We start from the raw sequence: 57,173 nt of genomic DNA, 5'->3' as shown, positions 1-57,173 counted from the left end.
TTCAGAGCATTATGTTTGCTATTGAAAGACTGGGGTTTAAAGCAGTTTTGAGTAATAATCCTGAGGAAATAAAAGCGGCAGATAAAGTGATTTTTCCTGGTGTTGGCGAAGCAAGTTCGGCGATGACAAAACTTCGCGAAAGCGGACTGGACAGTTTGATTCCGCAATTGAAACAACCTGTTTTAGGAATTTGTCTTGGAATGCAATTAATGTGTAATAAAACAGAAGAAGGAAATACAGAAGGTTTAGGAATTTTTGATGTCGATGTTTTGAAATTTTCAAACAACGTAAAAGTGCCGCAAATGGGATGGAATCAGATTTATGATTTAAAAACCGATTTGTTTAAAGGTATTTCTGAAAATGAATTCATGTATTTGGTTCATAGTTTTTATGCGCCAAATTGCGAATATGCAATTGCTAAAACCAATTATGATGTTGAATATGCATCGGCTTTACAGAAAGATAATTTTTATGGAACGCAGTTTCACCCAGAAAAAAGTGGTGATGTTGGAGAGAAAATACTTGGAAACTTCTTGAATTTAAATTCCAATTAAAATATCAAAAATCAATCAAAATATCAATTTTTGAACGTTAGAAAAGGACTTTATGACTTTCGACTTTCAAACTTTAAGACTAAAAAAAATGAGAATAATACCAGCCATAGATATCATTGAAGGAAAATGCGTTCGTTTGTCCAAAGGTGATTATGATACTAAGATAATTTACAATGAAAATCCGCTAGAAGTGGCGAAATCATTTGAAACCCATGGAATAGAATATCTGCATTTAGTAGATCTTGACGGTGCAAAATCAAGTAAAATTGTCAATTATAAGATACTAGAACAAATTGCAACGCAAACAAGCTTAAAAATTGATTTCGGTGGCGGATTAAAATCAGATGATGATTTGAGAATTGCTTTTGAAAGTGGTGCAAACCAAATAACTGGTGGAAGTATAGCCGTGAAAAACAGAGCAATATTTGAAAAATGGATTTCAGAATACGGAACGGAGAAAATCATTCTAGGCGCAGACGCAAAAGATGAAAAGATTGCAGTTTCAGGTTGGTTAGAAGAATCAAATGAAGATTTGGTTCCATTCATTCAAGACTACCAATCAAAAGGAATTCAGTTTGTTATTTGTACGGATATTGCAAAAGATGGAATGCTTCAAGGTCCAAGTTTTGATTTGTATAGCAAAATTTTATCAGAAGCTACAGGCATAAAACTAATCGCTTCTGGCGGAATTTCAACTTTTGACGAATTACCAAAATTAGCTGAATTAGGTTGTGAAGGTACTATCATCGGAAAAGCAATTTATGAAGGAAGAATTAGTTTGAAACAACTGGAGAATTTTATAATTAGATAATTAGAAAATTAGTCAATTAGATAATTATTTAGCGACTGCATAAAATTATCTAATTATCTAATTCTCAAATTGACACATTAAAAAAAATGTTAGCAAAAAGAATTATACCTTGCTTAGATATAAAAAACGGAAGAACCGTAAAAGGCGTCAATTTTGTTGATTTGCGCGACGCCGGTGATCCTGTAGAATTGGCTGAAATTTATTCGGCTGAAGGCGCAGACGAATTGGTTTTTCTAGATATTTCAGCAACAGAAGAAAGACGCAAAACACTTGTAAATATGGTACGAAGTGTAGCGGAAAAAATCAATATTCCGTTTACGGTTGGCGGCGGAATTTCATCTGTAGAAGATGTTGATATTCTGCTGAATAACGGAGCAGATAAAGTTTCGATCAATTCATCGGCAGTAAAAAATCCGCAATTGATTAATGATTTGGCACAGAAATTTGGAAGTCAGTGCGTTGTTGTTGCAATCGATGCCAAACAAATTGACGGACAATGGATTGTACATTTAGTGGGCGGAAAAGTACCAACTGAACTAAATTTATTCGATTGGGCTGTTGAAGTCGCAGAGCGAGGTGCAGGAGAAATTTTATTCACTTCAATGGATAATGACGGGACTAAAAACGGTTTTGCAAATGAGGCTTTGGCTAAACTTTCAGAATTAATAAATATTCCAATTATTGCTTCAGGAGGTGCAGGAAACATTCAACATTTTGTGGATTCTTTTAAAGAAGGAAAAGCAGATGCAGCTTTGGCAGCAAGCGTTTTTCACTTTAAAGAAATAGAAATCAAAGCGTTGAAACAAGAACTAAGAAATAACAATATAGAAGTTCGAATTTAGTTTTAACTTTAAGACTTTCGACTTTACAACTTTAGACTAATATGGAAATAGATATCAAAAGCGCACACGGATTAATTCCAGCTATAATTCAGGATTCAGAGACAAAAAATGTTTTGATGCTGGGTTATATGAACGAAGAATCGCTTCAAAAAACAATAGAAACTCAAAAAGTGACTTTCTTCAGCCGTTCCAAACAAAGACTTTGGACAAAAGGCGAGGAGAGTGGTAACTTTTTAGAATTGGTAAGTATTAAAAATGATTGTGATGGCGATACGCTTTTGATTCAGGCAAAACCTGTCGGACCAACGTGCCACACTGGAGCAGATACTTGCTGGCAAGAACCAAATTCGGCTAATTATGGTTTTATTTCTCAATTAGAAAATACTATCAAAACCAGAAGAGAAAACGCTGATTCTGAGAAAAGTTACGTCGCTTCATTATTCGAAAAAGGAATCAATAAAATTGCTCAAAAAGTGGGCGAAGAAGCCGTAGAAGTTGTTATTGAAGCAAAAGATGACAATGATGATTTATTTCTTAGCGAAAGCGCTGATTTATTGTTTCATTATTTAATTCTGCTTCAAGCAAAAGGGTATCAATTAAATGATGTTGTGGATGTTTTAAAGAAACGCCAGAAATAGAATTTAGTTTCAAGTTTCAGGTTTCAAGTTTTGTTCAGCAACTTGAAACTTGAAACAAACTAAACCTACTCGAAAAACTCAAAAACCGCAAATTCCTTCGGTTGATGAAATCCAAACTTTAAACTTTTATAAGGTTGTAATGCAAGATATTCGGTTGTGTTACCGTAATCAATTCTAAAAGTGTTTCCTTTCCATTTTGTGCCAATTCTTGGCTGCTGAAAACCACCGTTTTCAATTTTTTCTAGACTTGAAAAAGGGATTTTAACTTCTACAATATAACCTCCAGAGTTTATTTTACTTACTGTTTCTATTCCTTTTATATCAAAATCCATTGCTGTTCTCCATCCACCACATTCTGGTGAAATACATTTTAGAAGTAAATCATAATTGGTCGAAAAAGCATTTACTCCAATTTCAATGTAATTCTGGCCGTCGCCATCAGGGTCTAAAAATATTTCTACTAAATCATCGGTATAAAAAATCTGAGAATCTTTTGGTTGAGATTTTCCGATAATGTTTGAATCTGTGCACTTATAAGCAATATATAGGTTTTCTTCATTCCACGAAAGTGAAACAAAAGTATCCTGCGTAGCTTTTTGTCCAGAATTATGAATTACAAAAGGGCCTAAAAATGGTGTTTCCCAATCTGATAAGTTTCCGTCAACAGTAATTTGTTTTTTGGCTTTGTAAACAGGAATGTTTTGCGAATTTAAACCTGTCGAAAATAACACCACTAAAAAAGAAACAACCACATTATATCTCATATTTGGAAATCTGATAATTTAAAAACACTAAAATAAAGAAGAATTATGAATATGATTGTATTTTTTTGTGCTCCGAATTATAAAAATGTAAAAATCTTGATCTGAATGTTTACATTTGTTAAAGATTAAGCGGGTTTAATTACCTTATTTATTACAAATTTATAAATAATGAAAAAATACTTCGGTGGCGCATTTATCGCCTTTTTAGTTGGTTTTACTGCAAATGCACAAGGACTTTTAAATAAGTCTGAAACTGTTTTTACTCATCAAGATACTTTGCGTGGCAGTATTACAAAAGAAAGAGCTTGGTGGGATTTGAAATATTATCATTTGGATATTAAAGTAAATCCTTCAGAAAAATTTATTTCAGGTTCAAATACAGTTCGTTATACTGTTTTGACAGAGAATAATAGAATGCAGATAGATTTGCAACAACCAATGAATATTACTAAAGTTACCCAAAATGGTAAAGAGCTTAAATTTGAACGAGACGGAAACGCTTTTTTCATTACTTTAAATGAAAAACAAAAAGTAGGCAATACTAAAGAAATAGTAATTTCATATGAAGGAAAACCAAAAGAAGCTGTTAGGGCTCCATGGGACGGTGGTTTTTCTTGGAAAAAAGATAAAAACGGAAAAGACTTTATTGCTACTTCCTGTCAGGGTCTAGGTGCGAGCGTTTGGTGGCCTTGTAAAGATCATATGTATGATGAAGTGGAGAATATGTTAATCAGCGTGAATGTTCCAGGAGATTTAACGGAAGTTTCTAACGGAAGATTAAAAAGTGTTAAGAAAGAAAAAGACGGAACAAAAACTTTCAATTGGTACGTTTCTAACCCGATTAATAATTATGGTGTAAATGTCAATATTGGAGATTATGTAAATTTTTCTGAAGTTTTTAAAGGCGAAAAAGGCGATTTAGACTGTAATTATTATGTTTTGAGAGATAATTTGGCTTTAGCGAAAGAACATTTTAAAGATGCTCCCAAAATGCTTAAAGCTTTTGAAAATTGGTTTGGGCCATATCCTTTTTATGAGGATAGTTATAAATTAGTAGAAGTTCCTTATTTAGGAATGGAACACCAAAGTTCTGTAACTTACGGAAATGAATATAAAAAAGGATATTTAGGAAGAGATTTGAGTGGAACTGGCTGGGGATTAAAGTTTGACTTCATCATTATTCATGAATCAGGACATGAATGGTTTGCAAATAATATTACCTACAAAGACATTGCAGATATGTGGATTCATGAAAGTTTTACCAATTATTCAGAAAGTCTTTTCTTGGAATATTATTATGGTAAAGAAGCTGGCGCTGAATATGTTATTGGTTGCAGAAAAGGTATTGAAAATGATAAACCAATTATTGGTCATTATGATGTGAATAATGAAGGTTCAGGCGATATGTATCCAAAAGGGGCTAATATGTTGCATACGATTCGTCAGATTGTAAACGACGACGCAAAATGGAAATCGATTTTAAGAGGTTTAAATAAAACTTTTTATCATCAAACGGTAACTTCTAAACAAATTGAAGATTATATCAATGATCAATCTGGAATTAACTTTAATAGAGTTTACGCTCAATATTTGACAACTACTAAAATTCCGGTTTTTGAATATATGTTTAAAAACGGAACTTTAGGCTATCATTGGACAAATTGCGTTTCGAAATTTGATATGCCGGTTAAAGTAAAAATAAACGGTGTTGAAACAATGCTGAAACCAACAACTGATTGGCAATCTGTTAAAACTGAAAATGAAGATAGAAAATTAGAAGTAGATAAAAACTTTTATGTAACTACTTCTAATATTATAGAGTAAGTTTTAAATTCAATTTAAACAATGACGTACAAAGTGTTTTTGATTCTAACAAGTGTAGTGCTGCTTTCTTGTCTTTCTAAAGAAAAAAAAGAAAATACTGTTTTGGCAGATGTAAAAGATACTGTTGTAGTACGTCAGGATTTTAAAAAGTATTTTGACTCTTGCAATGTAACGGGTTCAATTGTTATTTATGACAATACAAAACATAAATGGATTTTGTCTGATACATCAGATGTTAATGTGCAGACATTGCCCGCTTCAACGTTTAAAATAGCTAATCTTCTTATTGCACTTGAAACAAAAACAATAAAAAGTGAGAACGACGTCGTAGAATGGATTGGTAAAACAGACACGATAAAGTATGGTTATAGACCTGAAATTTATCATGATATGACTGTAAAAGAAGCTTTTGAAGTTTCTGCTGGATGGGTTTTTATCGAATTGGCAAAGAAAATAGGCAAGAAGAATTACGAAAAGTATTTACAATTATGTGATTATGGAAATGTAAATCTCTCCCAAAAAGACAGCGATTTCTGGAATTTTGGCGAATTTGGAATTTCTCCTATTAATCAAGTTGAGTTTCTAAAAAAGCTATATGATGAGAAATTACCATTTTCAAAAAGAAATATGCAGATAGTCAAAAAAGTAATGCTAAGCGAAGAAAACGAAAACTATGAAATTCATTCAAAAACAGGATGGACTAGAGAAAATGGTTTGAATATTGGCTGGTGGGTTGGCTACATTACAAAAGAAAATAATACTTATTTTTTTGCCACAAGACTTTTACAGAATAGAAATAAAAACAAAGCTAATTTTGGAAGTTGCCGAAAAGACATTACTAAAGCAGTATTTAAGGAATTGCAGATTTCTAATTTTTAAACTTTGTATAATTTATAAAATAGTAAACCCGACAGGTTTTTAAAACCTGTCGGGTTTGTTTTTGCGTATAGTTTTGTCATTTCGACGAAGGAGAAATCACACTAGTAATTCCGTAAAGAAAAGTTTGTCGAGTTTCGAGTGCGATTTCTTATTCCTCGAAATGACAAAAATGGCGTTAAGAACTTGCCTGTTAACGCCATTTTTATTGGAATTTGAAAACTTTGGAATTTAAATCAACGATTATTCAACTTCGCCTTTTCCTTAATTATATCAGCAATTTTTCGATTTTCAATTTTACTTTCCAACCATGAAATGATATCTAGATATAAGAAAGCTCTTTTTTCGTAAGTATTCTTTTCAAGTTCTATAAAACGAGTACGCATTTTTTTGAACTCATTTTTAATATCTGCCGGATAAAAATTATTAAGGTTTCTCAAGAATTTGATGATTTCCTTCTGAACCTCATGCAAGTCATTCATTTTCAATAAAAACTTATACGTGCTTTTTAAGTGGTTTTCCAAATAATAATCTTTTCCAAGCTCATAATGTGCGATAAGAGACAATAATCTGGCAAAACACATTAAATCTTCACGCATCGTTAAGTTCTTATTGTTAATGATTTTATCTAAGTAATTGATGCATTCGTTATACTTTTCATTTCCAAAATAAATGGAAGCAATTTTATAGAAAAACAACATTTCGTGATGCTCATCCAAATGTTCGCTGTGAACTTTAAGTTTGGCCAGAATCTCGGGAATCAAATATTCGCTTTCAGCAAATGTTCCTTCCAAGATATGTAGATTTAATTTATTGTTGTAAACATATAAAAATGAAAGTGATGCAATGTTATCATTTACAGGGAATTTTGGATCTGCGATGGTTTCTTCTAAAAGATTCAGGTACTTCTTGAAATTTGATTTATACTTTAACATATAAAGGGATTCTAAAAAGTAATGATTTCCTTTTAAGAAAAATACCGGATTCAAATAAATCATGTTCGGATTGTCATAAAATAAGGTTACCCATTTGTAAGCAAATTTATAACTGGCTAAAAAGTCTTGTACAAGAAAACTTCTCCAAAGACTGGCGTTGTAAAACCAATATTTTTCTCTAAAACCAAATTTACTTTCATCTAGTTTCGCAATGTGTCTGTTGAAATAATCATCAATATATTTATACTCTTCATCACTTTTTACGTAACCTGTTTTTAGCATTATTCCGTATAACTGAAGAGATAAATTCGATAACTTGCTAGAAATTGTATTTCTATAGTTCAATTCCTTGGCCTGAACAACCAGCTCATCAGCACGACCTTGAATACTTCGAGTAATATATTGTGATTCGATTAATTTTTCGAATTCGACAATCTCATACGCCATATATTTTTCATCATTTTCAAGCGCCTGTTGTTTGGTCTTGTCTAAAATCTTTAAACTTTGTTTGTATAGTCCTTTATTATAAAGAATAACAGCAAAATCCATCTGTTCACGCAATTGATAGCGAATATTCTGGCTGGGAATATTTAACCTAATGCTGACTAATATTTGCTTGTATAAGTATGATTTTAAGTTAGATAACTGTGCTTTTTGTATAACGCCATTCTTAAGAATGAGCTTTTCGTCGTATACTTCAGATTTATCTAAAATATTAAATAACTCGATAAATTTTGTATTTGAACTTGTCTCTAATCGGCTTGCAAAAATTTTAAACTGTCTTTTTTCTGATTTCGAAAGTGATTTGATTAGAACAAATAAGAAATCTTTTTGATGGTTAGCCATTGTAAAAAATAATAGTGTAACTTATTGATAATAAAATAGTTAATAGGGTATAAATCGTTTTATGAACAGTATAATTTCATTAAAATGAATTTCGTACTGTGATAGTACAATATATATTTGTTATCAAGATGTGAAATTACATTAAATAAATGAATATGAATAGAGAGAAAGTTCAAATTTTTGACACCACTTTGCGAGATGGTGAACAAGTTCCAGGATGTAAGTTAGATACTAAGCAAAAGTTAGTTATCGCAGAACGACTAGACAAAATGGGAGTTGACATTATCGAAGCAGGCTTCCCAGTGTCAAGTCCAGGCGATTTTTTATCGGTCTCTGAGATTTGTAAAATTGTAGAAAATGCAACCGTCTGCGGACTTACAAGAGCCGTAAAAAACGACATTGATGTTGCTGCAGCTGCTTTAAAGCACGCTAAGAAACCTAGAATCCATACTGGAATCGGAACCTCAGAATCTCATATACTCCACAAATTACAAACTACGCCTGAAGATATTATTGCTAGAGCAAAATATGCTGTATCTCACGCTAAATCTTATGTAGAAGATGTAGAATTCTACGCAGAAGATGCTGGTAGAACAGACAATGCATTCTTAGCAAAAGTTTGTGAAGAGGTTATTAAATCTGGTGCAACTGTATTGAATATTCCTGATACTACTGGATACTGTCTTCCAGAAGAGTACGGAGCAAAAATTAAATACTTAAAAGAAAACGTAAAAGGAATCGAAAATGTAATCCTTTCATGTCACTGTCATAATGATTTAGGAATGGCAACTGCAAACTCTATCGCAGGAGCTATAAATGGAGCAAGACAAATCGAATGTACTATTAATGGTATTGGAGAAAGAGCTGGAAATACTGCGCTTGAAGAAGTAGTAATGATTTTCAAACAACACCCTTATTTAAATTTAGACACAAACATCAATACAAGAGAATTGAACGAAATGAGTCGTTTGGTTTCTGAAAGTATGGGAATGATTGTTCAGCCAAATAAAGCGATTGTAGGAGCAAATGCTTTTGCACACAGTTCTGGAATTCACCAAGACGGTGTGATCAAAAACAGAGCAACTTATGAGATCATGGATCCGCTTGAAGTTGGTGTAAACGAATCTTCAATCATTCTGACAGCAAGAAGCGGAAGAGCAGCTTTGGCTTACCGTGCTAAAAAAGTAGGTTACGAATTAACAAAAACACAATTAGATATCGTTTACATCGAATTCTTAAAGTTTGCTGACATTAAAAAAGAAGTTGTAGATGCAGATATCCACCAAATTATTGAAGCTTCTAAAATAGAAGGTGAATTAATTAGAAGTTAATATTTCAAAAATAAACTAGGAACAATAAGGATTTAAAGACATAAAATAGCGAGGGATTATGAATTTAAAAATTGCAGTTTTACCAGGAGATGGAATTGGGCCTGAAGTAATTTTACAAGCTAAGAAAGCTTTGTACGCCATTGGCGAAGTGTATAATCATGAATTTGTTTTTGAAGAAGCGCTGATGGGAGCGGTTGCTATCGATAAAACAGGAAATCCTTTACCAGAGCAGACTCTGAATCTGTGTTTAAATACAGACGCAGTATTGCTTGGTGCAATTGGAGATCCTAAATACGATAATAACCCAAACGCAAAGGTTCGTCCAGAACAAGGATTATTAAAACTGCGAAAAGAATTAGGATTATTTGCTAATATACGTCCTATAAAACCTTATAAAGCCTTAATAGAATCTTCTCCTTTAAAAAGAGAAATCATTGAAGGAGCTGATTTTACCATTTTTAGAGAATTAACTGGTGGAGCTTATTTTGGAACTAAAACACTTAATGAAGAAGGAACACATGCTTCAGATTTATGTGAATATTCAGAAGAAGAAATCACTAGAATTGCGCATTTAGCTTTTAAATCGGCACAAAAACGTCGCAAAAAGTTAACGATGGTAGACAAAGCAAATGTTTTAGAAACTTCAAGATTATGGAGAAAAGTAGTTCAGAAAGTGAGCGAAGATTATCCAGATGTTAAACTTGATTTCTTATTTGTGGATAATGCTGCAATGCAGTTGATTTTAAATCCGAAACAATTTGATGTGATTTTAACTGAGAATTTGTTTGGAGATATTTTATCAGACGAAGCAAGTGTAATTACAGGTTCTATTGGTTTGTTGCCGTCGGTTTCTTTAGGTGAAAAAAATGCTTTGTTTGAACCAATTCACGGATCATATCCGCAAGCAAAAGGGAAAAACATTGCTAATCCGATTGCCTCTATTTTAGCAGCAGCGCTTTTGTTAGAGCATTTTGGATTAACTAAAGAAGCGCATGTAATCTACAAAGCGATAGAGAAAGCAATTGAATACAAAGTGGTTACAGTTGATTTGAAGCCAGATTCAAAATTCGGAACAAACGAAGTAGGAGAGTTCGTTTCTAATTTTATTTTTAGCAAAGACGATTTGCTGTATTTTAATAATGACAACGTAAGTATTGGACAATCGACAATTGTTTAATATTTTTTGTTAAAACGTGAATTAAATAACAAGAAGTATCGGAAATGTTGAGATTTTATTTTTTTAGTTGCTAAAGTTTCTATACTTTTGTAACACTAAAAAAATAAGAGATGCAAACCTCAATTATTATTACTTCTGTCGTTGTTGTCAATGTGATTCACACATCTGCATCGGGAATGTTATAAATATAATTGAAAAACTATATTACAAACCTTCCAAATACTTGGAAGGTTTTTTTTTGAATAAAAAATTAAAATAAATAAAAGCAATAATGGAATTAAATAAGTACAGCAAGACCATCACTCAAGATCAAACACAGCCTGCGGCGCAAGCAATGTTGTACGGAATTGGTTTAACTGAAGAAGATTTAAAGAAAGCACAAGTTGGTATTGTGAGCATGGGTTACGATGGTAACACTTGTAACATGCACCTGAATGATTTAGCACAAGATGTTAAGAAAGGTGTCTGGGATGCAGATCTTGTCGGACTTATTTTTAATACCATTGGCGTCAGTGACGGTATTTCTAACGGAACTGAAGGTATGCGTTATTCATTAGTTTCTCGTGATGTAATCGCAGATTCTATTGAAACAGTAGCGGGAGCACAATGGTACGATAGTATTATTGCAATTCCTGGTTGTGATAAAAATATGCCTGGAGCATTAATCGCAATGGGAAGATTAAACCGTCCGTCTATGATGGTTTACGGAGGTTCTATTCACTCAGGAAAATGGAAAGGAGAATCTTTAAACATCGTTTCTGCTTTTGAAGCTTTAGGAAAAAAAGTAAAAGGAGAAATTACTCCAGAAGATTTTAAAGGTGTAATTCAAAATGCTTGTCCAGGAGCTGGTGCTTGTGGCGGAATGTATACTGCAAATACAATGTCTTCTGCAATTGAGGCATTAGGAATGAGTATGCCATATAGTTCTTCTAATCCTGCTTTAAGTCAGGAGAAAAGAGACGAATGTCTTGCAGCTGGAAAAGCAATTAAAATTTTATTAGAAAAAGATATTAAGCCAAGAGATATTATGACTCGTAAAGCTTTCGAAAATGCTATTACAATCGTAGCAGTTTTAGGAGGTTCTACAAATGCTGTTATGCACTTAATTGCAATGGCACATTCTGTTGGTATTACAATTACTTTGGATGATTTTCAAGCTATTAATGACAGAACTCCTGTTCTTGCTGACATGAAACCAAGTGGAAAATATATGATGGAAGATATTCATGAAGTTGGAGGAATTCCAGGTGTAATGAAATATCTATTAAAAGTTGGATTGATCCATGGAGATTGTTTGACTGTAACAGGAAAAACAGTGGCTGAGAATTTAGCTTCAACTCCAGATTTACAAGACGGACAAGAGGTAATTCATGAAATTCAAAAAGCATTAAAACCAACAGGAAACATTCAGGTTTTATACGGAAATCTTGCTTCTGAAGGTGCTGTTGCAAAAATCAGTGGTAAAGAAGGAGAATATTTCGAAGGACCAGCTGTTGTGTTTGAAGGTGAGTTTGAAGTAATTCCAGGTCTTCAAGCCGGAAAAATTAAACCAGGTAATGTAGTCGTCATTAGAGGTTGTGGGCCAAAAGGTGGTCCGGGAATGCCTGAAATGCTAAAACCTACATCTGCCATTATCGGTGCTGGATTAGGAAGCAGCTGTGCACTAATTACAGACGGTAGATTCTCGGGCGGTTCGCACGGTTTCGTGGTAGGTCACGTTACACCAGAAGCATATGACGGTGGTGGTATTGCATTAGTAAAAGATGGAGATTTAATCGCTATCGATGCTGTGAAAAATACAATCGACCTGAAGATATCTGACGAAGAATTTGCAGCTAGAAAAGCGGCTTGGGTTCAGCCGAAATTAAAAGTTGACAGAGGAGTTTTATTGAAATACGCTAGATCGGTGTCAAGCGCTTCTACAGGTTGCGTTACCGACAATTAATTAAAAACAATTACAAAAATCAATATCAATGACAATAACAATTTCAAAAATCAATATCAATTGCAATAAAAAATAGAAATACAAAAAGATCAATTTAAAATTTATAATTGAAATTGATTTTAAAATATTGCCATTGAATTTTGATATTGATTTTTGACATTGTCATTGATATTGAAAAAACAATATACTATGAGAATATCAGGGGCAGAAGCCGTTATAAGATGTTTGTTAGAAGAAGGAGTAGATTTGGTTTATGGTTATCCAGGTGGAGCAATCATGCCGGTTTACGATGAATTATATAAATTTCAAGATCAGTTACACCACGTTTTAGTTCGTCACGAACAAGGTGCAACGCATGCAGCTCAAGGTTATGCAAGAGCTACAGGAAAAGTAGGAGTGGCGATTGCTACTTCTGGACCAGGGGCAACTAATTTAGTTACCGGAATCGCTGATGCTCAGATTGATTCAACTCCAATGGTTTGTATTACAGGACAAGTTGGAAGACATTTATTAGGTTCTGATGCATTTCAGGAAACTGATATAATCGGAATTTCAACTCCAGTTACAAAATGGAATTTTCAGGTAACTGAAGCTTCTCAAATTCCTGGGATTATTGCAAAAGCATTTTACATTGCTCGTTCTGGACGTCCAGGGCCTGTATTAATTGATATTACTAAAAATGCTCAGTTTGATGAGTTTGATTTTAGTTATGAAAAATGCACGGGAATTAGAAGTTATATTCCAGTTCCAAAATTGAACTTAGACAAGGTTGCTGAAGCTGCTGCTTTAATCAATTCTGCAAAAAAACCTTTAATCGTTTTTGGACAAGGAATTATTTTAGGTCAAGCAGAAGCTGAATTTAAAGCAGTAATTGAAAAATCTGGAATTCCATCTGCATGGACTATTTTAGGACTTTCTGCTTTACCAACAGATCACCCATTAAATGTTGGAATGTTAGGAATGCATGGAAATTATGCTCCTAATTTATTGACTAACGAATGTGATGTTTTAATTGCTTTCGGAATGCGTTTTGACGACCGTGTTACAGGAAACTTAAACACGTATGCAAAACAAGCGAAAGTAATTCACTTCGAAATTGATCCTGCAGAAATTGATAAAAATGTTAAGACAGAAGTAGCTGTATTAGGTGATGTTAAAGAATCTTTAGTGGCTTTACTACCTTTATTAGATGCAAAATCTCACGATTTATGGCATAATGAATTTAAAGCTTTAAAAGAAGTAGAATTCAATACAGTAATTAAAGAAGAATTAAATCCGACAAATGGTAAAGGAATTTCAATGGGAGAAGCTGTTGAAATGATTAATAAACATTCAAAAGGTGATGCAATTATTGTAACAGATGTTGGTCAGCACCAAATGTTTGCTTGCCGTTATGCAAAATTCAACTCAACAAAAAGTAATATTACTTCTGGAGGTTTAGGAACAATGGGATTTGCACTTCCAGCAGCAATTGGAGCAAAAATGGGTAAACCAGAACGCGAAGTTGTAGCCATTATTGGTGATGGTGGATTCCAAATGACAATTCAGGAATTGGGAACCATTTTCCAAACTCAAGTTCCTGTTAAGATTGTTATTTTAAATAATGAATTTTTAGGAATGGTACGTCAATGGCAGGAATTGTTCTTTGACAACCGATATGCATCAACAAAAATGATTAATCCAAATTTTGTTGCAATTGCAGAAGGATACCATATAAAATCTAAAAAAGTAACACAACGTGATGATTTAGATGCGGCAGTAGCAGAAATGCTGGCTTCAAAAGAATCTTACTTCTTGGAAGTCATGGTGGAAAAAGAGAATAATGTATTCCCAATGATTCCAACCGGAGCTTGTGTTTCAGAAATTAGATTAAGCTAAGAAAAAAGTTTCAAGTTTCAGGTTTCATGTTCCAAGTTAAGCAACTTGAAACTTTAAACCTGAAACAAATAAAACTAAAAGAAAAATGGAAGATAAAACATTTACCATATCGGTATACTCAGAAAATAATGTTGGATTGTTGAATAGAATATCTGGAATATTCTTAAAGCGTCACATTAATATATTAAGTCTAAATGTTTCTGAATCAGAAATAGAGAATGTTTCAAGATTTATCATTGTAGTAAATACTACAGAGAAATGGGTTCAGAATATCGTTGGGCAAATTGAGAAACAAATTGAAGTTATAAAAGCATTTTATCATACAGATGAAGAAACTATTTTCTTAGAAAATGCATTGTTTAAAATTGCTTCAAGTTTGTTATTCGATGAAAAACAAATTCAGAATATTATCAAAGAAAGCCAGTCTACAATTGTAACGGTTTCTCGTGATTTCTTTGTGATTTCAAAATCAGGTAGACGTTCTGAAATTGAAGAATTATACGAAAAATTCAAACCTTACGGAATTATGCAGTTTGTACGTTCTGGAAGAATTTCGGTTTCAAAACAAAAAATGGAAATTTCAGCTTTGTTAGAAACCTTTAAATAATACAATCTTAGTTATATATATCAATTATTAAATTTCATTTCATTAAATATTAAAACAAAAATGGCAAATTATTTCAATACATTACCACTTAGATTACAATTAGAACAATTAGGAGTTTGCGAATTTATGGAGCAATCAGAATTTGCAGACGGAATTGCAGCATTAGCTGGAAAAAAAGTTGTAATTGTTGGTTGTGGAGCACAAGGTTTGAATCAAGGTTTAAACATGAGAGATTCTGGATTAGATATTTCTTATGCATTACGTGCAGATGCAATTGCTGAAAAGAGAGCTTCTTTCAAAAATGCTTCTGAAAATGGTTTCAAAGTAGGAACTTACGAAGAATTGATTCCAACTGCAGACTTAGTTTGTAACCTTACACCAGACAAACAGCATACAGCTGTGGTAACTGCTATTATGCCATTAATGAAAAAAGATTCTACTTTGGCTTATTCTCACGGATTCAACATTGTAGAAGAAGGAATGCAGATTCGTAAAGACATCACTGTTATTATGTGTGCTCCAAAATGTCCAGGTTCTGAGGTTCGTGAAGAGTACAAAAGAGGATTTGGAGTTCCAACTCTTATTGCTGTTCACCCAGAAAACGATCCAAACGGTTTAGGTTTAGATCAGGCAAAAGCTTACGCTGTAGCAACTGGTGGACACAGAGCAGGAGTTTTAAGATCATCTTTCGTAGCTGAAGTAAAATCAGATTTAATGGGTGAGCAAACTATTCTTTGTGGTTTATTGCAAACGGGATCTATTTTATGTTTCGATAAAATGGTTGAAAAAGGAATCGATGCTGCTTATGCTTCAAAATTAATCCAATTTGGATGGGAAACTATAACTGAGGCTTTGAAACACGGAGGTATCACAAATATGATGGATCGTTTGAACAATCCTTCAAAAATTGAGGCTTACGAATTAGCTGAAGAATTAAAAGATATCATGCGTCCATTATTCCAAAAACACCAAGACGATATCATTTCTGGAGAATTCTCTAGCACAATGATGGCTGACTGGGCGAACGATGATGTTAACTTATTGAAATGGAGAGCTGCAACAGGAGAAACTAACTTCGAAAAAACAGCTCCACAAGAAGCTCCAATCTCAGAACAAGAATATTTTGATAACGGAGTATTAATGATCGCAATGGTAAAAGCTGGTGTTGAATTAGCTTTCGAAACAATGACAGAGGCTGGAATTATCGAAGAATCAGCATACTACGAGTCATTACACGAATTGCCATTGATTGCTAACACAATTGCAAGAAAGAAATTATTCGAAATGAACCGTGTAATTTCTGATACTGCTGAGTACGGATGTTACTTATTTGATCATGCATGTAAGCCATTATTGACTGAATTCATGAAAAAAGTAGAAACTAACATTATCGGAAAACCATTCTCAACTTCAAACGGAGTAGATAATGCAGTACTTATTGCTGTAAACAGAGAAATTCGTCAGCATCCTATCGAAGAAGTAGGAGCTTGGTTGAGAGAGTCTATGACAGCAATGAAGAAAATTGGATAATTAAAAAATTGGGAATTCCCGCAGAATTCGATTTTGCGGGATTTGCACTGTATCAATGATTTGTAATATTTTGAATTAGTAAGCACTTATTAACATTAAATAGATATAGATGCATATTGCATTCACTTAACTTCTGTGAGAGTAAGTTAAGTGAAGCTAATCCCTCATAATGGGGTATATTTAATAAAATATACTTGTTGAAATTTCTATTCTAATTAATAATGATGCTGCTATTTTCAAAATAGAGAAAAACATTGATAATACAGTTTACAACATTAATTGTTATTGAAATTTGTTAAACTAAAAAAGGCATAGTATCTATTTATTATGCCTTTTTTTCCTTTTTAATTTGTTTTAGAAAATAAAGTTTTAAAACAAATGCAAATAATTATCATATTTTATTAAATAAATGTTTTTTTTTGATAAAATTTATGAATTAAATTATTTTAAGAATACGTTCAGATTTAATACATTTATAAAAAAATTCAACAAACGATGAGCTATTACAAAATTGAAAATTTAGAACAATATTTCAAGCATTACAATAAGTCAATAAGAGAGCCAAGAAAATTTTGGGGAAAAATAGCTGAGGAAAATTTCACATGGTACCAACAATGGGAAAAAGTAGTTGATTTTAATATGGCTGAAGCCGAAGTAAAATGGTTTACAGAAGCTAAAGTTAACATTACCAAAAATTGTATCGATAGACATTTAAGCAAAAGAGGAGATAAAACGGCAATTATATTTGAACCAAACGATCCTTCTGAAGAAGCTTTACATATAACGTATAACGAATTATACGAAAGAGTATCAAAAATGGCAAATGTTCTTCGCGACCAAGGTGTTCGCAAAGGAGATAGAGTTTGTATTTATTTACCAATGATTCCTGAATTGGCAGTCGCTGTTTTGGCTTGTGCTAGAATTGGAGCTATACATTCAGTTGTTTTTGCCGGATTTTCTGCTTCTGCAGTCTCTGCGAGAATTAATGATTGTGAATGTAAAATGGTAATCACTTCTGACGGAGGTTACAGAGGAAATAAAACAATTGATTTAAAAGGAATTGTAGATGAAGCTCTTGAAACTTGTCCTTCTGTTACAAAAGTTTTAGTTGCTAAGAGAACTAAGACAGAGGTAAAAATGAAAGAAGGTCGCGACATTTGGTTACAGCCACTTTTGGATGCAGCTTTAGATAATAGTGTTGCTGAAATTATGGATTCAGAAGATCCATTGTTTATCTTATATACTTCAGGATCAACAGGGAAGCCGAAAGGGATGGTCCATACCACTGCTGGTTACATGGTTTATACAGCGTATACTTTTAAAAATGTTTTCAGTCACGAAGAAAATGATATTTTCTGGTGTACAGCTGATATTGGTTGGATTACTGGACATTCATATATTTTATACGGACCATTATTAAATGGTGGAACGACTGTAATTTTTGAGGGAGTTCCTTCGTATCCAGATTTTAGCCGTTTCTGGGAAATTATCGAAAAACATAAAATTACGCAATTCTATACTGCACCGACAGCAATTCGTTCTTTAGCAAAAGAGAGTTTAGATTATATTCAGAAATATCCTTTGAAATCTCTTAAAGTTATTGGATCTGTTGGAGAACCAATCAACGAAGAGGCTTGGCACTGGTTCAATGACCACGTTGGAGATAAGAGATGCCCGGTTGTAGATACTTGGTGGCAAACGGAAACTGGTGGAATCATGATTTCGCCAATTGCATTTGTAACACCGACGAAACCAACTTACGCAACTTTACCTTTACCAGGAATTCAGCCTGTTTTGATGGATGAAAAGCGTAACGAAATTGAAGGAAATCAAGTAGTTGGAAGTTTGTGTGTTAAATTTCCGTGGCCTGGAATTGCCAGAACTATTTGGGGTGATCACAATCGTTATAAAGAAACTTATTTCTCTGCTTTTCCTGGAAAATATTTCACAGGTGATGGAGCACTAAGAGATGAAGTGGGTTATTACAGAATTACTGGTAGAGTAGATGACGTAGTAATTGTTTCTGGTCATAATTTAGGAACAGCTCCAATTGAGGATGCAATCAACGAGCATCCGGCAGTTGCAGAATCTGCGATTGTTGGTTTCCCTCACGATATCAAAGGAAATGCATTATACGGTTATGTTATTCTAAAGGAAACTGGAGAGGTTAGAAATAAAGAAAATTTATCTAAAGAGATCAATCAATATATTGCAGATCACATTGGACCAATCGCTAAATTAGATAAAATACAATTCGTTTCTGGTTTGCCAAAAACACGTTCAGGAAAAATTATGCGTAGAATTTTACGTAAAATTGCAGAAGGAGATTTCTCTAACTTTGGAGATACTTCAACTTTATTAAATCCAGAAGTAGTAGAACAAATTACGAAAGAAAGAATTTCTTAAGTGAAATGTAATTATAAAAAAAATGCCTCTTAGTTTTAAGAGGCATTTTTTTTGTTTCAAGTTTCAAGTTTCAAGTTTCAAGTTGAAGTAGATTGAGTTTATTTTTTAACCGCAAAGCGCGCAAGGTTATTTGACATACTAAATCTTCTAAAAACGCAAAAGTTCGCAAAGCTTTGTAAAAAAAAACTTTGCGAACCATGCATAAATCTTTGCGAGCTTTGCGGTTAAGTCAAACAACTTGAAACTTTAAACCTGAAACAAAAAAAAACTCTATTTAATTCCTAATCTAGATTTTAGTTTTAAGAACAAAAGTCCGATTCTATAAGCATCTTCAGAAGAAGAATTTCTGTCGCTTTTTGGGATTTTGTAGATTTCGCATAAATCGTCTAGAGAAAACTGTTTGTCATTTATATCGGTAAGTTTTCTGTACATCATGTCTACATCCAGAGCTTCATTTTTTAATCGACCACAATCTAGTCGTTCCAATGCAGCATTTAACATTTCTACATCAAAATTGATATGATGTCCAACCAAAATGGAGTTTCCAATAAAATTTACTAAAGCCTCTAGTGCATCAGGCTCAGGCATTTTCATCATTTTACTTTCAATGATAAACTCATTCGAAAGTCCGTTATCCTGTAAGTACTTGTATTGTAGTAAAACAGTTTCGAAATTTTCTTTAATAACGATACTGTCATCAATTATCGAAAAAGCTCCAAGAGACAAAATAACATCTTTATCGGGATTAAGTCCAGAAGTTTCTGTTGATAATACAACAAATTTATTGGGCTTAGTCTCGAATTTAGTTAAATAATCTTTCCAGAATTCCGGATAGTCTTTATTAATGTTTTTTAACCAGTCTAGCATACTTTATGAGAATTGTGTCAATTGAAATTTACTCTTAATTAGTTCCTCAAGGTCTTTCATTGGGGCTAAAGCATTTTTTAATTTCTCTTTGTCAGTTTTTGACATTTCTCTTAAATTAATATATTGGCCAGAGTCGTCATTTTTTAATCCTTCAACAGTTCTGAATTTTGAAAGCGTTAAGAAAGCTTCTGCACAGCTTAAATAAATTTCAGCATTTTTAGAATCTGTTATTGCTAACTGCTTAAATCTGAGATAGGTATTTTGAATTCCTTTTATATTGGCATTTAATATCAGTAAACGAGCTCCATCAATTAATGGCATTAAGGCACGAGTTTTAATATCGAATTTATCTTTATGTGGTCCTTCTTCTTCAACAATAAATTTTTTGAAAAAGCTTAAAGGAGAATTTCTTTTTAAAGCATCATTTCCTAAAAAGTCAAAAAACAAAGTGTTATTTACGGCATTTTTGAAAATTACATTCTCAATAGCTTCTTCAATTTTGCCTTCACCAAAAACAATTTCATAATCAAAGAAAATACTACTTAGATCATTGCTATTCTCACCAGGAGTATTCATCCAGCTATTATATTGTTTTGTCCAGTCACTCAATGATTTACACCAAAGCATATTGCTTCCCATATGACCGTTTGGACAATATTCGTAACCTACTTTTTCTAAAATAGATGTCGTACGTTTGGCTAATCTTAAGAAATAATCTTTTACTTCACGGTATTTTTCAGGAGTAACATCTTCAAAAATTAAAATACTGTCTTGATCTGTTAGCAAAAGTTGTTCTTTACGACCTTGACTACCAATACTTAACCAAGCAAATCGTGCAGGAGGGGAGCCCAAATCTAAAATAGATAACTCAACCGCTCGTTTGATTATTGCTAAATTAATTTCACTTGCAATATTACTAACATGTGAGATTGGTATATTTTTTTGAATAGAATTTTGAATCAAATCTGACAGACGATCGCGAATCTGTTTTAAATCTTTTGGCAACTGCGAACGTTTAATCTCTTTAATTAATACACCAGGGTTACTTGCTTGAGCTACAATAAGATCGTGTTCGGAAATGATTCCTTTAACTACAGATTTGCTGGTGCCATCTTTGGTAACACATAAATGCGTTACGTTGTGTTTTAACATCAATAACTGAGCCTCAGCCAAAGAAACATTTTCTATAACTGTCACAACCGGCGAAGACATAATTTTATCAATAGTTTCGGTAATAGGATAGCGGCCTGTTGCAATTTTCGATGATAAATCAGCATTGGTTACTATACCAATTGGTTGATTTTTTTCGCAAATCACTATGTTGTCAACCATAGCATCGGTCATTAAAATCGCAACTTCTTTAATAATAGAGCTTGCTTCGGTTGTCAATGGCGAATTGTTATAGTTAAGTGATTGAATGTATTGCATTTCTGTTTGCTGATCTAAGAAATCAGTATCAGAAAGTAATTTACCATTTCCATTCATACTGTCTTTTGTATGGCGGGAATTTACAGCGAAACTTTCCAAAAGGAAGTTTAAAACATCCGAATTGTTAGCTACAAAAGGTCTAAATACAGCAATTGGAATAGCATAAATGATGCTTTCTTCGCGTGCTTTGGCTGTCATCATGTAATTGTTTTTAGCAAAAAACGGACGTAAACCAAAAATATCTCCTTCATGACATTTGTTTAAAATCGTTTCTTCAGCATCTGCAATTGTTGTCAGATTGATTACACCAGAAGCTACGACATAGAAACTATCGTGTAGAGGATCGTTATTTTGAAATAATACTGCATGTTTTTCTAAATTGATGACACGAATATTCGTAGCAATATCCGATAATTCTTGAAATGTCAAGTTATCGAATGGTTTGTATTCTTTTAAAAAATCTGCAATATGTTCAGCAACTGTATTCATATGTTTGATAATTTATTTTTAAAGTATCGAATGTAAAAATACTAAAATAAAGTCTTACAATGAAAGTATCTTTAGTAGAATCTAATTATTTTAAATAAATGTTAAAAGATACTGACAATAAGGCTTAAAAAAGTATTTGTATTCCGAAAAAATGAATATTTCTGTTTTCAAAAAAAAATTTTTTTTATTTATGACAAATAAAGTTTCTAAAATCAAGCACGCTAATTTTTCAATATTTAGAAATTTTTCAAACTCAAAACCATACAGCACATTTATACCGATTTGAATTTTGAGAAAAACTGAATTTTAATGGTACATATTAAGCGCGCTAAATTTTTAATATTTTGAAAATTTTAAAATATAAAATCATATAACGCAATTATAGTGATTGGAATTTTAAAGGATTTCGGTTTTTAAAGAATAATTAGTTCAGCTGAATTTTCAATATTTGAAAATTTTTCAAAATAAAAATCATATAGGGTATTTATACGAAGTAGGAATTTGTGTTTTGAAGATTGAAAAAATTATTTTAGAAGTAGATGCACCAGTAAAAAGTCTGATTTATATAAAAATTATTATTCTAGACAAGATTCTTTAAAAAGTAGGCATATAAGGTTTTTGAATTATTCTATTTTACATAATATAAATTATAGTTCATTTGTGGTATAACTAATTAACAATACCACATGGCCTTAAAACGATCCTCTTTAGAGAATTATACGCTATTACTTGTAGAATTAAACAAGATGCGTCACACAAACTTTAATGCAAAAACATTTTTAAAGAAAATGCGTCCATTTTGCAAAACATCACATTTAAAGTATCAAACATTATTTCTAAGAATCCGTGGTTCAAATATAGGAATTACAATTAAAGTTTGTACGGATTGCTTTATAATAACTCAATCTTTCTGCGTTCACGAATTCATATTTTATTGCAATTCAATGAAAACGCTTCTTTCAAAAATTCTTAAACATAATCTTTTAGTACCTTAATATATGTCAACAATTTTACTTTTAATTCAAAAACGAGATAATTTAATCTTGGAATTGGCAGGTTTAAACCACGATTTAAACGAATATTCAAAGCATCCAGTTGAAACTGTTGATTTGATACAACTTAAGTATCAGCATTCTTTTATTCTTAAAGAAATTCAGCAAATCGCACAGAAAATAAATTCTTCTTTTAATTCTGAAATTTCAAATTATAAAAGCAAGTTTATTGAAACCGAAAAGAAAATAACCGAAGCCATAGCAAAAAAAGAGTTTACGGTTAACGATTTACCAAAATCACATTATTCTTTGTTCACTACTCCCCTTTCGTAATTTTTAAAATTGTTGCCGTAGGGTATAACGGCAACTAACTCACTCAAACCTACTAAAAAACTATGATTTCATATAAAGAAAGGCATCAAGCCCAGACTAAATTTAAAAACAACAATTTAAAAACTACGCTTATAAATATAGACTACTTAATTATTAATCTCGAAGGTCAGCCCTTTGGAGAATTTCCCGAACATTCAAAATTTCGTTTAAAACCTTATGAGTACGGAACTAAGATTTTTGAACTGAGGGCTGACTTATACTACGAAGATTTAAAAATTGGTATTTATACCGCAAAACCTCGTTCTGTTATTATGAGCGAACAATTTGCACAACTACAATTCGAAAATAATCTATTTTACACATTGTCTAACGATGCCTTAAGAGGTATCATAAACGCATTTTGCGATGAAACGAACTACATTTTTAAGTCTATTAATAGACTGGATATTTGCCTTGACAAGTCTGATATCAACAATTCTTACCGTAATTTATATAGTAATGTTGTTGCAGGTAACTACCTTATTTCGGGGCGTCCTAAAAATTTACAAAGCTATTTTGAAACGTACAAAGGAAAATCAATACTTAACGGCTTCCAAATTGGCAAAAGAACTTCCGACAAAATAATAAGATGCTATAACAAAACGCTGTCATTGCAATTAACTGAGAAACCATATATAAATGAGTACTACAATAACAATGGTTTAAAAAATGAAAATGTTTGGCGTTTTGAATATCAGTTAAATTCTGCGTTTTTTAGGGGATTAAATGAACATTCTAAGGCTGATATAAATGTCAGTCAGACAATGACTTGGGGTATTTTTGATAAAGCAAATCTTTATGAGTTATTAAAGATTGCAAACAAAGGTTTTTTTGAACTTCGTGAGAATACTGGCAAAAGTCAGGTTAACAAAGAAAAGCTTATAACTCTGTTTGATTTTGATTTTTTGCAATCTCAGGTTACCAAATTCAATCCTATAATCAAACGTTTAAAAAAGGTTGTTCTTTCGTCAACAACAATTAAAAAGCGACTTGCGAAATCTCTATTTAGAGAGTATTACGCAAACAATCAGGATATATCTTATATCGTTGCTTTAAATCTTTTACTTGAAGATTTAGATATGACTACTGAAAAACCGCTTTTAATGTGGTTCAAAAACAAATTACATTTCTATCTGCACGAATTTAGAACAAAGGAAAAATTAGTAAATGAATTTGACTTTGAATTATTTCACGAACACCAACTTTTATTTTTATAAGCCATGAAAACAAGAAATTTAAGCCAAAAAGTTAATAAGGTTCAACTTCAATTTATATTGGAAGTTAGCTACAAGACAGCTCGAAAAGAATATCAAATAATTTTAGATAGTCTTGCTTTAAATAGAAAATATTTAACGATTAAAGACTTGATCGATTACGGAATATTAACTTAAGAATGCGCTATAATAATTCTCTCAACATCTGTAATAAATAAAGAAGTTTTATGAATTTCCGATTTGATGTGTGCATCGTATTTTGTTAAAGAATAATTGTTTACTAGATTTTGTTTTAATTGGAAAATCTCATACTCAATTCCCTCTATTTCATTCTTTTCAGCAATTTTAAGTTCTGCTACTTTAATACGAAGTTCGGCTAAATCTAATTTAAGTTGTTTTATGTTTAGCATTTTGCATGTTTTAATAAGAATAAGTAGGTAAAAATAGTAAAAAATCGGTAATTATAGGTAAAAAACGGTAACGTGTTTTAATAGTTGCAATAACCTTTGTGAAAGAAATTAAACAAATAAAATTTATAACAAATGAAAATTGCAACTATTACAGGCGTTACAAAATCGCCAGAATTACAAGTAACAAAATCAATCGGTGCTTTGATTATTTCAAGTGATTTAGCTTTATCTGCTTTGACAAATGAAAAAATCAGTGTTTACATTGAACGTGGTAACGGTTCGAATGTCATTTTAGCAAACAAAGTATTGCTTAAAGATTTCATTTTAGCAAGTACTTACGGAACTGAAAACACTCAATCTGATGCTGATAATGCGTTAATCGCTTTATGTGAATTGGCAGACGAAGGTTCGATTTATCTTGCTGATAAAGAAAGTATTAAAATTACTTTAGAAGATTTGATTGCTGATAAACATTACGATTTACACGGAATTGAAGAGCCACAACAAACAAACAATTTGTTTTTCTTCGAACAAAAATCTGTAGCATCTGAGGAGTTTAACAAAAAAGTTGACGTTCAGGGATTTGATTTGGCTGTTATGACCGTTGACGATTCAATTAGTGATTTGTCTTACCAATATGCAAATGGTCAAGTGGTAAAATACCTTCCTTTTGAATTGCAAACTTTAAGCCGTGATATTGACCCAATTCAGGCAATCCTTTCCGATGGAAAAGTGGTTCAAGGTTTAACTGATAGATTGACATTGCCTTTAGTGGCTGTTGTTGGTTTAGAGATCAATAAATCACAAGGCTCAATTATTAATTTCGTCGTAAGATGTTTAAAAACGGTGTAAACTATGGGATTCTTTAAAAAAATCGGAACTGCCATTAAGAAAAATGTTTCTTTCAAAAATCTTATCAAAGTCGCTACTCCTATTATGGGTGCTATTCCTTTCGTAGGTGGTACAGTTCAAAACATTTCGCAAAATCTGCAAGATGCTCATGAAGCAAAAAAAGCCAATAATGCTGCGCAAGCTGAATATAACAATCAGTTGGCTTTAGCTACAGCAAGTCAAGCGACTGGTGCTATAGCAAATGCAGGTGCTAATATTTTCGCAAAGTCTGTTGCTACTGGCATAAATGATGGTTTAAGTGCTGGATTTGTAGAGGGAAGCGGTCAAGTTGGTGCAACTGTCGTAACATCAACTATAAAAGTTTGGTTTCAAAGAAATTGGAAAATTGTTATTGGTGCAGTCGCTGGTCTTATAGCATTGATTTGGTTTATAAGACGTGATCGCAATAACACAGGCAAAAGAGTTGCAAAAAGACGATAAGCCTAGGAATTACTATCGAATCTATCTTATAGTATTTCTGATAGATTCGGCAGTAATAATTTTAAAAAAATTGGCTGAATTCATACTATTAATCAAACACATTATAAAGTAATGGCACAAAGTAAAAAAAGTTATGGTTCAAATAATCAGAATTATAACAACAATAATAATAATCAAAAAGTAAAGCATTCAGGTGCAAAAAACACTACTTACACCCCTCTTTCGGGTCCTAATAAAGGTGTAGAACAACATCTGACAACTGGTTGGAGATTGAGCAAAGGAGAATTAATTGCAATAAAATGTGTAACAACTTCTAAATCAAATCTGTCAGACAAAGGTTGGTTTGGTTCTGTTGCTTGTACTTTCACAAACACTAAAACTGGTGTTCAGTCATTTCATTGGGGTACAATGCAAAAAAATGGCGGTAAAGTAGTAATTGACGGGATGGCATTCGTAATCAATCCACGTGCAAAAAACGGAGGTTACGCAGGTACATTTTTACGCTCAAACTAATGTTTAAGGTAATATTAAAATTCCTCCCTCTGATCTTACATGAGGGGGTTGATCTACTCAAAGAGTATTTAGAAAAAAGAAAACAATTAAAACAAAATAAGTCATGAAAAATTTGAAAGGAATTGTTTCGATAATTGGGATTATCGTAAAATATGGTGCGGTTGTAACTGCAATTTTGAAAGGTATTCAGGTTGTGTCTGACGAACTAGGCAAATTAGATTTCGGAAAAGATGAACCGCAAACACCTGCTAAACCTCAAATTGTAGAAGAAAATGAGTAGTTTTTTAGGTCGAAAAGATTTAACAAGAGGTGTTCGAAATAATAATCCGGGCAATTTGGTTCTAACAAATATTGCTTGGCAAGGTAAAATACCAAATGCACAGAATACAGATAAGCACTTTGAGCAATTTACAGAAGTAAAATTTGGTATTCGTGCAATGTTAAGGGATTTAACCAATGACATTGACAAGGGCAAAAATACAGTTAGAAAATTGATAACTGAATATGCGCCACCTTCCGAAAATGATACTCAAAAATATATTGAGGTTATCTCAAAGGCTGTCGGTTTAGACCCTGACCAAACGATCAAAATTGTAGATGCTAAGTTTTACTTGGTTATTGCAAGGGCTATTATTAAACACGAATGTTCTCCTGATCATAATTTAATTTACGATTCAGATATTCAAGATGCTATTGACATTATGGGAGATTATAATCTTTCAGGTGTGACGGTAACGGCTAAAAAGAAGTTCAAATTTAATTATTTGATTATTCCCGTACTGCTTTTTTTTTATACTGTTTACAGCGTTACAGTCTAAACAAACGCAAAAAAAGATAAAAATTATTAATTCAAAATTTAAACAAGATGTTAGATAAAATCAAACTTTTTTACGCAAACAATAAAACTGTTGCAAATGTTGTACTAGTTGCTTTAGCGGGTTTTTTAGCTTATAAATTATTTAAGAAAAAATAATCCATGGCTCAAAGAGAGATAACAAATAGAACAAAGAGCCAAGCCAATACAGTTTGGCTCTTTGACTTTCTGCAAAAATATTGGATTCTTATTACTGGTATAATTGTGTTTTATCCACTATTGAAAAAATGGTATGATAAATTCACACAAGACGCTGAGGAAAAAGAACTCGAAAACGCAGAAAAGGATTTAAGAATTGCAGTATCTAATCCAATGACAAAAGAAATTGAATTGAACAAAATTACATCACGTAAAGAAGTTCATGATATAGCAGAATCTTTAGCAGTTTGGTTGGGTACAAATAAGCAAACAAAAGATGCACCTTGGTTCACTTGGATAACTGAGCCGTTTTCTAATTTCGAAAATGAAAATGAAACAATTAAGGAGTTACTTAAAGTTAAGCAAGGTTCAACTGTGCCATTAGTAATCGGCTGTTATTATGTTATTACAAGACGTGATTTGAAAGCTGATTTGAAAAAATATTTATCAACTTCGGACTTGAAGAAAGTTCCCTTATTTAATTAATTATGAATACAAGACATTACATTCAATATATAGATGAAAGTTATTCTTTAAAAGTTAAGCCTTTAGTTTATGTTGATTATTATTATGACGAACAAAATGATATAAATTATGGTAGTCATTATTTAGTAGAGGGAATTGATGTTCAGTTTTTTATTGTTGGCGTCTTCATTGATAATAAAAGAGTAGATCGTGTAGAGTTTATAGCCATTGACAACTTGTTTATGACTTCGATTATAAATGATTTGGAGATGTCAGACTTAAATGTCATTCCTTTAAATCATTTTTTTGAAGCGAATAAAAAAGTAAGATTTGAATTAACGAATGTCGGTGTAGATGTACCTATAGTTAATGCAATGATTTACGGTGCTATTCCTCGTCATGATGTAGATGTTAAGAGCATGGTGCGTCATCAGGTTGATGTAATGTCTATGCCGAGTGGTGCTACTACTCCTGAATTAATTATTTACAACCGTCCTACTTTGGTTAAAAAAAACTTTATTGGTGGTTCTTTAAGCTCTCGTTACGACAATGTATCTGTTTTTGCTAAGGTTACGATAAGAATATATCTTGATGGCTCTTATGATTTACTTGATAATACAGTGATATCAAATTTAGTTCCTAATAATTATACTACTTTAAATACCGCATCAAGAATAGCATCTGGAAAGTCTTTTCCTTTCTTCAACTTTTTTATTAAACCTGTAGATTTATCAGGAGGTGCTTATGTATTCTCGGATTTTACTCAGTTTGAAATGTTCTTTAACTTAAAAACTAAGGAATTTGCTGTAGTTCATCGTAAATTTAGACTTAACGATTTTGGAACTGAAGTTGAACTTTTTTATAATAATATTATTCAAAATTACAGGGGTAATAACGATAGTGTTACGTTAAAATCTCCTGATGCATTAGTAGAGTTAACTGTTTCCAATGTCTACATTTAATGGCTAATAATACTCCAACTCCCTACAGTTGCACGATTTTTAATAAAGATAAAAGTATAAGACCTATCAAAGTTGAGTTTTGTAAGTCAATATTTTACCTGCATAATTGGTGTAAAAATGTCGGATTTGATTATCACTACATTAATATTTACAATCGTAAAACTGGTAATTATATTTCTCGACAATATTTCAATGATTATATAATAGATAAGCCTTTGTATTAATTTACAAAGGCTTCTTTTTATTACGAGCTATAAGCACTTTCAATTTTCTGCTCAAGATTCATAAGATTATCCAATACAGGAATTTCTTTTCCACAACTTAATCTTATATCTGCTCCTCCAGTTATATTTGATGAAATACATGTTATGTGATTGATGTAAATTATGTATTCAAATGTGTTAAGCTGTTTTGTAGCTTGTTGCAAAAAGTCATTAGGACTATAATTTTTATCTCCTAGATCTAAATTGGTGACAGTTACTCTAATATGCTTCATAATTTTCTTATTTTATTGTTTGCACTAAGGTATAATTATTTATTCTTTTATAGCAATTGACAGAGTGAAATTAAAATTATTGGCACTATATTTGAAAATCTTTAGTAATTATAAACTCACAAAACAAAACCACATGAAAAAAATTACTTTATTACTTTTTGTATTACTGTCATTACCAGTTTTTGCGCAGGATTCAGATATGAAAGTATATCTTGAAAAAACAGATACGGCATCACTTGAACAATATGAGTTGATTAAAAAGGTAAACCTTATTTATCCCGATATCATGATTAGTAAGCAGGTTAAAAATAAATTCAAGAATAATTTTAAAACAAACGAGTTATTATCTTCTGATTTGGTTTATGAAAATACTTCTAAATTTAAATTGTATAATGTTACAATTTTAGATAATCGTTGTTTATCCTATACATTTCTAACTCCGGATGATGTTTTAACTTTTGGAGAGGTAAGAACTTTTGACGGTAATACAGTTCGTACATTATATAGATTGGCTAAAGGAAAATCGTTGATGCAATATTTTATTAATGGTAAATTGATCAATGAAGTAAAAGGATAAATAAATATTGTAAATTGCTGTATCAAATAACTAACTAATACTAACCTTAAAAAATATTTAAATGACAGATCAACAAGCGCAGGATATTATCGAATTATTAGAAGATATAAGTAAGTATACAAGAAATATCATAGATGTAAAAGATAATACTGATTATATAGATAAAGGTCTTCAAAGACTGGAAACTAAATTAGGCTACATTGACGACACATTATCATCGATTAAAGACAAGATAGATGATATTGATTTGTCGGATATAGATAATCGTTTAGGCAGAATAGAATCTATGCTAGAAAACATTAGTAATAGAGATTAATAAATGAACCCCAATAAAACGGGGTTTTTTTATGTCCATATTTTTTTTATATCTTTAGATTTCTTCAAAATAGGGGAAAAAGATCCTGTTAATAAAGTTGTTAACATCTTCTTGGACATACTGCAAATCATACTATAAATTATAGTTCAAATTAATACTATTGTGATTGACGCTCAGTTGATTATATTTTGCAAGGATTTTAAATGCATAACATATTTGTTAGTTTAATTTCTCATTCGAAAATTTTAATTCTAATAAAATCTTCCTAATACAATTTATTTAAAATCAATTCTTTTGGAACCAGATCAGCGCCACCACGTTTTGAGAATTGCATAGCTCCATCATTTGCCATTAAAACTGCACCTGAAGAAACTCCATTTTTATCTTTCAATTTAATTTGAGCCTTATCACCAAGCGGATAAACATATCCGGAAACTTCTAAAATCCCTGTATTTAATTCTTTATGATCGCTTGTAATTTCTGCTGTTCCAAAAATTGCTGAGTTAGATTGTGCTATAGTAATTGTAAAAATGTATTCTTTTTTACAGTCTTTACATTTTTCATTACTCCAGGTTCCTGAGAATCTGTTTTGTGAATAAGATTTTAAAGCAATTAAAAATAGAAGTAAAATGAATTTTTTCATTATTGAGTTTTTTGTTTTCTGAGAATCAAATATAAACTAAAAAAGCACCATAAAATTATGGTGCCTTTTCTAAATTGGTAAAATTTATAATTTTTTCAGATAAACTGATTTTCCATTCAATGAAACATCAATTTGATTCGTTTTTTCATTAAATGTTGTTTTCAATGCATTTCCGTTAAAAATAGTTACATCACCGTGAACATGTCCTGCTTCGGTTGATACATAGTCAAATAAGACTTTTTTATTATCAGGTCCAATTCCAAGTTTGTAGCTTGAAAATTTGGTTCCTCTTAAATCAAACTCTTGTTGTGTGTCAATAATTTTTCCATCTGCATAAAAATTAGTTACAGATTTGCTTAACGTAATGTCTGGGTAATATTGATTTACTTTTTTAAGAAGTTCGTATTGTGCAATACTCGCTTCTTCTTGTTTAGATGTAATTGTTTGAGCAAATGAAATTGATGTGCATAAAACGGCGAATAATAAAAGGTACTTTCTCATGTTTTTAATTTTAAGATTAATAAGTAGTTACGACAAGATTTTGTTTTTCGTAACAGTAATTTAATTTTATAAACTTCCTTAAGTTCTACTACAAGATAAGAAATCTTTACCTTTGCAAAAAATTATAAGCCCTTTTTTAAGAAAATGACAACGAAAAAATATATAAAACTGATCCTTATTTTAGGATCTCTTACTGCTCTTGGTCCTTTTTCAATTGATATGTATTTGCCTGGTTTCTCTGGAATTGCAAAAGATTTAAATACTTCTGTTGCGAAAGTTTCTATGAGTTTATCTAGTTATTTTATCGGAATTTCTGCTGGACAATTACTTTACGGACCATTATTAGATCGTTTTGGTCGCAAAAAACCTTTGTTTATTGGACTTCTAGTCTATATTCTGGCTTCTTTAGGGTGTATTTATGTTGCTGATATAGATGCTTTTATATTCCTTCGCTTTATTCAGGCAATTGGTAGTTGTGCGGCGACTGTGGCTTCTGTAGCAATGGTTCGTGATTTATTTCCTGTGAAAGATATTCCAAAAGTTTTTTCTCTTTTGATGCTTGTTGTTGGACTTTCGCCAATGCTTGCGCCAACTATTGGTGGTTATGTAACAGAAGATTTAGGTTGGCACGCTGTATTTTTTATATTGATGTGTATGGGGATTGTTATTTTGGTTGCCTCGCAAATTGGGCTTCCAGATACCTATAAACCTGATACTACCATTTCTTTAAAACCAAAACCAATTATTAGTAATTTTTTATTGGTTTTAAAAGAACCTCAATTCTATACTTATGCATTTACTGGAGCAATTGCTTTTTCTGGATTGTTTTCTTATGTAGCAGCTTCTCCTCTAGTTTTTATGGATATTTACAAGGTTGATGCCAAAACATATGGATGGATTTTCGCCTTGATGTCAGTAAGTTTTATTGGTTCTAGCCAATTAAATTCGATGTTATTGAAAAGATTTTCAAGTGAACAAATGATTTTTGGAGCATTGATTTCCCAATCCATTATTAGTATTGTTTTTCTATTTTTAGCTTTAAATGATCTTTTAGGCTTGTATGAAACAATCGGAATGTTATTCCTGTTTTTAGCATGTTTAGGAATATCCAATCCTAACACCGCAGGGCTGACATTGGCGCCATTTGCTAAAAATACAGGAAGTGCATCTGCTTTAATGGGAGCTATTCAATTAGGTTTAGGTGCTTTGGCTTCTTTTGCAATTGGAGTTTTTGTAAAAGATTCTGTGGCACCAATGGTTGCCATTATGACTACAACCACAATAACGGCTTTTGTTATTTTAAATATAGGAAAGCGTTTCATTAAAAATAAAGTAGAATTGTCAGATAGTGATGATGTTATGATTGGGCACTAAAAATGGTAAAATTCCAATTTTTTAAATTCCAAATTCCAAAATTGGAATACTTAAATACTAAAAAGCCTAAATCAAAGATTTAGGCTTTTTTATTGGAATTTAATTTTAAAAAATTGGAATTTCTAAAATTAGCTTTGTATCTTTTTATCAGGTCTGATAATCATTCTAAGAGATTGATCTTTTGCGAAATAAGCAACCATCCAGTTCCAGAATGTATTCAATCTGTTTCTATACGTAATCAAAGAAATTAAGTGAATAAACAACCAGATTATCCAAGCAAAGAAGCCTTTAAAATGCCATTTCGGACTTGGTAAATCTACAACGGCTTTTGCTCTTCCGATAATAGCCATAGAACCTTTATCTTTGTAAGCGAAAGGCTTAAGAGGTTTATTCTCTACCATAGCTTTAAAGTTCTTAGCCAGATTTAATCCTTGCTGAATTGCAACCTGAGCAACCTGTGGATGTCCGTCTGGAAAATTTACATCGCCAGCTGTTATGGCAGTATCTCCGATAGCATAAATATTATCAACAGCGTTTACCTTATTATAAGCGTCTGTGGCCATACGTCTGCCTCGTCCATAACTTTCTTTTGGAATTCCTTCAAAGATTTTAGCAGATACTCCGGCAGCCCAAATTAAGTTTATGGTTTTTATGGTTTCTCCATTTTCAAAGACCACGGTATCATCAACATAATCAACAACTTTCGTGTTCAATTTTACTACAACACCTAGTTTAGTTAAGGCTTCTAAAGTATCTTTTTGAGAATCTTTACTCATTGGAGCCAATAAAGCATCGCCTCCATCTACTAAATATACATTACTTGCAGATGTATCTAACTCAGGATATTCTTTTAAAAGAATACTTTTTCTCATTTCGGCAAACATTCCAGAAACCTCTACTCCTGTCGGCCCCCCTCCTGCTACAACAATTGTAAGTAATTTACGTCTTTTACGCATATCTTTGCAAATGGCAGCTTTCTCAAGGTTTTTAAGCAATGTGTTACGCATTACGATGGCATCATTTAAGGTTTTCATCGGAATGGCATTTTTCATTACGTTTTCCATACCAAAATAACTCGTCTCTGCTCCAGTTGCAAAAACAAGATGGTCATACTCTAATTCTCCATTACTCAAAGTAATTTTCTTTTCAGCAGGAGAAACAGATAATAATTCACCTAAACGAAACTGCAGATTTTTTTTACCTGCAAAAAATTTTCTAAAAGGATAACTAATGCTCGATGGTTCTAAAAAAGCTGTAGCAACTTGATATATAAGTGGTGGGAAAAAGTTATAATTATTCTTGTCTACAAGTGTTACTTGTATTTGAGGCTGATTTACAAGCTCTTTTGCTAAATTAAGACCTGCAAATCCACCCCCAATAATGACTATTTTCATATATGTTGTATTAAGTAGGATTATAAAATAATTCCTTATAAATGTACAACTTTAATATACAATGACAAAAGTCATATTATTTACTTTTTGAATTTTTTAACTGTTTTATCAACTATATCGATTTTGTTCTGTAGGACATAACTTGCCATTAATTTTTCGATTAGCTCATCTTTGGTCAAATGATGAAAAACAGTTTTAACTTTAGTTTTTAAATCACTAGAAAGTTCGTGATTTGGTTTTGTTTTGAAGATTTGTTTTGCCCATAAAAGCATATTGTTTTCTTCAAGACTTGCTGCAGTTGGTTTTTTAAATTCTGAAAACTTAATTCCCAATTCTCTTTCAAAATCAGCAATTTCAAAAACTTCTTCTTGTTGTAAAACCGTTAAAGAAAGTCCTTTTGCCCCTGCCCTTGCCGTTCTTCCGCTTCGGTGAACGTAATTTTCGTAAGTATCAGGCAAATGATAATTAATTACGTATGAAATCTCTTTTACATCAATTCCTCTTGCAGCTAAATCGGTTGCAACTAAAATATTGATATGACCTTCACGAAATTGCTCCATAATTCTATCGCGAATTCCTTGTGTCAGACTTCCATGAAGTGCTCCCGAAGAAAACTTATTAATCGCTAGGTTTTTAGCTAATTTATTTACTGCAGCTTTTGTTTTGCAGAAAATAATTCCTCTTTCTCCATCTCTAGAATTTAGGAAATGCATTAGAACTTCAAGCTTTTCGATAGGATCAACTACAATATATTCATGATCAATACCTTCGTTGCCAACAGTTTCCATACTGGCACTTATTTGAACTACATTTTTGTTCAAATAATTCTGAATCAATTGTTTGATTGTTCCTGGAAGTGTCGCAGAAAATAATAAAGTGCGGTGTTTTTTGGGTAATTCTGCTATAATTTCGTCTAGACTTTCTTTAAGAATAGCAACCATTTCGTCGGCTTCATCCAAAACTAGATATTCGGTTTGTTTTAAGTCAATTGCTTTACGCTGAATCAAATCGATTAAACGACCTGGAGTTGCTACAACAATCTGCGCACCTTCCTTTAATCTTTCTATCTGTGGTTTTATTGGAGTTCCTCCACAAATTGAAGCTATAGAAATATTTGGAATATGTTTTGAAAAGTCTTCAAGATTTCTAAAAATCTGTTGTCCTAATTCTCTTGTTGGAACAAGAATAACGGCTTGAACTGCATTAGAATCTGATTTTACTAATTGTAGCAAAGGCAATCCGAAAGCAGCAGTTTTACCCGTTCCTGTTTTTGCTAGACCAACAATATCATGAGTTTCGCTCAAAAATAACGGAATTACTTTTTGTTGTATTTCTGTTGGTTCAACAATATTTAAATCGCTTAAAGATTTTAATATTGGAGCAGAAATTCCTAATGTTGAGAATGATTTAGACATAACTTTTGTTTTTTTTGTTTAAAGTTTAAGGTTTCAAGTTACACGGAAACTTAATAAGATTGAAAGGAGAAATTTCATTAACTAAAATGCCATTTCTCCTTTTTATTATTTATATAATGTTTTAGATTCCAACAACGTGAAACATGAAACCTGAAACAAATAAAACTAAATTAATCAATCCGGTTCGTTCATGATTTTCTCACGATATTTTTTACCAATTAATAATGTTAATCTTTGTTTATAATCATCAACAAGCCATTCGCGGTAGTTTTTACTACATTGACTCAGACATTTAGAATAACGCTTAATACGATCTTCAATATCATCATCCAATTCTTTTGCTAACATTTTAGCTTCCTGTAGCGTTTCTGTATTATCTACGCACATTGCAGCATGTTGTTCTAGAGATTTATCCAAAACTACTTTTGAACGTAAATTTTGTTTGATAATTAATTTGTGTTCTTCATCTACATCAAAACTTACATCGGCTGTTTTACTGAATTTTGCTCTTAATTCAGGAGGCATACTGTATTTGAAAAACATTTCAATTTCCTGATCATCTCGAAGATTTTCAAGATAAAATTCAGGTGATTTAAATATGTGCTGCCAGTTTACAGGATCGCTCCATAAACCGAAACGCGCAGCATTGTTTCCTAAATCAATAACAGTAAATTCATCTTTTCCTGGCAGTTTACGAGAACCACGACCAATCATTTGGAAATATAAAGTCAATGATTTTGTTGCTCTGTTCAAGATAATAGTTTCAACCGTCGGCTCGTCAAAACCAGTTGTTAGAATTCCTACAGAAGTCAAAATTGCATCTGGAGTTTTTTTGAACCATTGCAAAATATCTTTACGTTCTTCAGAACTACTTGTATTGTCAAGGTGTCTGATGTCGTAACCTGCTTCTCTAAAAGTTTCATACACATATAATGAAGTATGAATACCATTATTGAAAATCAATGTTTTTTTACCTAATGAACGTTCTGTGTATGCATGCAAAAGTTTCTCCTGCATCAAAGTATTCGTATATAAATCATCTGATGATTTTACGGTATAATCACCATTGATGCCTACTTTTAGAGAAGTCAAACCAACATCATAACTGTATGTGGTTGCTTTTGCCAAGAAACCTTTGTCGATTAATGATCCAATTGTATCTCCTACAATCAGTTCATTGTAACTTTGGTGCATTGGTAATTTTATATTTGAACTCAAAGGTGTTGCTGTTACTCCAAGAATAAAAGCATTTTTGAATGAGTTTAATAATTTTCTAAATGAATTATAGTGTGCCTCATCAATAATGACCAAACCGATATTATCTAGATGAAGTTTTTCATCGTTAATACGATTTTTTAAAGTTTCGACCATTGCCACAAAACAAGAAAAATCATTCTGATCTGGCAGTTCTTTTACTTTACTATTGATTATTTTGTTGGTCACTCCGAAACCTGTAAGCATTTTTGAAGTTTGCTTACAAAGTTCAATACGGTGCGTTAGTACCACAACTTTTTTGTCATTATTAGATAAATAACGACGAACGATTTCAGAAAATATTACTGTTTTTCCACCTCCGGTAGGAAGTTGATACAATAAATGATGTTTTGGAGGAGCATTGTCTAAACGGTCAAAAATGGCGTCAATATCGCCTTTTTGGTATGCATAAAGTTCTTTCTTCTCTTCTCTTTGTATTTCTAAAGTGTTTTGAGACATTGTTTATTTTTGGATTTTTGCAAAAATACACCGAAAAAACAGTTATTCATCTTATTTTAACCTAAAATAAATGTTTTTTTTAAATAAAGATTTTATATGGGAAGTGGTTTTAAAGGTCAATTTTGTCTAAAATTGTCTCAAAATCGTACTTATTTTTCCATTTTTGTTGCATAGTTTCTTCTAAAATGCCATTTATTCGTAATTTAAAATCATTAAAAATTCCATTTGAGATGATAAAATTAACAGCTTGTTCAAACGAATTAAAGATACTTTTGTAAAATAATTCTTGCTTGATGAAATTTTGCGAAGAAAACGTTTGCGCAATTTCAATGTTGTAAAGCATAATATCTGCTACAACATAAGAATCGACACCAAGCATCATGAAATGTTTTATTAGTTTTTGAGCAACCGATCGACGCATTTTGGCTTTAGGACGCCATTTTGCTCCAGGTTTTTTGATCGGAAAATATTCATGCGAGATTTTGACCTTGGCATCTTGTAGTAATTTGTCTTCTTTTGGGTTAAAAACAAAGTCGTAATAGACTTTTACTGGAGCAAATTTCTCATACAATTCTATTAATTGTTCTTCTAGTTGCTCTTTGGTTAATTCTCCTAAATATTTTTTTAAATCTCTTTTACTCATACAGTAAAGATAATTTTCAATTTTTTAAATTCCAAATTCCAATTTTGACGATATGGAACTGATTTAAATTTGAGTTTTTAAATTCTGAAATCAATCTAGAATCCTTAATTTTGCTGGCATAAAACTTAAAATATATATACATGCTCAAGATTTTCAAAGTTACTGCCATTTTAGAGGGAATCTCTTATTTAGTATTGTTTGCTAATATGTTGATTATCAAAAACAATAATCCTGAACTTTATCATACCTTATTACGTCCTTTAGGAATGACACATGGTGTTTTATTTATCGGATATATTATTTTAGCATTTTTATTGAAAAAATCCATGAATTGGGATTTAAAAACCTTCGGAATTATTCTTATTGCTTCTCTAATTCCATTTGGAACTTTCTACATAGAGAAAAAATATTTAGCAAATGCATAAGCTTTTGGAGAAAATATTTAATTTTTTATATCCTACTTTTAGAGATTGGGGAATGAGCCGCAATGTTGCGTCTTATACCAGTTTGATCTTTAATATTGCTATTTTAATAGCATTGGCTTACGTAATTTATTATGTGGCCAAATTTATTTTAGTCACTTTGACTGCCATTTTTGCACAGCGTACGAAAACAAAGTTTGACGATTATTTAATTCAAAACAAAACCACTAGATATACGGCTTATTTAATTCCGTTTTTCTTTATTTACAAAGCGGTTCCCGTTATTTTAGACAAATACGAATATTGGGAGTCGATGTTCGGAAAAATAGTGGGTATTTATATTGTACTGCTTGGATTGTGGATCGTTAGAACAATTTTTAATTCGTTACGCGATTATTTAAAACAAAAACCGGAATACAGCGATAAACCAATCGATAGTTTTGTTCAGGTTATCATGATCATTCTTTGGATTTTTGGTGTTGCAATGATTATTTCAACTTTGTTCGGAATCAAAAGAGGTGAATTATTAACCATTTTAGGAACACTTTCGGCCATTATTATCTTGATTTTTAGAGATACAATTCTTGGATTCGTTTCGAGTGTTCAGGTTGCCATAAACGATATGGTTCGTATTGGCGACTGGATTACAATGGATAAATTCGGAGCCGACGGAGATGTAATCGAAATCAATTTGACGACTGTAAAAGTTCGAAATTTTGACAACACGATTACTACCATTCCAACATATGCTTTAAGTTCCGATTCTTTTCAGAACTGGCGCGGAATGCAGAAATCGGATGGAAGACGTATTAAAAGACATGTTTTAATTAAAAGTAGCACCATTCGTTTTTTGAATGATGAAGATTTGCATCAACTACGAAAAGTACAATTGATTACTTCTTATATTGATGGCCGTCAAGCGGAAATCGAAAAATACAATGATCTGAGAGGAATTGATAAAACACTTTCACTAAATGGTCGAAATATGACCAATTTAGGATTGTTTAGAAAATACATCATGCAGTATCTAAACGATCATCCAGGGTTGAACAAAAATATGCATATTATGTGTAGACAATTACAGTCGACCGCACATGGAGTTCCGTTAGAAATTTATGTTTTTTCAAGCGATAAACGCTGGGCAAACTACGAATATATAATGTCTGATATTTTCGATCACGTTATGGCTTCTGTAAGATATTTTGATCTTGAAATTTTTGAATTGCCCTCAACGTTGAATTGATTTTTTTGTTTCAGGTTTCAGGTTTCAAGTTTAACTGCAAAGCACGCTAAGATTTACGCAAAGTTCGCAAAGTTTTTTGGACAAAGCTTTGCGAACTTTGCGTTTTTACTGAGTTTTACCTAGTCAAAAACCTTGCGTACTTTGCGGTTGAACACACAAGCCATTTCAACCTGAAACCTGAAACCTGAAACCTGAAACCTGAAACAAACCCTTACTCCTTCTCTATTCTCTCAAAAGTAAATTCTGGATTTTTATAATCAATTGGAACTTCTGGAACATAGCATGGAAGATTGAAATAGGTTCCGATTACTCCTTTTCCTAAAAAAAGCTTTTTGTCTTTCTTTAAAAGTGCCAGAGGGACTCTTTTCCAGTTTCCGCCGAAAGAGATATAGTGATAATCTCCTCTAAGTGTGTCTCCTTTTAAATCTCCTCTAACATCGCCAGAATCTTTTCCGGTTCCATAATGATAGATTTCATATCTTCCATAAAAACGTTTATCGTTGATATGAATGTCTAAAACTGCTGTATCTTTTTTATTTACAGCACGATACAGTTCACGATTGTATTTATCCTTATCTTCTTTAGAATTGCAGGAGATAAATAATAAGCAGAAAAACAGAAATAATCGCATATTTTATTTTTATAAAAACAAAAATAGGTTTTACTGTGGGATTATTTAGTTAACTTTAAATAAAACTTAAAACAAATACCATGGAAGATAGAGACACTTTTTTAAAAGAATTCAGAGGCGAAACTTTAGGAACCGTAAGTGCTCAATCTTCACCAGATGAGTTATTCCAAAACCAAACGATCAGACCAATTTTGAAGCTGCAAAACGATTTATTTATTGCCGTTTTTGTTAATTATATCAATAAAAACAAACGGGATTTTTATTCTTATTCAGTTGAAAAGAAATTGCAGGCAATTGAAAATTCCATTCAAAAAGATATCAAGTTTCGAAATTCACTAAAAGGCATCGTTATGGGACTTTTTACAATTGATGAGTATGATACTTACATTCAAAACTCGTCTAATTTAAATAAACGAATGATGAATTTGTTGATCGAAAGATTGAAAAGTCAAGTGCAGCTTTTTGAAGTAGAGGCTAAATAAAGATTCTAAGTTGCTAAGATTCTAAGGTTATAAGATTTTCTTAGAATATAATAAAGAAAAAGGATGAGTTTTACTCATCCTTTTTTATGTTTAGTAAGTTTTTTAAACTTAGTATTTTAGTAATTCTAATAAAACCTCCTCAAACCTATTTCTCGGTAAAAACTGATCTTCCAAAGCTTTTGTAAACGGAATTGGAGAATCTAAACTTGCCACACGTTTTACAGGAGCGTCCAGATATTCAAAGCAATTTTCCATAATTAAAGCCGAAATATCACTTGCAATTCCGCCAAATAAAGTATCTTCTTGATAGATTATGGCTTTACCTGTTTTCTTAACCGATTCAAATATCGTTTCTTTATCTAAAGGCTGTAAAGTTCTTAAATCAATTAAGTCAGCATCGATTTCTGGATGTTTTGCTAAAGTTTCTAAAGCCCAATGAACAGGTGCGCCAAACGAAATAATCGTTACAGATTTTCCTTCTTTTACCAAAGCGGCTTTACCTAAAGGTATAGTGTAGTACTCCTTTGGAACTTCTTGATAAATACTTCTGTACAATAATTTGTGTTCGAAGAATAAAACCGGATTTGGATCATTTATAGATGTATTCAAAAGTCCTTTTGCATCATAAGGAAATGCTGGGTAAACCACTTTTAAACCTGGTGTTTTAGTAAACCAAGCTTCATTTGTTTGCGAATGAAATGGTCCAGCCTGAGTTCCGCCGCCGCAAGGCATTCTTACGACAACATCGGCTTTTTCTCCCCAACGATAATGCGATTTAGCTAAAAGATTTACTATTGGGTTAAATCCAGTTGAAACAAAATCAGCAAATTGCATTTCTACAATGGCTTTATAACCGTTTATAGACAATCCCATTCCGGTCGAAACAATGGCGCTTTCGCAAATCGGTGTGTTTCTAACACGATCTTTTCCGAAGAATTCTACAAAACCATCTGTAATTTTAAATGCTCCGCCATATTCTGCAATATCTTGTCCCATTAAAACCAGATTTCGGTGCTTTTGCATTGATTCATTTAAACCGTTTCTAATAGCATCAATAAAACGGATGTTTTCAGTTTCTGCTTCGGTGTTAAATTCTTCATATTGATAAGGTTTATAGACGTCATCTAATTCTCCACTGTAAGTTGGTTCAATTTCCGGTTCGGCATTTGCCATAGCCCAATTTTCGTCGATTTCTTGTTTGATTTCAGCACGAAATTGCTCATCTAATTCTTCAGAAAGAATTTCGTTTTCTAATAAGTATTTTTTATAATTCGCTACAGGATCTCGCAATTCCCATTGATCCATTAAATCTTGCGGAACGTATTTTGTACCACTCGCCTCTTCGTGCCCGCGCATTCGGAATGTTTTAAATTCCAATAAAATAGGACGAGGGTTCTCTTTCATTTCTTCTTTTAGTTGAGAAAGTTTGTTGTAAACTTCTACAATATTATTTCCGTCAATGATCCAACTTTCAATTCCGTAACCTATTCCTTTGTCTGCAAGGTTTTCACAAGCATATTGTTCGTTGGTTGGCGTTGAAAGTCCGTAGCCATTATTTTCTATAATAAACATTACAGGAAGTTTCCAAACAGCAGCAATATTCAAAGCTTCGTGAAAATCTCCTTCGCTTGTAGCGCCTTCTCCTGTAAAAACAGCTGTGATTTTTTTATTGTCCTGAAGTTTATTCGCTAAGGCAATTCCGTCGGCAATTCCTAACTGAGGACCTAAATGCGAAATCATTCCAATAATATTGTATTCTTGTGTTCCAAAGTGAAAACTTCTGTCGCGACCTTTAGTAAAGCCATTTGCTTTACCTTGCCATTGCGAAAACAAACGATGCAACGGAATTTCTCTTGTTGTAAAAACACCTAAATTTCGGTGCATTGGAAGAATGTATTCAGATTGATCTAAAACAGCAGTAACTCCAACAGCAATTGCTTCTTGTCCGATTCCAGAAAACCATTTGGAGACTTTTCCTTGACGAATCAAGATCAGCATCTTTTCTTCGATTAAGCGCGGTTTTAGTAATTTTTTATATAAGTCTATTAATTGATCGTCGGTTAGGTTTTGTCGGTAAAAAATCATGTAAATTTTAGTTTTTTAGTGTTTCAAATATAACAATTTGAGTTAATTTTATTGAATTCTCAAATGTTTTTTTAATCCAAAACCTACTTTTAATCGCCTAGCTTGAGATTATTTTCTAAAATATTCTCTACCTTTGTTAGCGAAAGGTGCTTATGACACCTTTTTTCTTTAAATATAAAATGTAAAGTATGCAAAACATTCCTAGTGTAGACTTACGTGATTTCCTTTCGGACAACCCGGAACGTAAACAAAAATTTGTAAATGAAATCGGCAGTGCATTTGAAAACATTGGCTTCGTAGCCTTAAAAGGTCATTTCCTTGATGATCAGTTGGTAGACGAACTTTATGGTGAAATTAGAAACTTTTTCGCCTTGCCATTAGAAACTAAGCATAAATATGAAATTCCTGGAATCGGCGGACAAAGAGGTTATGTTTCTTTTGGAAAAGAACATGCTAAAGGACGCAAAGAAGGAGATTTAAAAGAATTCTGGCATTTTGGTCAATACGTTGACAAGGATTCTAGATGGGCTTCAGAATATCCAGATAATGTTGAAGTGACTGAATTGCCACGTTTTAATGTAGTTGGTAAAGAAGCGTATCAAAAATTAGAGAAAACTGGAGTTTATGTTTTAAGAGCTTTGGCTTTACATTTAGGTTTAGATGAGTTTTATTTTGATGAATATGCAAAAGAAGGAAACTCTATTTTAAGACCAATTCATTACCCTCCTATTACTTCTGAGCCTGAAAACGCTATTCGTGCGGCTGCTCATGGAGACATCAACTTGATTACATTGTTGATGGGAGCTCAAGGTAAAGGATTGCAAGTTCAAAATCATAATGGAGACTGGATTGATGCCATTGCTCAGGATGATGAATTAGTAATCAATGTAGGAGATATGTTATCTCGTCATACAAACAATAAATTAAAATCGACGATTCATCAAGTGGTAAATCCGCCAAGAGAATTGTGGGGAACTTCACGTTATTCAATTCCGTTTTTTATGCATCCTGTAAGTGATATGCGTTTAGACTGTCTTGAAAATTGTATAGATGAAGAAAATCCGAAAAAATATGAAGATATTTCTGCTGGAGAGTTCTTACACGAACGTTTAGTAGAGCTAGGTTTAATTAAAAAATAAACTTTAGTAAATTCCAAAATTAAAATTCCAAATTCCAGGTTTTTCTTGGGGTTTGGAATTTAATTTTTAAATATCTTTATGCTTGGAATTTATTTTTAAGAATTAAAAAAAAATATGGACTTTAAAGATCAATTAAAGAATTTATTTCCCGATCATGTGGAATCAAACGAACCTGAACAAGTTGAAGAGCAAGAACACGTTCTGTATGTTCAGAAAGAACCAATGATCTGCAAATTTGAAAAACGAAAAGGGAAACCAACCACTATTATCGAAGGTTATGAAGGATCTGATGAAGACTTTAAAGTTTTAGCCAAAGAAATAAAAACCAAATTGAGCGTGGGAGGAACTTTTAAAGATGATTCGATTATCATTCAAGGAGATTATCGCGATAAAATTATGGCCATCTTAAAAGAAAAAGGATTTAAAACCAAACGTGTTGGAGGATAAATAATTTGTTTAAAGTTTCATGTTTAAAGTTTCATGTTTAAAGTTTCATGTTTAAAGTTTCATGTTTAAAGTTTCAAGTTTCAAGTTATCTAGAGCAACCTGAAACCTGAAACCTGAAACAAAAAAACAAAAAAACAAAAAAACTCAGAACCTTAGTCCCTTTGCCTCTTTGAACCTTAAAAAGAAAAAAAAAATGATACAATCATCAGAATTGATATTAAACCCGGATGGAAGCGTTTACCATTTAAACCTTCGTCCTGAACATATTGCACACGACATTATTTTTGTTGGTGACCAGAACAGAGTAGAAAAAATAACACAATTTTTCGATTCGATTGAATATTCTACTCAAAAGAGAGAATTTAAAACACAAACCGGAATTTATAAAGGGAAAAGAATTTCTGTAATTTCTACAGGAATTGGTCCTGATAATATTGATATTGTTATTAATGAATTAGATGCACTAGTCAATATTGATTTAAAAACCAGAGAAATAAAAGAAGAGTTAACGTCATTAAACATTATTAGAATTGGAACTTCTGGTTCTTTGCAAGAAGATATTCCTGTCGACAGTTTTGTAATGTCTAAATTTGGATTAGGATTGGACAATATGCTTCGCTCCTATCTAATTGACGATGTTTCGAATGTTGAACTTGAAGATGCATTTGTAAAACATACTAATTGGGATCCGAAAAAAGGAAAACCATATGTAACACAATGTTCTGAAAAGCTAGAGAAAGTCATAGAATCGGACAGAATATTTAAAGGAATTACAGCAACTGCTGGAGGTTTTTATGGTCCGCAGGGAAGGGTTTTACGTTTGAATATTCAAGATGAAGAATTGAATAATAAAATGGATAATTTTATTTTTAATGAAACTAAAATTACTAACTTAGAAATGGAAACTGCTGCAATTTATGGACTTTCTGCACTTTTAGGACATAATGCATTATCATTGAATGCCATTATTGCTAATCGTGCTTCTGGAACTTTCAGTGAAGACCCATATAAAGCTGTAGATGAATTGATTACTTATACGCTAAATAAGCTTGCAAGTAATTAATTTTGTACATTAAAATGGGGCATTTATTTAATTATTTCTTTTTAGGAATTGGCGGTTTATTCCGATGGAGTTTCTTTCAATTGCTAAATGTAGCAATTGAAGAAAAATATGTCAAAGATTTAGAGTATTATCTGAATCAGAAAGACAAGAATGTAGATAAAAATGGCTTCACAACCGCTCAAAAGAATTTTCTTATAGGAATATTTATTTTTGTAGCTCTTATATTTTTAATTAAAAAAATAGAAAGCTAATTTTAAGCGAACACAATTTAATAATGGAACAAGAAACGCATAAAAAAATATTATTTAAATACTATAGTGATTATCTAGACGAAGTAGTATCTGAAACCATGTGGGCAGAAATTATTGATTTAGAAAAAGGTCTTTTTAAATTGGACAACATTCCTTTTTTTGGACCTTTAATTGCTACTGATGACCTTTTTTACGCAGAATTTGATGAAACGGAAGAAAAATTCATGCATAGAAAGACGATTCAAAACTCTGGTAATTCGATTGTTCAGATTGCTATTTTAGAAAAAGGTTTTGACAAGGAAATTATTCGCGAAAAATTAAAGGCAATTAATTGTTTGTCGGAAGCATTGAACGAAACCTTTTTTGCGGCAGAAATTGGAAAAGATGTAGATTATTCTTTGGTAAGAAGCCTGTTGAACGAATATGAATCACAGGAAATTATCGAATTTGCAGAACCTTGTCTTTCTGAAAAACATCGAACAGATTTATTAAAAAATTAAACTAACCAAACTCAATAATACGCATACCAAGCAAGCAACTTAACTTAAACTTAAAATAAATGAAAACTGTCAAAATTGCGGGTGTTCCTGAACACTTCAATTTGCCATGGCATCTATGCATTGAAAATGGCGAATTTGAAGAAGAGGGCATCGACTTACAATGGACAAATGTTCCCGAAGGAACCGGGAAGATGTGTCAAATGCTTCGCGACGGCGAAACAGATTTAGCGGTAATTTTAACTGAAGGAATTCTGAAAGATATCTCGGCAGGCAATCCGAGTAAAATTGTTCAGATTTACGTACAGTCACCTTTAATCTGGGGAATTCACGTTGCAGCAAAATCTGATTTTCAAACCTTAAAAGACCTTAAAAACAAAAAAGTCGCAATTTCTAGAGTTGGTTCTGGATCGCAATTGATGGCTTATGTAAACGCAAACGAGCAAGGTTGGAAAATGGATGATTTGGAGTTCGAAATCGTAAATACGATTGATGGCGCTGTAGATGCTTTAACCAATGAAAAAGCAGATTACTTTATGTGGGAACGTTTTATGACCAAACCACTTGTTGACAAAGGTGTTTTTAGACGTATTGACGACTGCCCTACTCCTTGGCCATCATTTATAATTGCTGTTCGTGAAGAATTTCTAAAAAAGAATGGCAAGGTAGTTGAGAAAATCCTTGAAATTATCAATAATACAACCACAGATTTTAAGGAAATTCCGGAAATAGACAAAAAATTATCCAAACTTTTTAATCAAAAAGCGGAGGATATAAAAGAGTGGCTAAAATTAACACAATGGTCACAAAAGAATTTAACCGAAAAGTCTTTTAATAAAATTCAAAATCAGTTATTTGATCTGGGAATTATTGATAAAAAAAGTATTTTTGTAGAAACCGTAAAAGCACTGTAATCCTGCTTTTTGATTCGTATGATGAAATTCCCTAAAATTGACTTACCGTATTTAAAATCCAAGCTTCAGGTGAAATCACCTTGGGACAGGATTATTATAATGCTTTTGAGTCTTTTTATTACCATTCCGATTTTCATCATACTGCATCAAAATTTGATAGACCTGGAATGGGCTTTCAATCTGGATCGAGTATTTATCTTTATTTTCGTTTTTGCAGCCCTATTTTTTCTTCTGATGTACCTCAGAACAATTATTATTTTGTGTGTTGCAGTTTATTTATTGGTTTTATTTTACGGAACAGTTATTGGAAATTATGGTTTCAGCGAAATTTCTGAAGATTATAATTCGATGATTTATACCATGTCAGACAATCCATATCCACAAGATATTATTGTCGCCAAACTACTTCCATTTCCAAATAAATCTAAAATTATAAATGCAATAGAATATCAAAATCCGAGAGTTCGAAATTTTGCTATCATGGCAACTTCAAAACATTTTAAAGGAATTAGAGGTTACTCAGATTATCGTACTATTATTCAGTGTTTTGCTGTTTTTAAAGAAATAAACAGCAGATGGAATTATGTTAACGATCCAAAAGAAGGTGATTATATCGCAACCGCCAGCGAATCTTTAGATTATTTCTCTGGCGATTGTGATGATCATTCTATTTTAATGGCTGCCGCAGTTCGTGCAATTGGAGGTACTCCTAGGCTTATTCATACTAAAGGACATATTTACCCGGAGATTTTAATTGGTTCTATGATTGATTTGGAAAAAGTCAATTATTTGATTAAAAATGTTCTTTTTGTCAAGGAAAGTTATGGTAAAAAGATACATTACCACATAGACGAACGCGGACAAGTCTGGATGAATCTAGATTATACGGCAACTTATCCTGGAGGTCCGTTTATGTATGAGGAAATTTTGGGAGCTTTGACTCTTAATTAAGGTACCTCAGAAAGCTTATCAAACTAATCTATACCATTTTTTGAGTTTATTTATAAGTGTCTGGTTTTCAGATTAAGCACCGAAAACAAAGGTTTTCCGTATTAAAAGCATTTGAATTTTAGAAGAAAAAAAAATATTTATAAATATTTGATTACGAATATTTTAATGTTGTTTTTTTTTGTAACTTTTTCCTGTTTAACTTTTAATCACAAAATCATGAAAAACTCAAAATTATTTACCCTCGTAATTGCAATTGCTGTCGTATTAATGGTTTCATGTCACAATAAAAGAAACAAGCTAGTGAATTCTTGGAAAGTTTCAGCAGTTGAAGCAAAATCGCCAATGTCTGATTCTACAAAGAATGCAATTTTAACTAACGGAACGCTTACTTTTACAGCAGACGGACACGTTACGGGATATTTGCTTCGAGAAATTACAGAAGGAACTTACGCTTTAACCAAAAATGGAACAAGTTTGGTTATTAAAGATGAAGTTGGAACGCCTTATCCTTGTGTAAGCACAATTACTGGGGATAAATTAATTTTGGATGCTAAAGAAGCTAAAATCACGTTTGATAAAATTTAAATAAAGCATAAAGCTTAAATTCATACAAAAAACCATTCTTTAAGTCGTAAAGAATGGTTTTTTGATTTTTCAAACTAAAATAAATACCTTTGTAGACTTCAAATAAATATAGCAATATGTGAAAAATAATTTCTTTCGGAAAATTTAGTAAGTAACCACAAATTAGTGGTCGCTTGATTATGTATCTACTAAAAGAAAGGAATTATGCTTATTCTTCAAAATATCTCATATCAGCATGAGAATAAAGACATGCTGTTTCAAAACCTGAGTTTTACGCTCAACAATCACGATAAAATTGCATTGGTCGGAAATAATGGTGTTGGAAAATCTACATTATTAAAAATTATTGCAGGTAAATTAAACGCTTTTTCAGGTCAAATACATCAAAAAACGAAAGCTTATTTTGTTCCGCAATTATTTGGTCAGTTTAATGATTTGACGGTTTCAGAAGCTTTAAATATAAAAGATAAAATCAATTCACTTAAAGAAATACTTGAAGGTGTTGTTACCGAAGAAAATCTTTTGTTATTAGATGATGACTGGACTATTGAGGAGCGTTGCAACGAAGCTTTGTCCTATTGGAATCTCCCCGATTTAGATCTAAATCAGAAAATGGAATCGCTGAGCGGTGGTCAAAAAACAAAAGTCTTTTTGGCCGGAATTATTATTCATCAGCCTGAATTAGTTTTGCTGGATGAACCAAGTAACCATTTGGATTTTGAGGGAAGATCTTTGTTGTACAATTTTATCAAATCTACAGCTAGCTCCTTATTAATAGTCAGTCATGACCGAACGCTCCTCAATATTCTAAACAAGACTTTTGAAATGAATTCAGATGGAGTTTCCGTTTACGGAGGAAATTATGATTTTTACAGAGAGCAGAAAAAAGTTGAAAACAATGCTTTAGATCTAGATGTTCAAAATAAAGAAAAAGCACTCAGAAAAGCCAAAGAAAAAGAACGCGAAACAATGGAACGTCAGAATAAATTAGACTCACGCGGAAAAAAGAAACAAGAAAAATCGGGTGTTGCCAGAATTATGATGAATACACTTCGAAATAATGCCGAAAATAGCAGTTCTAAATTAAAAGATGTCCACGCGGAGAAAATTAGCGGAATTTCGGAAGATTTACGTCAATTGAGAGCTAATCTCCCTATGATAGATCAGATGAAATTTGGATTTTATAATACTTCATTTCACAAAGGGAAATTACTTTTTAAAGCGAATGAAATTAATCATAATTATGACAATGAGTTGCTTTGGAAAGAAAATCTAAGTTTTGAAATTCTTTCGGGTGACCGATTGGCTTTAAAAGGCTTAAATGGTTCTGGAAAAACTACTTTGATTAAAATTATTCTAGGCAAATTTCTTCCGAAAAAAGGAAATATTACTTCATTAGAAAAAAAATCAATTTATATCGATCAAGATTATGCTTTGCTTGATAATCATCTAAAAATTTATGAGCAGGCACAACTTTTTAACGATTGTGGTTTAGAAGAACATGATATTAAAATGAGATTAAACCGTTTTCTTTTTACCCAAAATGATTGGGATAAATTTTGCAGCGATCTGAGCGGCGGAGAAAGAATGCGTTTAATGTTGTGTTGTTTAACTATTAGTAATGAATCGCCTGAAATTATCATTTTAGACGAGCCCACAAATAATTTAGACATTCAGAATATTGAGATCCTAACAGCTGCTATTAATGAGTATAATGGAACTTTGATTGTTGTTTCTCACGACCAATCTTTTTTGGAACAAATAAATGTAGAAAAGACTATTCAGCTTTAAAATTTAAAAAAATTAGCACCAAGATTATCTAGGTGCTAATTTTTCTATTTCATTACAAATTAAATCCGGTTCTTGAAGTGTAATATAATGTCCGCTTTTTTCTGCAAAAACTTGTTTGCTTTTAGAAGATAATTGCAGTAAATCTTTTTGCAAAACATTATGAATTGACAAATATTGATTTTCTATATTTTTGTTCTTTGCTCCTTCTACTCCATTCGGATATTTGGCCGTAATAACAGTAAGTGGAATTGCTCCAAAACTGCTGATTTTAGAAGCTTCGTGCATTAATTTTTCATCATTATCCAATTCCGATAACATTCCATCCAGAATGCGGTAAAAATAATGCTTAACATGTTTGTTAAACCAGTGTTCTTTTGGAACAGCGCTAGTGAAAGCTGTTGTGCTATACAAAACTCTGATTATTCCAATTTCATTTAAAAAATTCAAAACAAAACTTGGTGGCGGCTGAACCGATTTTTTTAATTCTTCAGAAGATTTTTCGAATTGTTTTGGATGTGTAACATCAATAAATACAATTCCCGCAATGTTGTTTTTATTTTCTTCTATAAACAATCTCGGAGTGATTCCACCAAAAGAATGCCCTACTAAAATATAAGGTTTGGGACAATTTGTCTTTTCTAATACCTGTTTGAGATCATCTGCATATCTTCTTAATGAAATTTCCTTTGAAGGAGCACTCCATAATATTCCAGCTTTATCGTAAGAGATTGTAGTGAAGTTTTGAGAAAGTTTCTTTTGAATATGTTTCCAGTGTAAATAATCTCCACCCAAACCAGATTCGAAAACTATAGTACAAGGGCCGTTTCCTTCTTTTTTAAAATGAATTTTTCTTTTATCAATTTCCACGAATTCTGATTTATCTGGACGTTTGCTATCGTAAAAGAATCGGGAAATGCGCTCAAATAAAAAACCAATTGCTATTAAAATTATGAGGCTAACTAAAAATACTTTGAAAGCCTTGATGAGTTTTTTTATCATTTTTAAATCGATTTAAAAAGTTCTTTCAGGTTTATTTATCTTCAAAAATAATTTATTATTAAAGTAAAAACAAAACTATTTATAATTATTCTAAATAATATAGTTGAATTTAAGACTTATTGTTTTTGTAGCTATTTGATATTCAAAATGTTGTGTAAAATCATTAAATTGCAGATAAATCTTATAATTACAAGTCATTTTTATTTCGAAGCTTATCCCATTTAATAAACGTTTAATAAAAATTATAAATTATGAAATCTAGAAACAGAACCCTTCCCCTTTTCTTAGCTTTTAGTTTACTGATATCTGAAATAGCTATTCCTTGTACGAGAATAGTTTATGAGGGTTTAAACGGAACAATCATTACAGCACGTTCGATGGATTGGCGTGGAGAAATTCCGGCGAACTTATGGATTTTTCCGCGTGGCATTGAACGATCCGGAGAAGCAGGAACCAGCTCTCTAAAATGGAAATCAAAATACGGAAGTGTTATTACAAGTTCTTGGGATATAGCCTCTTCGGATGGAATGAACGAAAAAGGACTTGTTGGTAATCTTTTATGGTTAGTAGAATCTCAATATCCTAAATTCGAGAAAAATGGAAATATAAAAGGCCTTGCAGTTTCGTTATGGTTGCAATATGTTTTAGATAATTTTTCAACTGTTTCTGAAGCTGTTACAGTATTATCAAAGAATGATTTTGTTATTGTTTCTTCTCATATTCCAGGAACAAACATTTTTGCTACAGTTCATTTATCTATTTCTGATGCTACTGGTGATAATGCGATCTTTGAATATATAAATGGTAAGTTAGTCATCCATCATGATAGGAAATATGTAGCAATGACAAATTCCCCAATTTTTGATGAACAATTGGCAATCAATTCTTATTGGCAAGGTATTCCTGGAACGATTATGCTTCCTGGAACCAATCGTGCGGCAGATCGTTTTGTACGAGCTTCTTATTATATAGATGCAATTCCGAAGACAGATAATATTAGAACAGCTTTGGCTAGTGTTTTTGGTGTAATCCGTAATTGTTCTGTTCCGTTGGGAATTTCATCCGAAACAGAACCTAATATTTCCTCTACTCGCTGGAGAACGGTTGCCGACCAGAAGAATTTGGTTTATTATTTTGATAACGTTTTGAATCCGAATGTGATTTGGGTTGAATTCAATAAGATTGATTTTAGTGAAAAAGGAAAAATCAAAAAATTAAGTTTAGCTAATCATGAAAATTATTCAGGCGATTCTCTTCTCAATTTTAAAGAAACAAAACCTTTTCAGTTTGCTGGATTAGATTAGAAATTTCAATTATCGTATAAAAAAAGACCTTCAAAAATTTTAATTGAAGGTCTTTTTATTTCTAGATAATTACTTTTTAGAGATTTTATCAAATGCTTTCCGTGTCATAACCGATAATTCATCTTTTTTGCAATTCCATATCGAAACATATTCTTGAGACATCACCATTACAGATTCCCAGCCAGCAAATTTCTCATAGAGCATTGTGGTGCAAATATCGGTTGGCGTTATTAATTCTCCCGTACTAGGTAAATGACTGTGCATTGCTGACAGTATGATATCCTTTTGTTCACCATAATTTACAGGAATAATATTCGCGTGAATCGATTTGCGATTTATAAGATTATTGTTTTCATCAAAAGTGATCAGATAATCATTTCCATAGATTACTACTCCAGTATTACTTGGTCCCGTTAATACATAAACTTTCTTTTCTCCGTTTGATATAATCGGAATTAAATTAGGATTTGTGTTTTGGTAAAACTTAAAAATGGTATCCGTTTTCATAAGATTTAAAGCTTTTGCACGAATAGCATATAAATCATTTTCGTCTTTTGTAAAACTTCTTTCAATTAGATTAAATTGTGCCGTTTTTGTATCAAAAGTTTCATCAAATACAATCGTTCCAATTACAGTAGGCTTTTCATCTTTTGAGAAAAAAATACATTTAGACACATTATCTTCTGAATAAGAAAAATAACCACCAACATTCTCCCTGTTCTTGTATTGTTCTAGAAATAGATCAGTTCCATACCAAGAAGCCATTTCAGATTTGTAGAGCTTTTTGCCTTCTCGAACCGTTTCTTCTATTTTCAAATCTAATTTCTTCTGTGCGTGACAGTTTAATGCTAAAAACAAAAATGCAAGTAGTAGTTTTTTCATAGATTTTGTAAGTTTTTTAATGGTCTAAAAATAACTTTTTTTATCCATTACTGTTTCTTTTTAGAAAAAATAGTACAAAAAATATTGTGCAGTCAAATGACTTCGTTATATTTGCAGTCAAATAACTGCATAATGGAAATTAGAAGAGATGTTTTTCAGGCAATAGCCGACCCAACAAGAAGAGCTATATTGAGTTTGGTTGCAATACAGAGTATGACTCCTGGTGCAATTGCAGAGAATTTTAATTCATCTAGACAAACGATTTCAAAACACATTCAGATTCTTAGTGAATGTGAATTATTGAACCAGACACAAAACGGAAGAGAAATTTATTATCATTTAAATCCAATCAAAATGAAAGAAATTGACAACTTTATCGAACCTTTTAGAAAAATGTGGGACGATCGTTTTAATAAGTTAGAAGCTATCATGAAAAATTATAAAAAATAAAACCATGGAAAATAAAACAAAAATTCATGCTGAAGACAACAGACTTGATCTATTGATAACACGAGAATTTGATCTACCGGTAGAATTACTATTTAAAGCTTATGTGGAGCCCGAAATTGTAGCACAATGGATGGGAACAAAAGTAATCAAGCTGGAAAGCAAAAAACACGGAAGCTGGGAGTTTGAAACCAGTGACCCTAATGGTAATGTGGTTTTTAAAGCAAATGGTGTTATTCATGACTTTATTCCGAATGAAAAAATCGTACGCACATTTGAAATGGAAAATATCAATTTTGCGCCTCAGTTGGAATTTTTAGAATTTGAAAGCATAACCGACGAAACGAGTAAATTAACGATGCAGATTATTTACAAATCTATTGAGCATAGAGCGGCGCAATTAAAACTTCCGTTTGCTTTTGGTCTAAATATGGCGCATAACAGACTTCAGGAAATTGTAACTCAACTAAAATAAAACAGTATGTCTAAAAAGAACAAAATTATCTATTGGATTGCTACGCTTTGGCTAGCATTAGGAATGACATCAACAGGAATTGTACAGCTTATTCCTTTGAAAGAAGAAACTGAAATGATGAAACATTTAGGTTATCCTTTATACTTTCTAACACTTTTAGGAGTTTGGAAACTTTTGGGAGTAATCGCCATCCTGATTCCTAAATTTGCTTTATTGAAAGAATGGGCTTATGCTGGTTTTTTCTTTGCAATGTCTGGTGCGGTCGTTTCTCATTTAGCAGTTGGAGATGGTGCTTCAGCATTTTTCGGACCAGTATTATTAATTGTTTTAACTGTTGTTTCGTGGTATTATAGACCAGAAACTAGAAAATGTGCTTCTAATTAAAACTTAAGAAAGATGAAAAAACAACTTACAGAAAACGAACAAGAGGTACTTTTAGGCATTCTTGAAAAACGTTTCGAGAAAAATAAAAACCGTCACGAAGGTTTAGATTGGTCAAAAATTGAAGCTAAATTAAAATCAAATCCCGAAAAATTATGGTCGTTGGAGCAAATGGAAAGTACGGAAGGTGAACCAGATGTTGTTGGATATGATAAAAATACAGACGAATATCTTTTCGTAGACTGTGTTGCCGAAAGTCCAAAAGGGCGTAGAAGTATTTGTTACGATCATGAAGCACTCGAAAAGCGTAAAGAACATAAACCTGCGAATAGTGCCATAAATATGGCTGAAGAAATGGGAATTGAAATCTTGAATGAAGAACAATACAAAGATTTGCAAAAACTAGGGAAATTTGATATGAAAACTTCCAGTTGGATTTTAACGCCTTCAGAAATTAGAAAATTTGGAGGCGCAATATTCTCAGATTTCAGATATAATACCGTTTTTGTGTATCACAATGGTGCCGATTCTTACTATGCTGCGAGAGGTTTTCGTGGTTTATTAAGAGTTTAAATAGAAAGACCTTCAAAATATTTGGAGGTCTTTTTTTATTCTCTTAAAATCTTTTCCATTTTTTTTCCTTTGGCTAATTCATCAACCAGTTTATCTAAATAGCGTAATTTTTGAATCAATGGATCTTCAATGTCTTCCACACGATAACCACAAATAACGCCTGTTATTTTCGAGGCATTTGGATTGAGTTGCGGAGCTTCTGCAAAGAAAGTTTCAAAGTCAACTTTCTTTTCGATCTGTACTTCAAGTTGTTCATCGCTATAACCTGTTAACCATTTGATTACTGTATCTAATTCTTCTTTAGTTCGTTCCTTTTTTTCTACTTTTTGAATGTATAAAGGATAAACACTGGAAAATAGTAATTTGTAAATTCTTTCAGTTTTCATGATAGTACGTTTTTCTGTTTAAAAGCGTTTGTGTAAAGATAATTCAAAACTTAAAAAACTCAAATACAAGAATTATTTATATCTTAGATAATTATAAAAAATATCGTTTAAATAAATTCTTAAAAATATTTCTATGGAAAATAATTCAGACGAAACGACACCAAAAGTTACAGGAATTGGCGGTATTTTCTTTTTTCTTGATAATCCGAAAGAAACTAAAGATTGGTATGCAAAAAACTTGGGTTTAGAAATTAATGACTGGGGATCTGCTAGTTTTGAATCCAGAAATCTGAACAAACCTGACCAAATTGAATCGACGCAATGGTGCCCTTTTAAGAAAGGAGACGAGTATTTTTCTCCGTCTAAAAAAGATTTCATGGTCAATTATCGCGTTCAGAATATCGAAGGACTTGTAGAGAAATTAAAATCAAACGGAGTTACAATTCTTGATGATATTGAAACTTATGATTACGGGAAATTTGTACACATCATGGACACCGAAGGCAACAAAATTGAACTTTGGGAACCACTTTAACAATTAAAAATTGATAATTATCAATTGTCAATTGTTAATTGTTAATTATCAATTATCAATTATTTAGTTCCAGATTTCATTCATTTCTGTCAAAATGATTGGTTTTCCTTCTGTTACCACAATTGTATGTTCATGTTGTGCCATAAATCCACCTTTATTTCCTACCATCGTCCAGCCGTCTTGTAAGGTTTCGGCATAAGTTGAAGTCGTAGAAATGAACGTTTCTATTGCAACAACAGAGTTCTTCTTAAATCGGGTTTGATTAAATCGGTCTCTATAATTGGCAATTTCGTGCGGTGCTTCATGCAGGCTTCTACCTACTCCATGTCCTGTTAGGTTTTTTATGACTTTATAACCGCGTTTTTTTGCTTCTGTTTCAATTAAAAAGCCAATATCCGAAATTCGAACGCCGCCTTTTATGTTATAAATGGCTTTATGTAAAATTTCTCTCGAAGCTTCAACCAATTTTTGATGTTCATTTATATCAGAACCAATTACAAAAGAACCTCCGTTATCTGACCAAAAACCATTCAATTCCGCAGAAACATCGATATTAATTAAATCTCCTTCTTGCAGAATTCTTTTATCAGAAGGAATT

Annotated in this window: 62 protein-coding genes (2 of these 62 cut by a window edge); 44 read left to right on the top strand and 18 right to left on the bottom strand. The window is 32.1% G+C overall.

All coding sequences use genetic code 11. The features are described from left to right. From hisH to hisIE, 4 genes are all read left to right on the top strand, one after another. On the top strand, positions 1-554 hold the 3' portion of the coding sequence (gene hisH / locus K6T82_RS10345) for an imidazole glycerol phosphate synthase subunit HisH (RefSeq protein ID WP_223705859.1). It extends 37 nt beyond the left edge of the window; 554 of the gene's 591 nt are visible here — the last part of the coding sequence; the start codon falls outside the window, past its left edge; it ends in the stop codon at positions 552-554. An 88-nt stretch (positions 555-642) separates the two neighbouring features. Next, positions 643-1,365 carry a 1-(5-phosphoribosyl)-5-[(5-phosphoribosylamino)methylideneamino]imidazole-4-carboxamide isomerase gene (hisA, locus tag K6T82_RS10340; protein ID WP_223705858.1) on the top strand — a complete coding sequence of 241 codons (723 nt, stop codon included), beginning with the start codon at positions 643-645 and terminating at the stop codon, positions 1,363-1,365. Positions 1,366-1,451: 86 nt separating this feature from the next. Further along, positions 1,452-2,207 carry an imidazole glycerol phosphate synthase subunit HisF gene (hisF, locus tag K6T82_RS10335; RefSeq protein WP_223705857.1) on the top strand — a complete coding sequence of 252 codons (756 nt, stop codon included), beginning with the start codon at positions 1,452-1,454 and terminating at the stop codon, positions 2,205-2,207. A 41-nt stretch (positions 2,208-2,248) separates the two neighbouring features. Continuing rightward, the gene (hisIE, locus tag K6T82_RS10330) at positions 2,249-2,845 is read left to right on the top strand and encodes a bifunctional phosphoribosyl-AMP cyclohydrolase/phosphoribosyl-ATP diphosphatase HisIE (protein WP_223705856.1); all 597 of its coding nucleotides are present in this window, start codon (positions 2,249-2,251) and stop codon (positions 2,843-2,845) included. A gap of 65 nt (positions 2,846-2,910) precedes the next feature. Here the strand turns inward: hisIE and K6T82_RS10325 are convergent, their stop codons facing one another. After that, entirely contained in the window at positions 2,911-3,609 is a 699-nt protein-coding gene (locus K6T82_RS10325; protein ID WP_223705855.1) for a carbohydrate-binding family 9-like protein, read from the bottom strand. A gap of 168 nt (positions 3,610-3,777) precedes the next feature. On the opposite strand from K6T82_RS10325, the gene K6T82_RS10320 reads away from it, so the two are divergent. Both K6T82_RS10320 and K6T82_RS10315 read left to right on the top strand, forming a co-directional pair. Beyond that, positions 3,778-5,433, top strand: a complete 1,656-nt coding sequence (locus K6T82_RS10320) for a M1 family metallopeptidase (protein WP_223705854.1) — start codon at positions 3,778-3,780, stop codon at positions 5,431-5,433. Positions 5,434-5,454: 21 nt separating this feature from the next. Continuing rightward, positions 5,455-6,312: a penicillin-binding transpeptidase domain-containing protein gene (locus K6T82_RS10315; protein WP_223705853.1), complete on the top strand. Its 858-nt coding sequence runs from the start codon at positions 5,455-5,457 to the stop codon at positions 6,310-6,312. A 233-nt stretch (positions 6,313-6,545) separates the two neighbouring features. Here K6T82_RS10315 and K6T82_RS10310 read toward each other — a convergent pair whose 3' ends face one another. Beyond that, positions 6,546-8,090, bottom strand: coding sequence for a hypothetical protein (locus K6T82_RS10310; RefSeq protein ID WP_223705852.1), 1,545 nt, complete (start codon positions 8,088-8,090; stop codon positions 6,546-6,548). A gap of 155 nt (positions 8,091-8,245) precedes the next feature. On the opposite strand from K6T82_RS10310, the gene K6T82_RS10305 reads away from it, so the two are divergent. The 7 genes from K6T82_RS10305 to acs all read left to right on the top strand — a co-directional run bounded on the left by K6T82_RS10305 (position 8,246) and on the right by acs (position 18,964). Next, positions 8,246-9,421, top strand: a complete 1,176-nt coding sequence (locus K6T82_RS10305; RefSeq protein ID WP_179004526.1) for a 2-isopropylmalate synthase — start codon at positions 8,246-8,248, stop codon at positions 9,419-9,421. 58 nt (positions 9,422-9,479) lie between these two features. Then, positions 9,480-10,598, top strand: a complete 1,119-nt coding sequence (gene leuB / locus K6T82_RS10300; protein WP_223705851.1) for a 3-isopropylmalate dehydrogenase — start codon at positions 9,480-9,482, stop codon at positions 10,596-10,598. A gap of 271 nt (positions 10,599-10,869) precedes the next feature. Beyond that, positions 10,870-12,543 (top strand): dihydroxy-acid dehydratase, encoded by a 1,674-nt coding sequence (gene ilvD, locus K6T82_RS10295; RefSeq protein WP_223705850.1) that lies wholly within the window; start codon positions 10,870-10,872, stop codon positions 12,541-12,543. A gap of 189 nt (positions 12,544-12,732) precedes the next feature. Then, entirely contained in the window at positions 12,733-14,421 is a 1,689-nt protein-coding gene (gene ilvB, locus K6T82_RS10290) for a biosynthetic-type acetolactate synthase large subunit (RefSeq protein ID WP_223705849.1), read from the top strand. Between the two features lie 85 nt (positions 14,422-14,506). Beyond that, positions 14,507-15,028 carry an acetolactate synthase small subunit gene (gene ilvN, locus K6T82_RS10285; RefSeq protein WP_144212769.1) on the top strand — a complete coding sequence of 174 codons (522 nt, stop codon included), beginning with the start codon at positions 14,507-14,509 and terminating at the stop codon, positions 15,026-15,028. A 60-nt stretch (positions 15,029-15,088) separates the two neighbouring features. Next, complete coding sequence (ilvC, locus tag K6T82_RS10280; RefSeq protein ID WP_223705848.1) at positions 15,089-16,558, top strand: ketol-acid reductoisomerase; 1,470 nt, start codon at positions 15,089-15,091, stop codon at positions 16,556-16,558. Positions 16,559-17,053: 495 nt separating this feature from the next. Further along, a complete protein-coding gene (gene acs / locus K6T82_RS10275; RefSeq protein WP_223705847.1) occupies positions 17,054-18,964 on the top strand; it encodes an acetate--CoA ligase in 1,911 nt (636 codons plus the stop codon). Between the two features lie 270 nt (positions 18,965-19,234). Here the strand turns inward: acs and K6T82_RS10270 are convergent, their stop codons facing one another. Both K6T82_RS10270 and K6T82_RS10265 read right to left on the bottom strand, forming a co-directional pair. Beyond that, positions 19,235-19,831, bottom strand: coding sequence for a 3'-5' exonuclease (locus K6T82_RS10270; RefSeq protein ID WP_223705846.1), 597 nt, complete (start codon positions 19,829-19,831; stop codon positions 19,235-19,237). Positions 19,832-19,834: 3 nt separating this feature from the next. Continuing rightward, positions 19,835-21,748 carry a DUF294 nucleotidyltransferase-like domain-containing protein gene (locus tag K6T82_RS10265; RefSeq protein ID WP_223705845.1) on the bottom strand — a complete coding sequence of 638 codons (1,914 nt, stop codon included), beginning with the start codon at positions 21,746-21,748 and terminating at the stop codon, positions 19,835-19,837. Between the two features lie 998 nt (positions 21,749-22,746). Between K6T82_RS10265 and K6T82_RS10260 the strand changes: the two genes are divergently transcribed. The 3 genes from K6T82_RS10260 (at position 22,747) to K6T82_RS10250 (ending at position 24,503) form a co-directional block, all read left to right on the top strand. Beyond that, on the top strand, positions 22,747-23,073 hold the full coding sequence (locus tag K6T82_RS10260) for a hypothetical protein (protein WP_223705844.1): 327 nt from the start codon (positions 22,747-22,749) through the stop codon (positions 23,071-23,073). Positions 23,074-23,135: 62 nt separating this feature from the next. Further along, positions 23,136-24,329, top strand: coding sequence for a hypothetical protein (locus tag K6T82_RS10255; RefSeq protein WP_223705843.1), 1,194 nt, complete (start codon positions 23,136-23,138; stop codon positions 24,327-24,329). 3 nt (positions 24,330-24,332) lie between these two features. Next, complete coding sequence (locus K6T82_RS10250; protein WP_223705842.1) at positions 24,333-24,503, top strand: hypothetical protein; 171 nt, start codon at positions 24,333-24,335, stop codon at positions 24,501-24,503. Here K6T82_RS10250 and K6T82_RS10245 read toward each other — a convergent pair. Continuing rightward, complete coding sequence (locus K6T82_RS10245; protein WP_223705841.1) at positions 24,500-24,736, bottom strand: hypothetical protein; 237 nt, start codon at positions 24,734-24,736, stop codon at positions 24,500-24,502. The genes K6T82_RS10250 and K6T82_RS10245 overlap by 4 nt on opposite strands. 132 nt (positions 24,737-24,868) lie before the next feature. Here K6T82_RS10245 and K6T82_RS10240 point away from each other — a divergent pair, with 132 nt between their 5' ends. The 7 genes from K6T82_RS10240 to K6T82_RS10210 all read left to right on the top strand — a co-directional run bounded on the left by K6T82_RS10240 (position 24,869) and on the right by K6T82_RS10210 (position 29,020). Beyond that, complete coding sequence (locus tag K6T82_RS10240; protein ID WP_223705840.1) at positions 24,869-25,588, top strand: hypothetical protein; 720 nt, start codon at positions 24,869-24,871, stop codon at positions 25,586-25,588. Between the two features lie 3 nt (positions 25,589-25,591). Beyond that, the gene (locus K6T82_RS10235) at positions 25,592-26,068 is read left to right on the top strand and encodes a hypothetical protein (protein WP_223705839.1); all 477 of its coding nucleotides are present in this window, start codon (positions 25,592-25,594) and stop codon (positions 26,066-26,068) included. A 111-nt stretch (positions 26,069-26,179) separates the two neighbouring features. Then, a complete protein-coding gene (locus K6T82_RS10230; protein WP_223705838.1) occupies positions 26,180-26,581 on the top strand; it encodes a hypothetical protein in 402 nt (133 codons plus the stop codon). 103 nt (positions 26,582-26,684) lie between these two features. Beyond that, positions 26,685-26,861, top strand: a complete 177-nt coding sequence (locus K6T82_RS10225) for a hypothetical protein (protein WP_223705837.1) — start codon at positions 26,685-26,687, stop codon at positions 26,859-26,861. Then, positions 26,854-27,399, top strand: a complete 546-nt coding sequence (locus K6T82_RS10220; RefSeq protein WP_223705836.1) for a hypothetical protein — start codon at positions 26,854-26,856, stop codon at positions 27,397-27,399. Before K6T82_RS10225 ends, K6T82_RS10220 begins: the two co-directional genes overlap by 8 nt. Positions 27,400-27,557: 158 nt before the next feature. After that, positions 27,558-28,079: a hypothetical protein gene (locus K6T82_RS10215; RefSeq protein ID WP_223705835.1), complete on the top strand. Its 522-nt coding sequence runs from the start codon at positions 27,558-27,560 to the stop codon at positions 28,077-28,079. 2 nt (positions 28,080-28,081) lie between these two features. Then, positions 28,082-29,020, top strand: coding sequence for a hypothetical protein (locus K6T82_RS10210; protein WP_223705834.1), 939 nt, complete (start codon positions 28,082-28,084; stop codon positions 29,018-29,020). Positions 29,021-29,264: 244 nt separating this feature from the next. Here K6T82_RS10210 and K6T82_RS10205 read toward each other — a convergent pair whose 3' ends face one another. Continuing rightward, a complete protein-coding gene (locus K6T82_RS10205) occupies positions 29,265-29,516 on the bottom strand; it encodes a hypothetical protein (RefSeq protein ID WP_223705833.1) in 252 nt (83 codons plus the stop codon). Between the two features lie 133 nt (positions 29,517-29,649). On the opposite strand from K6T82_RS10205, the gene K6T82_RS10200 reads away from it, so the two are divergent. Next, positions 29,650-30,093 carry a hypothetical protein gene (locus tag K6T82_RS10200; protein WP_223705832.1) on the top strand — a complete coding sequence of 148 codons (444 nt, stop codon included), beginning with the start codon at positions 29,650-29,652 and terminating at the stop codon, positions 30,091-30,093. Between the two features lie 61 nt (positions 30,094-30,154). After that, positions 30,155-30,409, top strand: a complete 255-nt coding sequence (locus K6T82_RS10195; RefSeq protein WP_223705831.1) for a hypothetical protein — start codon at positions 30,155-30,157, stop codon at positions 30,407-30,409. Positions 30,410-30,674: 265 nt separating this feature from the next. On the opposite strand, the gene K6T82_RS10190 is transcribed toward K6T82_RS10195, so the two are convergent. Both K6T82_RS10190 and K6T82_RS10185 read right to left on the bottom strand, forming a co-directional pair. Continuing rightward, positions 30,675-31,052, bottom strand: coding sequence for a hypothetical protein (locus K6T82_RS10190; protein WP_223705830.1), 378 nt, complete (start codon positions 31,050-31,052; stop codon positions 30,675-30,677). 84 nt (positions 31,053-31,136) lie between these two features. Then, positions 31,137-31,553, bottom strand: coding sequence for a hypothetical protein (locus K6T82_RS10185; RefSeq protein ID WP_223705829.1), 417 nt, complete (start codon positions 31,551-31,553; stop codon positions 31,137-31,139). A gap of 144 nt (positions 31,554-31,697) precedes the next feature. Between K6T82_RS10185 and K6T82_RS10180 the strand changes: the two genes are divergently transcribed. Then, positions 31,698-32,927 carry a multidrug effflux MFS transporter gene (locus K6T82_RS10180; RefSeq protein WP_223705828.1) on the top strand — a complete coding sequence of 410 codons (1,230 nt, stop codon included), beginning with the start codon at positions 31,698-31,700 and terminating at the stop codon, positions 32,925-32,927. 128 nt (positions 32,928-33,055) lie between these two features. Here K6T82_RS10180 and K6T82_RS10175 read toward each other — a convergent pair whose 3' ends face one another. From K6T82_RS10175 to K6T82_RS10160, 4 genes are all read right to left on the bottom strand, one after another. Next, entirely contained in the window at positions 33,056-34,321 is a 1,266-nt protein-coding gene (locus K6T82_RS10175) for an NAD(P)/FAD-dependent oxidoreductase (protein ID WP_223705827.1), read from the bottom strand. Positions 34,322-34,401: 80 nt separating this feature from the next. Continuing rightward, on the bottom strand, positions 34,402-35,736 hold the full coding sequence (locus tag K6T82_RS10170; protein WP_223705826.1) for a DEAD/DEAH box helicase: 1,335 nt from the start codon (positions 35,734-35,736) through the stop codon (positions 34,402-34,404). Between the two features lie 174 nt (positions 35,737-35,910). Further along, positions 35,911-37,449, bottom strand: a complete 1,539-nt coding sequence (locus tag K6T82_RS10165; RefSeq protein ID WP_223705825.1) for a DEAD/DEAH box helicase — start codon at positions 37,447-37,449, stop codon at positions 35,911-35,913. A gap of 109 nt (positions 37,450-37,558) precedes the next feature. Continuing rightward, entirely contained in the window at positions 37,559-38,092 is a 534-nt protein-coding gene (locus K6T82_RS10160) for a DUF6155 family protein (protein ID WP_223705824.1), read from the bottom strand. Positions 38,093-38,232: 140 nt separating this feature from the next. Between K6T82_RS10160 and K6T82_RS10155 the strand changes: the two genes are divergently transcribed. Together K6T82_RS10155 and K6T82_RS10150 are read left to right on the top strand one after the other, a co-directional pair. Next, positions 38,233-38,517, top strand: coding sequence for a DUF3817 domain-containing protein (locus K6T82_RS10155; protein ID WP_223705823.1), 285 nt, complete (start codon positions 38,233-38,235; stop codon positions 38,515-38,517). Beyond that, positions 38,510-39,757 carry a mechanosensitive ion channel family protein gene (locus K6T82_RS10150; RefSeq protein WP_223705822.1) on the top strand — a complete coding sequence of 416 codons (1,248 nt, stop codon included), beginning with the start codon at positions 38,510-38,512 and terminating at the stop codon, positions 39,755-39,757. Before K6T82_RS10155 ends, K6T82_RS10150 begins: the two co-directional genes overlap by 8 nt. Before the next feature lie 211 nt (positions 39,758-39,968). Here the strand turns inward: K6T82_RS10150 and K6T82_RS10145 are convergent, their stop codons facing one another. Further along, positions 39,969-40,388, bottom strand: coding sequence for a hypothetical protein (locus K6T82_RS10145; protein WP_223705821.1), 420 nt, complete (start codon positions 40,386-40,388; stop codon positions 39,969-39,971). 80 nt (positions 40,389-40,468) lie between these two features. On the opposite strand from K6T82_RS10145, the gene K6T82_RS10140 reads away from it, so the two are divergent. After that, complete coding sequence (locus tag K6T82_RS10140; RefSeq protein ID WP_223705820.1) at positions 40,469-40,870, top strand: glyoxalase; 402 nt, start codon at positions 40,469-40,471, stop codon at positions 40,868-40,870. Between the two features lie 108 nt (positions 40,871-40,978). On the opposite strand, the gene K6T82_RS10135 is transcribed toward K6T82_RS10140, so the two are convergent. Further along, complete coding sequence (locus tag K6T82_RS10135; RefSeq protein ID WP_223705819.1) at positions 40,979-42,955, bottom strand: alpha-ketoacid dehydrogenase subunit alpha/beta; 1,977 nt, start codon at positions 42,953-42,955, stop codon at positions 40,979-40,981. A 188-nt stretch (positions 42,956-43,143) separates the two neighbouring features. On the opposite strand from K6T82_RS10135, the gene K6T82_RS10130 reads away from it, so the two are divergent. The 9 genes from K6T82_RS10130 to abc-f all read left to right on the top strand — a co-directional run bounded on the left by K6T82_RS10130 (position 43,144) and on the right by abc-f (position 50,593). Beyond that, positions 43,144-44,094 carry an isopenicillin N synthase family dioxygenase gene (locus tag K6T82_RS10130; protein ID WP_223705818.1) on the top strand — a complete coding sequence of 317 codons (951 nt, stop codon included), beginning with the start codon at positions 43,144-43,146 and terminating at the stop codon, positions 44,092-44,094. Between the two features lie 114 nt (positions 44,095-44,208). Next, positions 44,209-44,541: a translation initiation factor gene (locus K6T82_RS10125; RefSeq protein WP_223705817.1), complete on the top strand. Its 333-nt coding sequence runs from the start codon at positions 44,209-44,211 to the stop codon at positions 44,539-44,541. A gap of 193 nt (positions 44,542-44,734) precedes the next feature. Then, a complete protein-coding gene (locus K6T82_RS10120; protein ID WP_223705816.1) occupies positions 44,735-45,604 on the top strand; it encodes a nucleoside phosphorylase in 870 nt (289 codons plus the stop codon). Positions 45,605-45,618: 14 nt separating this feature from the next. Next, positions 45,619-45,855 carry a hypothetical protein gene (locus K6T82_RS10115; RefSeq protein WP_223705815.1) on the top strand — a complete coding sequence of 79 codons (237 nt, stop codon included), beginning with the start codon at positions 45,619-45,621 and terminating at the stop codon, positions 45,853-45,855. 23 nt (positions 45,856-45,878) lie between these two features. Then, positions 45,879-46,355, top strand: a complete 477-nt coding sequence (locus K6T82_RS10110) for a DUF4265 domain-containing protein (RefSeq protein ID WP_223705814.1) — start codon at positions 45,879-45,881, stop codon at positions 46,353-46,355. A 59-nt stretch (positions 46,356-46,414) separates the two neighbouring features. After that, positions 46,415-47,266: a substrate-binding domain-containing protein gene (locus K6T82_RS10105; RefSeq protein ID WP_223705813.1), complete on the top strand. Its 852-nt coding sequence runs from the start codon at positions 46,415-46,417 to the stop codon at positions 47,264-47,266. 18 nt (positions 47,267-47,284) lie between these two features. After that, positions 47,285-48,217 carry a transglutaminase-like domain-containing protein gene (locus K6T82_RS10100; RefSeq protein ID WP_223705812.1) on the top strand — a complete coding sequence of 311 codons (933 nt, stop codon included), beginning with the start codon at positions 47,285-47,287 and terminating at the stop codon, positions 48,215-48,217. 216 nt (positions 48,218-48,433) lie between these two features. Then, entirely contained in the window at positions 48,434-48,802 is a 369-nt protein-coding gene (locus K6T82_RS10095) for a hypothetical protein (RefSeq protein ID WP_223705811.1), read from the top strand. A 204-nt stretch (positions 48,803-49,006) separates the two neighbouring features. Next, complete coding sequence (gene abc-f / locus K6T82_RS10090; RefSeq protein ID WP_223705810.1) at positions 49,007-50,593, top strand: ribosomal protection-like ABC-F family protein; 1,587 nt, start codon at positions 49,007-49,009, stop codon at positions 50,591-50,593. A 24-nt stretch (positions 50,594-50,617) separates the two neighbouring features. Here abc-f and K6T82_RS10085 read toward each other — a convergent pair whose 3' ends face one another. Next, on the bottom strand, positions 50,618-51,592 hold the full coding sequence (locus tag K6T82_RS10085; RefSeq protein WP_223705809.1) for an alpha/beta fold hydrolase: 975 nt from the start codon (positions 51,590-51,592) through the stop codon (positions 50,618-50,620). 251 nt (positions 51,593-51,843) lie between these two features. Between K6T82_RS10085 and K6T82_RS10080 the strand changes: the two genes are divergently transcribed. Continuing rightward, complete coding sequence (locus K6T82_RS10080) at positions 51,844-52,896, top strand: linear amide C-N hydrolase (RefSeq protein ID WP_223705808.1); 1,053 nt, start codon at positions 51,844-51,846, stop codon at positions 52,894-52,896. Between the two features lie 69 nt (positions 52,897-52,965). Here K6T82_RS10080 and K6T82_RS10075 read toward each other — a convergent pair whose 3' ends face one another. Further along, a complete protein-coding gene (locus K6T82_RS10075) occupies positions 52,966-53,778 on the bottom strand; it encodes a hypothetical protein (RefSeq protein WP_223705807.1) in 813 nt (270 codons plus the stop codon). 132 nt (positions 53,779-53,910) lie between these two features. On the opposite strand from K6T82_RS10075, the gene K6T82_RS10070 reads away from it, so the two are divergent. From K6T82_RS10070 to K6T82_RS10055, 4 genes are read left to right on the top strand one after another with little or no spacing between them, the layout of a single operon-like run. After that, the gene (locus K6T82_RS10070; RefSeq protein ID WP_223705806.1) at positions 53,911-54,228 is read left to right on the top strand and encodes an ArsR/SmtB family transcription factor; all 318 of its coding nucleotides are present in this window, start codon (positions 53,911-53,913) and stop codon (positions 54,226-54,228) included. A 4-nt stretch (positions 54,229-54,232) separates the two neighbouring features. Continuing rightward, positions 54,233-54,700 carry an SRPBCC domain-containing protein gene (locus tag K6T82_RS10065; protein ID WP_223705805.1) on the top strand — a complete coding sequence of 156 codons (468 nt, stop codon included), beginning with the start codon at positions 54,233-54,235 and terminating at the stop codon, positions 54,698-54,700. A gap of 6 nt (positions 54,701-54,706) precedes the next feature. Continuing rightward, complete coding sequence (locus K6T82_RS10060; RefSeq protein WP_223705804.1) at positions 54,707-55,084, top strand: DoxX family protein; 378 nt, start codon at positions 54,707-54,709, stop codon at positions 55,082-55,084. A 12-nt stretch (positions 55,085-55,096) separates the two neighbouring features. Beyond that, on the top strand, positions 55,097-55,654 hold the full coding sequence (locus tag K6T82_RS10055) for a DUF4256 domain-containing protein (protein WP_223705803.1): 558 nt from the start codon (positions 55,097-55,099) through the stop codon (positions 55,652-55,654). Positions 55,655-55,689: 35 nt separating this feature from the next. On the opposite strand, the gene K6T82_RS10050 is transcribed toward K6T82_RS10055, so the two are convergent. Beyond that, complete coding sequence (locus K6T82_RS10050; RefSeq protein WP_223705802.1) at positions 55,690-56,040, bottom strand: DUF2200 domain-containing protein; 351 nt, start codon at positions 56,038-56,040, stop codon at positions 55,690-55,692. Between the two features lie 133 nt (positions 56,041-56,173). On the opposite strand from K6T82_RS10050, the gene K6T82_RS10045 reads away from it, so the two are divergent. Next, positions 56,174-56,575, top strand: a complete 402-nt coding sequence (locus tag K6T82_RS10045; protein ID WP_223705801.1) for a VOC family protein — start codon at positions 56,174-56,176, stop codon at positions 56,573-56,575. Positions 56,576-56,638: 63 nt separating this feature from the next. Here K6T82_RS10045 and map read toward each other — a convergent pair whose 3' ends face one another. After that, positions 56,639-57,173, bottom strand: partial view of a type I methionyl aminopeptidase gene (gene map / locus K6T82_RS10040; protein ID WP_223705800.1) — the 3' portion only. It continues 230 nt past the right edge of the window; 535 of the gene's 765 nt are visible here — the last part of the coding sequence; the start codon falls outside the window, past its right edge; the stop codon is at positions 56,639-56,641.

The organism is Flavobacterium potami, assembly GCF_020026915.1.
GTDB lineage: Bacteria > Bacteroidota > Bacteroidia > Flavobacteriales > Flavobacteriaceae > Flavobacterium > Flavobacterium potami.
The sequence above is the reverse complement of the archived record's forward strand: the minus strand, read 5'-3'. Positions and strand labels throughout refer to the sequence as shown.

Bases quoted from the DNA above. Each gene is read 5' to 3' on its own strand.
- K6T82_RS10120 (WP_223705816.1), top strand. From the start codon at position 44,735: ATGATACAATCATCAGAATTGATATTAAACCCGGATGGAAGCGTTTAC.
- K6T82_RS10175 (WP_223705827.1), bottom strand. From the start codon at position 34,321: ATGAAAATAGTCATTATTGGGGGTGGATTTGCAGGTCTTAATTTAGCA.
- K6T82_RS10250 (WP_223705842.1), top strand. From the start codon at position 24,333: ATGAAAACAAGAAATTTAAGCCAAAAAGTTAATAAGGTTCAACTTCAA.
- K6T82_RS10165 (WP_223705825.1), bottom strand. From the start codon at position 37,449: ATGTCTCAAAACACTTTAGAAATACAAAGAGAAGAGAAGAAAGAACTT.
- K6T82_RS10170 (WP_223705826.1), bottom strand. From the start codon at position 35,736: ATGTCTAAATCATTCTCAACATTAGGAATTTCTGCTCCAATATTAAAA.
- K6T82_RS10310 (WP_223705852.1), bottom strand. From the start codon at position 8,090: ATGGCTAACCATCAAAAAGATTTCTTATTTGTTCTAATCAAATCACTT.
- K6T82_RS10160 (WP_223705824.1), bottom strand. From the start codon at position 38,092: ATGAGTAAAAGAGATTTAAAAAAATATTTAGGAGAATTAACCAAAGAG.
- K6T82_RS10200 (WP_223705832.1), top strand. From the start codon at position 29,650: ATGAAAAAAATTACTTTATTACTTTTTGTATTACTGTCATTACCAGTT.
- K6T82_RS10045 (WP_223705801.1), top strand. From the start codon at position 56,174: ATGGAAAATAATTCAGACGAAACGACACCAAAAGTTACAGGAATTGGC.
- K6T82_RS10060 (WP_223705804.1), top strand. From the start codon at position 54,707: ATGTCTAAAAAGAACAAAATTATCTATTGGATTGCTACGCTTTGGCTA.
- K6T82_RS10235 (WP_223705839.1), top strand. From the start codon at position 25,592: ATGGGATTCTTTAAAAAAATCGGAACTGCCATTAAGAAAAATGTTTCT.
- abc-f (WP_223705810.1), top strand. From the start codon at position 49,007: ATGCTTATTCTTCAAAATATCTCATATCAGCATGAGAATAAAGACATG.
- K6T82_RS10100 (WP_223705812.1), top strand. From the start codon at position 47,285: ATGATGAAATTCCCTAAAATTGACTTACCGTATTTAAAATCCAAGCTT.
- K6T82_RS10240 (WP_223705840.1), top strand. From the start codon at position 24,869: ATGAAAATTGCAACTATTACAGGCGTTACAAAATCGCCAGAATTACAA.
- K6T82_RS10255 (WP_223705843.1), top strand. From the start codon at position 23,136: ATGATTTCATATAAAGAAAGGCATCAAGCCCAGACTAAATTTAAAAAC.
- K6T82_RS10110 (WP_223705814.1), top strand. From the start codon at position 45,879: ATGGAACAAGAAACGCATAAAAAAATATTATTTAAATACTATAGTGAT.
- K6T82_RS10115 (WP_223705815.1), top strand. From the start codon at position 45,619: ATGGGGCATTTATTTAATTATTTCTTTTTAGGAATTGGCGGTTTATTC.
- K6T82_RS10325 (WP_223705855.1), bottom strand. From the start codon at position 3,609: ATGAGATATAATGTGGTTGTTTCTTTTTTAGTGGTGTTATTTTCGACA.
- ilvN (WP_144212769.1), top strand. From the start codon at position 14,507: ATGGAAGATAAAACATTTACCATATCGGTATACTCAGAAAATAATGTT.
- hisF (WP_223705857.1), top strand. From the start codon at position 1,452: ATGTTAGCAAAAAGAATTATACCTTGCTTAGATATAAAAAACGGAAGA.
- K6T82_RS10305 (WP_179004526.1), top strand. From the start codon at position 8,246: ATGAATAGAGAGAAAGTTCAAATTTTTGACACCACTTTGCGAGATGGT.
- K6T82_RS10145 (WP_223705821.1), bottom strand. From the start codon at position 40,388: ATGCGATTATTTCTGTTTTTCTGCTTATTATTTATCTCCTGCAATTCT.
- K6T82_RS10270 (WP_223705846.1), bottom strand. From the start codon at position 19,831: ATGCTAGACTGGTTAAAAAACATTAATAAAGACTATCCGGAATTCTGG.
- K6T82_RS10185 (WP_223705829.1), bottom strand. From the start codon at position 31,553: ATGAGAAAGTACCTTTTATTATTCGCCGTTTTATGCACATCAATTTCA.
- K6T82_RS10070 (WP_223705806.1), top strand. From the start codon at position 53,911: ATGGAAATTAGAAGAGATGTTTTTCAGGCAATAGCCGACCCAACAAGA.
- acs (WP_223705847.1), top strand. From the start codon at position 17,054: ATGAGCTATTACAAAATTGAAAATTTAGAACAATATTTCAAGCATTAC.
- K6T82_RS10080 (WP_223705808.1), top strand. From the start codon at position 51,844: ATGAAATCTAGAAACAGAACCCTTCCCCTTTTCTTAGCTTTTAGTTTA.
- K6T82_RS10225 (WP_223705837.1), top strand. From the start codon at position 26,685: ATGAAAAATTTGAAAGGAATTGTTTCGATAATTGGGATTATCGTAAAA.
- K6T82_RS10150 (WP_223705822.1), top strand. From the start codon at position 38,510: ATGCATAAGCTTTTGGAGAAAATATTTAATTTTTTATATCCTACTTTT.
- K6T82_RS10190 (WP_223705830.1), bottom strand. From the start codon at position 31,052: ATGAAAAAATTCATTTTACTTCTATTTTTAATTGCTTTAAAATCTTAT.
- K6T82_RS10245 (WP_223705841.1), bottom strand. From the start codon at position 24,736: ATGCTAAACATAAAACAACTTAAATTAGATTTAGCCGAACTTCGTATT.
- hisA (WP_223705858.1), top strand. From the start codon at position 643: ATGAGAATAATACCAGCCATAGATATCATTGAAGGAAAATGCGTTCGT.
- leuB (WP_223705851.1), top strand. From the start codon at position 9,480: ATGAATTTAAAAATTGCAGTTTTACCAGGAGATGGAATTGGGCCTGAA.
- K6T82_RS10195 (WP_223705831.1), top strand. From the start codon at position 30,155: ATGACAGATCAACAAGCGCAGGATATTATCGAATTATTAGAAGATATA.
- K6T82_RS10180 (WP_223705828.1), top strand. From the start codon at position 31,698: ATGACAACGAAAAAATATATAAAACTGATCCTTATTTTAGGATCTCTT.
- K6T82_RS10140 (WP_223705820.1), top strand. From the start codon at position 40,469: ATGGAAGATAGAGACACTTTTTTAAAAGAATTCAGAGGCGAAACTTTA.
- K6T82_RS10130 (WP_223705818.1), top strand. From the start codon at position 43,144: ATGCAAAACATTCCTAGTGTAGACTTACGTGATTTCCTTTCGGACAAC.
- K6T82_RS10075 (WP_223705807.1), bottom strand. From the start codon at position 53,778: ATGAAAAAACTACTACTTGCATTTTTGTTTTTAGCATTAAACTGTCAC.
- K6T82_RS10085 (WP_223705809.1), bottom strand. From the start codon at position 51,592: ATGATAAAAAAACTCATCAAGGCTTTCAAAGTATTTTTAGTTAGCCTC.
- K6T82_RS10315 (WP_223705853.1), top strand. From the start codon at position 5,455: ATGACGTACAAAGTGTTTTTGATTCTAACAAGTGTAGTGCTGCTTTCT.
- K6T82_RS10065 (WP_223705805.1), top strand. From the start codon at position 54,233: ATGGAAAATAAAACAAAAATTCATGCTGAAGACAACAGACTTGATCTA.
- ilvB (WP_223705849.1), top strand. From the start codon at position 12,733: ATGAGAATATCAGGGGCAGAAGCCGTTATAAGATGTTTGTTAGAAGAA.
- K6T82_RS10230 (WP_223705838.1), top strand. From the start codon at position 26,180: ATGGCACAAAGTAAAAAAAGTTATGGTTCAAATAATCAGAATTATAAC.
- K6T82_RS10210 (WP_223705834.1), top strand. From the start codon at position 28,082: ATGAATACAAGACATTACATTCAATATATAGATGAAAGTTATTCTTTA.
- K6T82_RS10105 (WP_223705813.1), top strand. From the start codon at position 46,415: ATGAAAACTGTCAAAATTGCGGGTGTTCCTGAACACTTCAATTTGCCA.
- K6T82_RS10320 (WP_223705854.1), top strand. From the start codon at position 3,778: ATGAAAAAATACTTCGGTGGCGCATTTATCGCCTTTTTAGTTGGTTTT.
- K6T82_RS10095 (WP_223705811.1), top strand. From the start codon at position 48,434: ATGAAAAACTCAAAATTATTTACCCTCGTAATTGCAATTGCTGTCGTA.
- K6T82_RS10155 (WP_223705823.1), top strand. From the start codon at position 38,233: ATGCTCAAGATTTTCAAAGTTACTGCCATTTTAGAGGGAATCTCTTAT.
- K6T82_RS10215 (WP_223705835.1), top strand. From the start codon at position 27,558: ATGGCTCAAAGAGAGATAACAAATAGAACAAAGAGCCAAGCCAATACA.
- K6T82_RS10260 (WP_223705844.1), top strand. From the start codon at position 22,747: ATGTCAACAATTTTACTTTTAATTCAAAAACGAGATAATTTAATCTTG.
- K6T82_RS10205 (WP_223705833.1), bottom strand. From the start codon at position 29,516: ATGAAGCATATTAGAGTAACTGTCACCAATTTAGATCTAGGAGATAAA.
- K6T82_RS10050 (WP_223705802.1), bottom strand. From the start codon at position 56,040: ATGAAAACTGAAAGAATTTACAAATTACTATTTTCCAGTGTTTATCCT.
- hisIE (WP_223705856.1), top strand. From the start codon at position 2,249: ATGGAAATAGATATCAAAAGCGCACACGGATTAATTCCAGCTATAATT.
- K6T82_RS10135 (WP_223705819.1), bottom strand. From the start codon at position 42,955: ATGATTTTTTACCGACAAAACCTAACCGACGATCAATTAATAGACTTA.
- ilvC (WP_223705848.1), top strand. From the start codon at position 15,089: ATGGCAAATTATTTCAATACATTACCACTTAGATTACAATTAGAACAA.
- K6T82_RS10265 (WP_223705845.1), bottom strand. From the start codon at position 21,748: ATGAATACAGTTGCTGAACATATTGCAGATTTTTTAAAAGAATACAAA.
- K6T82_RS10220 (WP_223705836.1), top strand. From the start codon at position 26,854: ATGAGTAGTTTTTTAGGTCGAAAAGATTTAACAAGAGGTGTTCGAAAT.
- ilvD (WP_223705850.1), top strand. From the start codon at position 10,870: ATGGAATTAAATAAGTACAGCAAGACCATCACTCAAGATCAAACACAG.
- K6T82_RS10055 (WP_223705803.1), top strand. From the start codon at position 55,097: ATGAAAAAACAACTTACAGAAAACGAACAAGAGGTACTTTTAGGCATT.
- K6T82_RS10125 (WP_223705817.1), top strand. From the start codon at position 44,209: ATGGACTTTAAAGATCAATTAAAGAATTTATTTCCCGATCATGTGGAA.